Origin of the sequence: Amycolatopsis sp. lyj-23, assembly GCF_046549135.1 — a bacterium.
Taxonomy (GTDB): domain Bacteria; phylum Actinomycetota; class Actinomycetes; order Mycobacteriales; family Pseudonocardiaceae; genus Amycolatopsis.
Genome location: NZ_JAJPWN010000005.1, coordinates 446,970 through 504,640, shown reverse-complemented (window position 1 = coordinate 504,640; position 57,671 = coordinate 446,970). Strand labels below are relative to the sequence as shown.

General features: G+C 71.7%; 45 protein-coding genes (1 of these 45 only partly in view). 15 read left to right on the top strand and 30 right to left on the bottom strand.

All coding sequences use genetic code 11. The annotated features are described in order from the left end of the window. Window positions 1-1,518, top strand: partial view of a 3-hydroxyacyl-CoA dehydrogenase NAD-binding domain-containing protein gene (locus ACLJPY_RS14985; RefSeq protein WP_410588955.1) — the 3' portion only. Its footprint begins 594 nt before the window's first position; 1,518 of the gene's 2,112 nt are visible here — the last part of the coding sequence; its start codon lies off the left edge, out of view; its stop codon occupies window positions 1,516-1,518. On the opposite strand, the gene ACLJPY_RS14980 is transcribed toward ACLJPY_RS14985, so the two are convergent. The 4 genes from ACLJPY_RS14980 to ACLJPY_RS14965 form a co-directional block, all read right to left on the bottom strand. Then, entirely contained in the window at window positions 1,515-1,943 is a 429-nt protein-coding gene (locus ACLJPY_RS14980; RefSeq protein ID WP_410588953.1) for a hypothetical protein, read from the bottom strand. The genes ACLJPY_RS14985 and ACLJPY_RS14980 overlap by 4 nt on opposite strands. Before the next feature lie 275 nt (window positions 1,944-2,218). Then, on the bottom strand, window positions 2,219-3,343 hold the full coding sequence (locus ACLJPY_RS14975; protein ID WP_410588951.1) for a sensor histidine kinase: 1,125 nt from the start codon (window positions 3,341-3,343) through the stop codon (window positions 2,219-2,221). Then, window positions 3,340-4,017: a response regulator transcription factor gene (locus ACLJPY_RS14970; protein WP_410588950.1), complete on the bottom strand. Its 678-nt coding sequence runs from the start codon at window positions 4,015-4,017 to the stop codon at window positions 3,340-3,342. The genes ACLJPY_RS14975 and ACLJPY_RS14970 overlap by 4 nt, the downstream gene beginning before the upstream one ends. A gap of 157 nt (window positions 4,018-4,174) precedes the next feature. Then, window positions 4,175-5,671 carry a PucR family transcriptional regulator ligand-binding domain-containing protein gene (locus ACLJPY_RS14965; RefSeq protein WP_410588949.1) on the bottom strand — a complete coding sequence of 499 codons (1,497 nt, stop codon included), beginning with the start codon at window positions 5,669-5,671 and terminating at the stop codon, window positions 4,175-4,177. 97 nt (window positions 5,672-5,768) lie between these two features. On the opposite strand from ACLJPY_RS14965, the gene ACLJPY_RS14960 reads away from it, so the two are divergent. The 4 genes from ACLJPY_RS14960 to ACLJPY_RS14945 are packed head-to-tail and all read left to right on the top strand — an operon-like array spanning window position 5,769 to window position 11,146. Then, window positions 5,769-7,214, top strand: coding sequence for a sodium:solute symporter (locus tag ACLJPY_RS14960; protein ID WP_410588948.1), 1,446 nt, complete (start codon window positions 5,769-5,771; stop codon window positions 7,212-7,214). After that, window positions 7,207-8,151 (top strand): agmatinase, encoded by a 945-nt coding sequence (speB, locus tag ACLJPY_RS14955; protein ID WP_410588946.1) that lies wholly within the window; start codon window positions 7,207-7,209, stop codon window positions 8,149-8,151. The genes ACLJPY_RS14960 and speB overlap by 8 nt, the downstream gene beginning before the upstream one ends. Continuing rightward, window positions 8,148-9,791 (top strand): thiamine pyrophosphate-binding protein, encoded by a 1,644-nt coding sequence (locus tag ACLJPY_RS14950; protein WP_410588945.1) that lies wholly within the window; start codon window positions 8,148-8,150, stop codon window positions 9,789-9,791. The genes speB and ACLJPY_RS14950 overlap by 4 nt, the downstream gene beginning before the upstream one ends. Next, window positions 9,788-11,146, top strand: a complete 1,359-nt coding sequence (locus ACLJPY_RS14945) for an aminobutyraldehyde dehydrogenase (protein WP_410588944.1) — start codon at window positions 9,788-9,790, stop codon at window positions 11,144-11,146. The genes ACLJPY_RS14950 and ACLJPY_RS14945 overlap by 4 nt, the downstream gene beginning before the upstream one ends. A gap of 164 nt (window positions 11,147-11,310) precedes the next feature. Here ACLJPY_RS14945 and dxs read toward each other — a convergent pair whose 3' ends face one another. After that, window positions 11,311-13,221 (bottom strand): 1-deoxy-D-xylulose-5-phosphate synthase, encoded by a 1,911-nt coding sequence (gene dxs, locus ACLJPY_RS14940; protein WP_410588942.1) that lies wholly within the window; start codon window positions 13,219-13,221, stop codon window positions 11,311-11,313. A 175-nt stretch (window positions 13,222-13,396) separates the two neighbouring features. On the opposite strand from dxs, the gene ACLJPY_RS14935 reads away from it, so the two are divergent. Then, complete coding sequence (locus ACLJPY_RS14935; RefSeq protein WP_410588941.1) at window positions 13,397-14,866, top strand: aldehyde dehydrogenase family protein; 1,470 nt, start codon at window positions 13,397-13,399, stop codon at window positions 14,864-14,866. A gap of 134 nt (window positions 14,867-15,000) precedes the next feature. On the opposite strand, the gene ACLJPY_RS14930 is transcribed toward ACLJPY_RS14935, so the two are convergent. Genes ACLJPY_RS14930 through ACLJPY_RS14920 form a run of 3 tightly spaced genes read right to left on the bottom strand, consistent with a single transcriptional unit; the run spans window position 15,001 to window position 18,815 of the window. Next, window positions 15,001-15,564, bottom strand: coding sequence for a TIGR03086 family metal-binding protein (locus tag ACLJPY_RS14930; RefSeq protein ID WP_410588940.1), 564 nt, complete (start codon window positions 15,562-15,564; stop codon window positions 15,001-15,003). Between the two features lie 33 nt (window positions 15,565-15,597). Continuing rightward, window positions 15,598-16,785: a class I SAM-dependent RNA methyltransferase gene (locus tag ACLJPY_RS14925; protein ID WP_410588939.1), complete on the bottom strand. Its 1,188-nt coding sequence runs from the start codon at window positions 16,783-16,785 to the stop codon at window positions 15,598-15,600. Continuing rightward, on the bottom strand, window positions 16,782-18,815 hold the full coding sequence (locus tag ACLJPY_RS14920) for an APC family permease (protein WP_410588937.1): 2,034 nt from the start codon (window positions 18,813-18,815) through the stop codon (window positions 16,782-16,784). The genes ACLJPY_RS14925 and ACLJPY_RS14920 overlap by 4 nt, the downstream gene beginning before the upstream one ends. Window positions 18,816-18,907: 92 nt before the next feature. On the opposite strand from ACLJPY_RS14920, the gene ACLJPY_RS14915 reads away from it, so the two are divergent. Further along, the gene (locus ACLJPY_RS14915) at window positions 18,908-19,573 is read left to right on the top strand and encodes a potassium channel family protein (protein WP_410588936.1); all 666 of its coding nucleotides are present in this window, start codon (window positions 18,908-18,910) and stop codon (window positions 19,571-19,573) included. After that, window positions 19,570-20,226: a potassium channel family protein gene (locus tag ACLJPY_RS14910; protein ID WP_003067924.1), complete on the top strand. Its 657-nt coding sequence runs from the start codon at window positions 19,570-19,572 to the stop codon at window positions 20,224-20,226. The genes ACLJPY_RS14915 and ACLJPY_RS14910 overlap by 4 nt, the downstream gene beginning before the upstream one ends. A gap of 781 nt (window positions 20,227-21,007) precedes the next feature. On the opposite strand, the gene ACLJPY_RS14905 is transcribed toward ACLJPY_RS14910, so the two are convergent. Together ACLJPY_RS14905 and ACLJPY_RS14900 are read right to left on the bottom strand one after the other, a co-directional pair. Next, window positions 21,008-21,727: a DUF3159 domain-containing protein gene (locus ACLJPY_RS14905; protein WP_410588934.1), complete on the bottom strand. Its 720-nt coding sequence runs from the start codon at window positions 21,725-21,727 to the stop codon at window positions 21,008-21,010. 9 nt (window positions 21,728-21,736) lie between these two features. After that, entirely contained in the window at window positions 21,737-22,117 is a 381-nt protein-coding gene (locus tag ACLJPY_RS14900) for an OB-fold nucleic acid binding domain-containing protein (protein ID WP_003074944.1), read from the bottom strand. Between the two features lie 137 nt (window positions 22,118-22,254). Between ACLJPY_RS14900 and ACLJPY_RS14895 the strand changes: the two genes are divergently transcribed. Then, the gene (locus ACLJPY_RS14895; RefSeq protein WP_410589214.1) at window positions 22,255-22,938 is read left to right on the top strand and encodes an alpha/beta hydrolase; all 684 of its coding nucleotides are present in this window, start codon (window positions 22,255-22,257) and stop codon (window positions 22,936-22,938) included. A gap of 43 nt (window positions 22,939-22,981) precedes the next feature. On the opposite strand, the gene ACLJPY_RS14890 is transcribed toward ACLJPY_RS14895, so the two are convergent. Beyond that, the gene (locus ACLJPY_RS14890) at window positions 22,982-23,650 is read right to left on the bottom strand and encodes a DUF3710 domain-containing protein (RefSeq protein WP_410588932.1); all 669 of its coding nucleotides are present in this window, start codon (window positions 23,648-23,650) and stop codon (window positions 22,982-22,984) included. Then, entirely contained in the window at window positions 23,650-24,153 is a 504-nt protein-coding gene (gene dut / locus ACLJPY_RS14885) for a dUTP diphosphatase (RefSeq protein ID WP_410588930.1), read from the bottom strand. Before dut ends, ACLJPY_RS14890 begins: the two co-directional genes overlap by 1 nt. A 24-nt stretch (window positions 24,154-24,177) precedes the next feature. Here dut and ACLJPY_RS14880 point away from each other — a divergent pair, with 24 nt between their 5' ends. Beyond that, complete coding sequence (locus tag ACLJPY_RS14880; protein ID WP_410588928.1) at window positions 24,178-24,660, top strand: DUF3093 domain-containing protein; 483 nt, start codon at window positions 24,178-24,180, stop codon at window positions 24,658-24,660. 135 nt (window positions 24,661-24,795) lie between these two features. On the opposite strand, the gene ACLJPY_RS14875 is transcribed toward ACLJPY_RS14880, so the two are convergent. Then, window positions 24,796-25,104 carry a DUF4193 domain-containing protein gene (locus ACLJPY_RS14875; protein WP_013224476.1) on the bottom strand — a complete coding sequence of 103 codons (309 nt, stop codon included), beginning with the start codon at window positions 25,102-25,104 and terminating at the stop codon, window positions 24,796-24,798. Window positions 25,105-25,619: 515 nt separating this feature from the next. Between ACLJPY_RS14875 and cei the strand changes: the two genes are divergently transcribed. Further along, entirely contained in the window at window positions 25,620-26,303 is a 684-nt protein-coding gene (gene cei / locus ACLJPY_RS14870) for an envelope integrity protein Cei (RefSeq protein ID WP_410588926.1), read from the top strand. Between the two features lie 457 nt (window positions 26,304-26,760). Here the strand turns inward: cei and ACLJPY_RS14865 are convergent, their stop codons facing one another. Further along, a complete protein-coding gene (locus tag ACLJPY_RS14865; protein WP_410588925.1) occupies window positions 26,761-27,579 on the bottom strand; it encodes an inositol monophosphatase family protein in 819 nt (272 codons plus the stop codon). Window positions 27,580-27,643: 64 nt separating this feature from the next. Between ACLJPY_RS14865 and ppgK the strand changes: the two genes are divergently transcribed. Both ppgK and ACLJPY_RS14855 read left to right on the top strand, forming a co-directional pair. Continuing rightward, window positions 27,644-28,411, top strand: coding sequence for a polyphosphate--glucose phosphotransferase (ppgK, locus tag ACLJPY_RS14860; protein ID WP_410589212.1), 768 nt, complete (start codon window positions 27,644-27,646; stop codon window positions 28,409-28,411). 171 nt (window positions 28,412-28,582) lie between these two features. Then, a complete protein-coding gene (locus ACLJPY_RS14855; RefSeq protein ID WP_410588924.1) occupies window positions 28,583-29,986 on the top strand; it encodes an RNA polymerase sigma factor in 1,404 nt (467 codons plus the stop codon). Window positions 29,987-30,048: 62 nt separating this feature from the next. Here ACLJPY_RS14855 and ACLJPY_RS14850 read toward each other — a convergent pair whose 3' ends face one another. The 10 genes from ACLJPY_RS14850 to malQ all read right to left on the bottom strand — a co-directional run bounded on the left by ACLJPY_RS14850 (window position 30,049) and on the right by malQ (window position 48,739). Beyond that, complete coding sequence (locus ACLJPY_RS14850; RefSeq protein WP_410588923.1) at window positions 30,049-30,441, bottom strand: hypothetical protein; 393 nt, start codon at window positions 30,439-30,441, stop codon at window positions 30,049-30,051. Window positions 30,442-30,599: 158 nt separating this feature from the next. After that, on the bottom strand, window positions 30,600-32,807 hold the full coding sequence (glgB, locus tag ACLJPY_RS14845) for a 1,4-alpha-glucan branching protein GlgB (protein WP_410588922.1): 2,208 nt from the start codon (window positions 32,805-32,807) through the stop codon (window positions 30,600-30,602). Then, on the bottom strand, window positions 32,804-34,183 hold the full coding sequence (locus ACLJPY_RS14840; protein ID WP_410588920.1) for a maltokinase N-terminal cap-like domain-containing protein: 1,380 nt from the start codon (window positions 34,181-34,183) through the stop codon (window positions 32,804-32,806). Before ACLJPY_RS14840 ends, glgB begins: the two co-directional genes overlap by 4 nt. Window positions 34,184-34,188: 5 nt before the next feature. Continuing rightward, the gene (treS, locus tag ACLJPY_RS14835; protein WP_410588918.1) at window positions 34,189-35,997 is read right to left on the bottom strand and encodes a maltose alpha-D-glucosyltransferase; all 1,809 of its coding nucleotides are present in this window, start codon (window positions 35,995-35,997) and stop codon (window positions 34,189-34,191) included. Window positions 35,998-36,046: 49 nt separating this feature from the next. Beyond that, window positions 36,047-38,029, bottom strand: a complete 1,983-nt coding sequence (locus ACLJPY_RS14830) for a maltotransferase domain-containing protein (RefSeq protein ID WP_410588917.1) — start codon at window positions 38,027-38,029, stop codon at window positions 36,047-36,049. Between the two features lie 328 nt (window positions 38,030-38,357). After that, window positions 38,358-40,505: a glycogen debranching protein GlgX gene (gene glgX / locus ACLJPY_RS14825; protein ID WP_410588915.1), complete on the bottom strand. Its 2,148-nt coding sequence runs from the start codon at window positions 40,503-40,505 to the stop codon at window positions 38,358-38,360. A 71-nt stretch (window positions 40,506-40,576) separates the two neighbouring features. Next, the gene (gene treZ / locus ACLJPY_RS14820) at window positions 40,577-42,295 is read right to left on the bottom strand and encodes a malto-oligosyltrehalose trehalohydrolase (protein ID WP_410588914.1); all 1,719 of its coding nucleotides are present in this window, start codon (window positions 42,293-42,295) and stop codon (window positions 40,577-40,579) included. Further along, entirely contained in the window at window positions 42,292-44,568 is a 2,277-nt protein-coding gene (gene treY / locus ACLJPY_RS14815) for a malto-oligosyltrehalose synthase (RefSeq protein WP_410588913.1), read from the bottom strand. The genes treZ and treY overlap by 4 nt, the downstream gene beginning before the upstream one ends. Further along, window positions 44,565-46,691 carry a glycogen debranching protein GlgX gene (glgX, locus tag ACLJPY_RS14810; RefSeq protein ID WP_410588912.1) on the bottom strand — a complete coding sequence of 709 codons (2,127 nt, stop codon included), beginning with the start codon at window positions 46,689-46,691 and terminating at the stop codon, window positions 44,565-44,567. Before glgX (ACLJPY_RS14810) ends, treY begins: the two co-directional genes overlap by 4 nt. A gap of 80 nt (window positions 46,692-46,771) precedes the next feature. Then, window positions 46,772-48,739 carry a 4-alpha-glucanotransferase gene (gene malQ, locus ACLJPY_RS14805; RefSeq protein WP_410588911.1) on the bottom strand — a complete coding sequence of 656 codons (1,968 nt, stop codon included), beginning with the start codon at window positions 48,737-48,739 and terminating at the stop codon, window positions 46,772-46,774. 115 nt (window positions 48,740-48,854) lie between these two features. Between malQ and ACLJPY_RS14800 the strand changes: the two genes are divergently transcribed. After that, complete coding sequence (locus ACLJPY_RS14800) at window positions 48,855-50,288, top strand: amino acid permease (RefSeq protein ID WP_410589211.1); 1,434 nt, start codon at window positions 48,855-48,857, stop codon at window positions 50,286-50,288. Here ACLJPY_RS14800 and ACLJPY_RS14795 read toward each other — a convergent pair. Then, window positions 50,266-51,048 carry a DUF6885 family protein gene (locus ACLJPY_RS14795; protein ID WP_410588910.1) on the bottom strand — a complete coding sequence of 261 codons (783 nt, stop codon included), beginning with the start codon at window positions 51,046-51,048 and terminating at the stop codon, window positions 50,266-50,268. The genes ACLJPY_RS14800 and ACLJPY_RS14795 overlap by 23 nt on opposite strands. A 309-nt stretch (window positions 51,049-51,357) precedes the next feature. Continuing rightward, on the bottom strand, window positions 51,358-52,155 hold the full coding sequence (locus ACLJPY_RS14790; protein WP_410588909.1) for an EamA family transporter: 798 nt from the start codon (window positions 52,153-52,155) through the stop codon (window positions 51,358-51,360). A gap of 342 nt (window positions 52,156-52,497) precedes the next feature. Here ACLJPY_RS14790 and ACLJPY_RS14785 point away from each other — a divergent pair, with 342 nt between their 5' ends. After that, window positions 52,498-52,677: a hypothetical protein gene (locus ACLJPY_RS14785; RefSeq protein WP_086862682.1), complete on the top strand. Its 180-nt coding sequence runs from the start codon at window positions 52,498-52,500 to the stop codon at window positions 52,675-52,677. A gap of 130 nt (window positions 52,678-52,807) precedes the next feature. Here the strand turns inward: ACLJPY_RS14785 and ACLJPY_RS14780 are convergent, their stop codons facing one another. The 4 genes from ACLJPY_RS14780 to ACLJPY_RS14765 all read right to left on the bottom strand — a co-directional run bounded on the left by ACLJPY_RS14780 (window position 52,808) and on the right by ACLJPY_RS14765 (window position 57,491). Beyond that, window positions 52,808-53,989 carry an ROK family protein gene (locus tag ACLJPY_RS14780; protein WP_410588907.1) on the bottom strand — a complete coding sequence of 394 codons (1,182 nt, stop codon included), beginning with the start codon at window positions 53,987-53,989 and terminating at the stop codon, window positions 52,808-52,810. Window positions 53,990-54,000: 11 nt separating this feature from the next. Next, window positions 54,001-55,464, bottom strand: a complete 1,464-nt coding sequence (locus tag ACLJPY_RS14775) for a sugar ABC transporter permease (protein WP_410588906.1) — start codon at window positions 55,462-55,464, stop codon at window positions 54,001-54,003. Between the two features lie 20 nt (window positions 55,465-55,484). Beyond that, window positions 55,485-56,258: an ATP-binding cassette domain-containing protein gene (locus ACLJPY_RS14770; protein ID WP_043783645.1), complete on the bottom strand. Its 774-nt coding sequence runs from the start codon at window positions 56,256-56,258 to the stop codon at window positions 55,485-55,487. Between the two features lie 90 nt (window positions 56,259-56,348). Further along, complete coding sequence (locus ACLJPY_RS14765; protein ID WP_410588905.1) at window positions 56,349-57,491, bottom strand: sugar ABC transporter substrate-binding protein; 1,143 nt, start codon at window positions 57,489-57,491, stop codon at window positions 56,349-56,351. Between the last annotated feature and the right edge of the window lie 180 nt (window positions 57,492-57,671).

The window sequence follows — 57,671 nt, the reverse complement described above, 5'->3', positions numbered from 1 at the left end:
AAGCAGACGGCCGAGCTCGGTATCGTCGACGCGGTCTTCGGCTCGGCCGACTACCTCGAGCAGTCGCTGCTGTGGCTGGCCAAGGTCGTCAACGGCGAGATCAAGCCGGAGCGCCGCGAGATCGACCGCGGTGCGGCGTGGGACGCGGCCATCGCCCGCGCGAAGTCCATTGTGGATGGTCGCACGCACGGCGCCTCGCCGGGCGCGACCAAGGCCGTCGAACTCCTCGAGCTCGCGAAGGAGAACGACCTCGACCGCGGGTACGCCGCCGAGACCGACGGTCTCGCCGAGCTGCTGATGTCCGACGTCCTGCGCGCCGGGCTGTACTCGTTCAACCTGGTCAACAAGCGCGCCAAGCGCCCGGCCGGCGCGCCGGACAAGAACCTGGCGCGCAAGGTGAACAAGGTCGGCATCGTCGGCGCCGGCCTGATGGCCAGCCAGCTCGCGCTGCTGTTCGTGCGCCGCCTGAAGGTGCCGGTCGTGCTGACCGACGTCGACCAGGAGCGCGTCGACAAGGGCGTCGGGTACGTCCACGCCGAGATCGACAAGCTGCTGAGCAAGAAGCGCGTCTCCCCGGACGGCGCGAACCGGCTCAAAGCGCTGGTCTCCGGCTCGCTCGACAAGGCCGCGTTCGCCGACGCCGACTTCGTCATCGAAGCCGTCTTCGAGGAGCTGGGCGTCAAGCAGCAGGTGTTCGCCGAGCTGGAGCAGCACGTCAAGCCCGAGGCGATCCTGGCGACGAACACCTCGTCGCTGTCGATCACCGCGATGGCGTCGAAGCTGCAGCACCCCGAGCGCGTGGTCGGCTTCCACTTCTTCAACCCGGTCGCCGTGCTGCCGCTGCTGGAGATCGTCCGCGGCGAGCGGACCGACGACGCTTCGCTGGCGACGGCGTTCTCGGTCGGCAAGCAGCTGAAGAAGTCCAGCGTGCTGGTGAAGGACGCGTCGGCGTTCGTCGTCAACCGGCTCCTGCTGCGCTTCCTCGGCGAGGTGCTGGTCACCGTCGACGAGGGCACGCCGTTCGAGGTCGCCGACAAGGCCCTGGAGCCGCTCGGCCTGCCGATGACGCCGCTGACGCTGATGCAGCTCGTCGGCCCGGCCATCGCGCTGCACGTCGGCGAGACGCTGCACGAGTCGTTCCCGGACCGGTTCACCGTGTCGGACAACCTCGCCAAGTTCGTCAAGGCGGGCAAGAAGGGCGTCTGGATCTGGGACGCACAGGGCAACGCCTCGGCCGACCCCGAGGTCGTCGAGCTGTGGACCCAGGGTGACCAGCCGTCCACTTCGGAGCAGGTGCGCGAGCGGGCGCTCTCGGCCATCGCCGAGGAGATCCGGATCATGCTCGACGAAGGTGTGGTCGCCGAGGCGCAGGACATCGACCTGTGCCTGATCCTCGGCGCGGGCTGGCCGTTCTGGAACGGCGGCATCACGCCGTACCTGGACCGTTCCGGCGTGTCCGAGCGCGTGAACGGCAAGCCGTTCCTGGCTCCGGGCGTGGCTTCGGTCCCGGTTTCCTAGTACTCGCCCTCGCGGGGGCACTTCGGCGGCGGCGCAGTGAGTTTCAGCTGCGCCGCCGTCGCGTCGGAGTCGATCACGGTCACCCGCTCGGCGGTCCGGAAGCGGGCGTGCAGCTCCTGCGCCCAGGCCTTCAGGTCCGTGCCCGGAACCGCGAGCAGGGACACCGACGGCGGGTCGACGAACACCCGCCGGACCTTCGGGTCGTCGTGCAGGGACAGGGCCGCGGCCTGCATGTCACGGCCGGACGTGAAGACCACGACGACCGCCGCGCACAGCGTGTGCCCGGCCAGCGGCGCGGGGTTCGTGTCCACGGGCAGTTCGGGCGGCCGGACGAGCGCGGCGATGAAGAACGCAAGCCCGACGCCGGCGGCCAGCGCCAGCGCGATGACCGGCGCCAGCACGCGGACCAGGGGTTTGTCCTCCACACCGAAGATCACAGCACAGCCGGCCGCCGGAACACCGCCCGTTCACCCCGGCGGCGCAGCGTCCCGCCGTGACGTGGCCACGTGCGGCTTCGACCTCCTCCGCGCCGCCCTCGCCCTCGGGCATCACCCGTGATCGAGCAGGCATCACCTGTGATCAGGAGGGCATCACGTGTGATCAGAGAGGCATCGGGCTGATGCCCCGCCAATCACTCGTGATGCCCCTTCAATCACGCGAGATGCCCGGCTGGTCACGCGAGATGCCTGTTGGCGCTCGGTCAGTGGACCGGGAGGTGGACCGTCACGCCGAGCCCGCCACCCACGATCGGTTCGGCCGTCACGCTTCCGCCGTGCGCCGCCACCGCCGCGCGGACGATCGACAGGCCCAGGCCCGCGCCCGAGCGGGCCGTGCGCGCCACGCCCGCCCGGCGGAACGGCTCGAACAGCTCCGCCACCCCCGCCGGGTCGACGAGGCCGCCCGAGGACCGGACCCGCAGCGTCGACCACCGCGGCCCCGGCTGGATCACGACCTCGATCCAGCCCCCGTCGACGTTGTGGCGGACGGCGTTCTCCAGCAGGTTCCCCGCGATCCGCTCCAGCAGCGCCGGGTCGCCGAACGCGGACGCCGGCGGCGTCGTGAACGTCGCCCGGATCCCGCGTTGCGAAGCTTCCCGATGGACCGCCCGCCACGCCCGATCGACGACCACCGCGAGGTCCACCGGCTCGTGGACGCCGAGCCCGGCGCCGTCGGTGCGGGCCAGCAGCAGCAGCGAGTTGACCAGCTGCCCGGCGCGCTCGGTCGCGTCCCGCACCACCCCGGCCATCCGCCGCAGCTCGGCTTCATCGGCGTCGTCGTCGGCCAGGGTGACGTCGAGTTCGGTGCGGATCACCGACAGCGGCGTCCGCAGTTCGTGGCTGGCGTTGGCGACGAAGTGGCGTTGGGCGTCGAACGCGGACTGGAGCCGGTCGAGCATGTCGTCGAACGTGCTCGCCAGCTCGGCCAGCTCGTCGCGGGAGCGGATCTCGCCGATCCGCTCGCCCATCGACTCGACCGACAGCCGCCGCGCGGTCCCGGTGATCTCGCGCAGCGGCAGCAGCACGCGCGAGGTGAACGTCCAGGCGAGGATCGCCGCGGCCGCCACCACCAGCAGGAACGCCAGCGAGCCGAACAGCAGCATCCGGTCGCGGGCGTGCACGCGCAGGTGTTCGGCGAGCGTCGAGGCGTCGACCGTGACGCCGTCGACGACCACCACGCTGCCCGGCGGCATCTGCGGGACGGTGTCGAGCGAATCCCGCACCAGCGTCCAGGCCAGCCACAGCAGCAGCAGGCTGACGGCGGCGACCAGCACGGTCGCCAGCAGGGTGATCCGGGCGCGGAGGGTTCGGGTGCCCGGCAGGTTCACGCGCCGGGAGCGCCGGGTTCCGGCACCCGGTACCCGGAGCCGACGACGGTCTCGATGATCCCCGGCTCGCCGAGCTTCTTCCGCAGCGTCATGACGGTCACCCGGACGGTCGTGGTGAACGGGTCGGCGTTCTCGTCCCACACGCGCTCGAGCAGTTCCTCGCTGCTGACGACGGACCCGGCGGCCTGCAGCAGCACCTCGAGGACGCCGAACTCCTTGCGCGTCAGCTCGACCGGCCCGCTCGCGCGCCGCACGGTCCGCTTGGCCGGGTCGAGCTCGACGTCACCGGCGGTGAGCAGCGGCGGCGCGGCCGGCGTGGCCCGGCGGCCCAGCGCCCGCACCCGCGCGACCAGCTCGGGGAAGGCGAACGGCTTGGCGAGGTAGTCGTCGGCGCCGAGCGACAGCCCGTCCACGCGGTCGGACACCGAGCTGCTCGCGGTCAGCATCAGCACCCGGGTCAGCTCCCCGGACGCGACGATCTCCCGGCACAGCTCGTCCCCGGACATCCCGGGCAGATCCCGGTCCAGCAGCACGACGTCGTACCGCGTGATGGCGGTCTTCTCGTGCCCGTCGTCCCCGGTGAGCGCGACGTCCACGGCCATGCCCTCGCGGCGCAGGCCGCGGGCGATCGCGTCGGCCAGGGGTTCTTCGTCCTCGACTACCAAAACTCGCACGAGCCCACAATCCCATATTTTCCTGAGAGCGCCCTTTAAGGAACGGCCGCGGCCGGCGAGGCCCCAAGCGCCCCAACGCGGCCTGGTTGCGTGAGACGCACCGAAGGCCGCCTTGGGTGCGCCATCCATGCCCCTCGACGGAGGCCAGATTGGGGCGCTACGAGCCCGCCCATCGGAGGGCGAACCACAGCCGCATCCGGACCTCCGGGTCCGTCAGGTCCACCCCCAGCGCCTTCTCCACCTGGGCGATCCGGTGCCGGACGCTGTTGCGGTGCACGCCCAGCTCCGCCGCCGTCGGTTCCCAGCCGCCGTGGTGGGCCAGCCACGTCCGCAGCGTCGTCACCAGCGAGCGGTCCCCGGCTTCGTCCAGGGCCACCAGCGGTTCGAGGGCCTTCTCCGCGAACCCCCGGGAGGCGCCCGGGTCGACCAGAGCGTCGAAGTCCAGTGGCGAATCCCCCGCCACCACCGGACGGCCCAGGGCCCGCGCCCGGGCCAGCAGCAGCTCGACCTCCGCCGCGGCACCGGCCAGCCGCCCGGCGGGCACCGGTGACCCCACGGCCGCGAGCCAGCCGGCCGCACGCAGATCCGCCAGCACCGGAAGGGGCACGGCGTCGGCGACGGCCACGAACGAAGGCCCCTCCGACACCGAAACCAGCGGCGTGTCCAGCCGCGCCCGCAGCCAGTCCGGGCGCTGGGCCACCTCGGCCGGCCCGCGCCGGTACGCCGTCCCGGCGACCAGCCGGACGACGTCCGAGCCGGCCAGCGCGCGGGCCACCTCGCCCGGGGAAGATCGGCCGAGCAGCAGGCCGGTGGCCGCCGCGCCCAGCTCGGCCGCGTCCGAGCCCGCGCGGCCGACCAGGCCGAGCAGGGCCGCGCCGACGGCGAGGATCGCCCGGTCCGCGCCTTCCAGCCGCCGCGACCGGCCGACGACCACCAGGTGCGACGCCGTGGCCTGCGGGTACACCGGCTGGACCACCACGAAGGTGCCGCCGGCCGACGTCGTCGCGCTCCGGATCCCGCTGCCCGCCCGCACGGTCGCCATCAGCTCCCGCACCTCCGGCGGCAGCGGTGTGGGCGCGTCGTGGGCCGAGGCCAGCACGTCACCGGCGCCGACCAGGGCGACCCAGGACCGCAGCACCGCCGCCAGCGCCGACGTCAGCTCGCCGAGCCCGCCGCCCGCCGCGCGCGTCAGCGTCTCGCGCGCCGCGGTGACCCGCCGCTGGTCCCGCTGCCCGGCCTCGGTCAGCGCGACGGAGACCGCGCGGTTGACCGCCAGGAACGGCGTGCGCGACGGCACCACCAGCAGCGGCAGCCCGCGGCGCGCGCAGGCCCGGCGCAGGGGCTCCGGCAGGGTCTCGTGCACCGTCGGCGTGAGGCCGAACCCCAGCGCCGTCACGCCGGCGTCGCGCAGCCCGAGCACGTACCGGTCGAGCTCCGCCGGCAGGTTGACGCCCGCGGTGAGGATCAGTTCGCCGCCCACCAGGTAGGGCGCGGGGTCCTGCAGCTCGCTGACGTGCGCCCAGCGCACGGGGAGGTCCAGCGCACCCGGCCGCAGCGTCTCGGGGACGACCTCCAGGGCGAGCTCCCGGTTGCCGACCACGTCCCGTAACGGGACATTCACCTCCGAGTGCGCTGCATCCGGGTTCTGGGTCATCGCATCCTCATCCATGTCGACTTGGGGACGAATCATCCCATGCCGCCGGGGTGGCGGGCGAACCTACGGTGACCCGAAACGACGTGAGGAGGACACCGTGACCGGCGACTACGCGGTGATCGCGCTGTACATCGCGGGCATGCTCGGGGTCGGCTGGTACGGCCTCAAGCTCGCGAAGACGAAGTCCGACTACCTGGTCGCCGGGCGGCGGCTGGGCTGGTTCATGTACTCCGGCACGATGTCGGCCGTCGTCCTCGGCGGCGCGTCGACCGTCGGCGGCGTGAAGCTCGGCTACACCTACGGCATCTCCGGCATGTGGCTGGTCGTGAGCATCGGCGTCGGCATCCTCGTGCTGCACGCGCTGTTCGCGCGGCGGCTGGTGCGGCTGCGGGTCTACACCGTCGGCGAGATGCTCGACCTGCGCTACGGCGGCCGCACGAGCGCGGTGTCCGGCGTCGTCATGTGGGGCTACACGCTGATGCTGACCGTGACCTCGACGCTGGCGTTCGCGACGATCTTCAAGGTGCTGTTCGACCTGCCGAACTGGGCCGGGATCGCGGTCGGCGGCTCGATCGTCGTCCTCTACTCCGTGCTCGGCGGCATGTGGTCGATCACGCTCACCGACATCGCCCAGTTCGTCATCAAGACCATCGGCATCCTGGCCGTCCTGCTGCCGGTCGCGATCACCTCCGCCGGCGGCTTCGACGGCATGAGCGCGAAGCTCGACGCGAGCTTCTTCAGCTTCACTTCGATCGGTACCGACACGATCGTCACCTACTTCGTGATCTACACGTTCGGCCTGCTCATCGGCCAGGACATCTGGCAGCGCGTGTTCACCGCCCGCACGCCCGCGATCGCGACCTCCGGCGGCATCACCTCCGGCGTCTACTGCCTGGTCTACGGCCTGGCCGGCGCCCTGATCGGCACCGCGGCCCACGCGCTCTACCCGGACATCGCCAGCGCGCAGGACGCGTTCGCGACGATCGTCGAACGGCTGCTCCCGACCGGCGTCCGCGGCCTGGTCCTGGCCGCCGCGCTCTCGGCGATGATGTCGACGGCGAGCGGCGCGCTCATCGCGTGCTCGACCACCACGACGTCGGACCTGCTGACCAAGCTGGGCCTGAAGAAGGGCGGCGAAGTCCGCCGCAACCGGATCGCCACGCTCGTCCTCGGCCTGCTGGCCATCGGGATCGCGATGCTCGTCGACGACGTCGTCAACGCCCTCACCATCGCCTACGACATCCTGGTCGGCGGCCTGCTGGTGGCGATCGTCGGCGCGCTGTTCTGGAAGCGCGGCACGCGCCAGGGCGCCTACGCGTCGATGGTGGCCGGGACGCTCTCCGTCGTCGCGTTCATGATCATCGACGGCGTCGACGCCAACACCCCGATCTACTGGGGTCTCGGCGTCAGCCTGGCCGTGTACCTGGCGGTCAGCCTGGCCACGCCCCGCACGCCCAAGACCATCCTTTCCACCTGGACCCGCCGCTTGGCCGGCGAAGACACGCACACCTCGATCCGCGAACAGGAGCCCACCAGTGCCTAACACCGGACCCCTCGACTCGTCGCGCATCCCCCGGTTCGCCGGGTTCGCGACCTTCGCGCGGCTGCCGCGGATCGACCAGGTCGAGCGCGCCGACGTCGCCGTCGTCGGGGTGCCCTTCGACTCCGGGGTGTCCTACCGGCCCGGCGCGCGGTTCGGACCGGCGGCCGTCCGCGAGGCGAGCCGGCTGCTGCGGCCGTACCACCCGGAACTGGACGTCTCGCCGTTCGACGAGCGGCAGGTCGTCGACGCCGGGGACATCGCCATCAACCCGTTCAATATCGGCGAAGCGATCGAGACGCTGCAGCAGGAAGCCGAGGCGCTGCAGGCGGACGGGACGCGGCTGGTGACCGTCGGCGGCGACCACACCATCGCGCTGCCGCTGCTGCGGGCCGTCGCGAAGAAGCACGGACCCGTCGCCCTGCTGCACTTCGACGCGCACCTCGACACCTGGGACACCTACTTCGGCGAGCCGTACACCCACGGCACCCCGTTCCGGCGGGCGTCCGAGGAAGGCATCCTCGACACGAGCGCGCTGTCGCACGTCGGCACGCGCGGGCCGCTCTACGGCAAGCGGGACCTCGAAGAGGACCGGCGGCTCGGCTTCGGCATCGTCACCTCCGGCGACGTCCTGCGCCGCGGGGTCGCCGAGACGGTCGACGCGCTGCGCCAGCGCATCGGCGACCGGCCGCTGTACGTCTCGGTCGACATCGACGTGCTCGACCCGGCCCACGCGCCCGGCACCGGGACCCCCGAGGCCGGCGGGCTGACCAGCCGTGAACTGCTGGAGATCCTGCGCGGGCTGCGTGACCTGAACCTGGTCGGCGCGGACGTCGTCGAGCTCGCCCCGGCCTACGACCACGCCGAGATCACCGCCATCGCCGCTTCGCACGTCGCCTACGACCTGGTGAGCCTGCTGACCCTGGGGAAGGGCGCATGACCCGGATCGGCGGCGACGTCGTCGTCGAGACGCTGCGGGCGCTGGGCGCGGACACGGTGTTCGGCCTGCCGGGCCAGCACGCGCTGGGCCTGTTCGAGGCGCTGCGCCGGGCCGGCGACCTGCGCGTGATCAGCGGGCGCGTCGAGAACAACCTCGCCTTCGCCGCCGACGGGCACGCCCGCGCGCGCCTCGCGGCGAACCCGGACGGGCCGGTGCCGGTGACCCCGCTGGTCGTCTCCACCGGTCCGGGCGCCCTGCTGACCTTGGCGTCGCTGCAGGAGTCGCGCGCGGCCTCGGTGCCGGTGCTCGGGATCTCGAGCCAGGTGCCGGTCGCCGGGCTCGGCGGCGGGCGGCACGGCTACCTGCACGAGCTGCCCGACCAGCAGGCGAGCTTCGCCGGCGTCGTCAAGTCGGTGCACGTCGTGCGCCGGGCGAGCCAGATCCCGTCGGCGCTGCGCGAGGCGTGGACGTCGGCGGCGACCGCGCCCTACGGGCCGGTGTGGGTGGAGATCCCGCAGGACGTGCTGCTCGGGCCGGCCGGGATCCCGCCGATCACGTCCGTGTCGGCTGCTCCCCCGCCGCTGGAACCCCTGCCGGAGCTGGTCACCGCCGCGACCGAACTGCTGGCGGCGGCGGCGAACCCGGTCATCCTGGCCGGCGGCGGCGCGCTGCGGTCGGGCGCGCACGCCGAGCTGCTGGCCCTGGCCGAAGCCCTGCGCGCGCCGGTGATCTCGACGTTCGGCGGCAAGGGGGTCTTCCCGTGGGACCACGAGCTGTCCGGCCGGTCGTGGCTGGAGGACTGGCACACCACGGAGTTCCTCGCCGACGCCGATGTCCTGCTCGTGCTGGGTTCCGGGCTCGGCGAACTGTCCAGCAACTACCGCGAGTTCGCCCCGCGCGGCCGGGTGGTCCAGGTCGAAGCCGACCTCGGGAAGCTGGAGTCGAACTACCCCGGTCTCGGCATCCACGCCGACGTCCGGCTCACGTTGCAGGCGCTGCTGGAGTGGGTGCCGATGCGGGCGTCCGACGGCCGGGCCGAGAAGGCCGTCTCGGGCCTGCTCTCCCGGGTCGAGTCCCGGTTGGACGGTCAGGACCTTGCCGCCGAGCGGAAGCTGGTCGACGACATCCGGGCCGCGCTGCCCGAGGGCACGCAGACGTTCTGGGACATGACGATCGCGGCCTACTGGGCCTGGTCGGCGTGGAACCCCGAGGGCGCGCCGATCCACACCGCGCAGGGCGCGGGCGGGCTGGGTTACGGGCTGCCGGGCGCGCTCGGCGGCGCGGTCTCCGGCGGTCCTGCGCTCGCGGTGTCCGGCGACGGCGGCGCGATGTACGGCCTCGCCGAGCTGGCGACCGCGGTGCAGCACGGCCTCGACGTCACGTGGCTGATCATCGACGACGGCGGGTACGGCGTCCTGCGCGAATACCTCATCGACGCCTTCGGCCAGACCACGGCGACCGAGCTGACCCGCCCCGACTTCGTCGCACTGGCGTCCTCCTTCGGGGTACCCGCCCGGATGTCCTCTTTGGACACTGTGGGTGCGGACCTCGCCGAAGCGCTGCACACCCCCGGACCGTCCGTCGTCGTTCTGCCCGCGTTGCTGAAGCTGTTCGCGCCGACCCACCTGGAGCAGGCATGACCCGCACGCTCGACCTGACCGACCCCTCGACCGGCGAGGTGTTCGGCACGAGCCCGATCGCCTCGCCGTCCGAAGTGGACGCGGCGATGGCGGCGGCCGCGCAAGCGTTTGTGGGGTGGCGGCGCAGCACGCCGGCGCAGCGGCAGCTGGCCCTGCTGAAGATCGCCGACGCACTGGAGGCGCGGGCGCCGGAGTTCGCCGACCTGGAGGTGCGGGAGACCGGCAAGATCCGGTCCGTCGTCCTCGAGGAGGAGATCCCGGAGTGCGTGAGCGCGCTGCGGTTCTTCGCCGGGGCGGCGCGGCACCTCGAAGGCACCGCGGCCGGCGAGTACACCCCCGGCCACACGTCGGTGATCCGCCGCGAGCCGGTCGGCGTCTGCGCGCAGATCGCGCCGTGGAACTACCCGCTGATGATGGCGGTCTGGAAGATCGCCCCGGCGCTGGCGGCGGGCAACACGGTGGTGCTCAAGCCGGCCGAGACGACACCGTCGACGGCCGTGTTGCTGGCTCGCGTCGCCGCGGAGTTCCTGCCTGAGGGAGCGTTCACGGTGCTGACCGGCGACCGCGACACGGGCCGGGCCCTGGTCCGCCACCCGGTGACGGCCCTGGTTTCGATCACGGGGTCGACGCGCGCGGGCATCGACGTGGCCACGGTGGCGGCGGCGGACCTCAAGCGCACCCACCTGGAACTGGGCGGCAACGCACCCCTGCTGGTCTTCCCGGACGTCGACCTCGCCTCGACGGCGGAGGGCATCGTGGCCGCGGCGTACTACAACGCGGGCCAGGACTGCACGGCGGGCAGCCGGGTCCTGGTCCACTCCACGCTTCACGACGACTTCGTCGCTTCGCTGGCGAAGGTGGCTTCGGAGCAGAAGCCAGGCGTCGACTACGGGCCGCTGAACAGCGCGGCGCAGTTCTCCCGCGTGGAGGGCCTGATCTCGCGGTTGCCGTCGCACGCGCGCGTCGAGACGGGCGGGACCCGGTTCGGTGCGCGGGGTTTCTATTTCTCCCCGACGGTGATCTCGGGAGTGCGTCAGGACGACGAGATCGTCCAAGAGGAGATCTTCGGCCCGGTCATCACGGTCCAGTCCTTCGCAGACGAAGCCGAAGGGGTCGCCTTGGCCAACGGCGTCCCGTACGGACTGGCGTCGTCGGTGTGGACGCGCGACCTGGCCATTGCGGCCCGGGTGTCGGCCGGCTTGGATTTCGGCTGCGTGTGGGTGAACACGCACGGCCCCCTGGTGGCGGAGATGCCCCACGGCGGCTTCGGCCACTCGGGCCACGGGAAGGACCTCTCGGGGTACGCGTTCGCCGAGTACACGCGGGTGAAGCACGTGATGACGAAGTTCGCCTGAGCACGCCAGCGCTCGCAGCTCGCCCCGGCCCGCGGGGGCGCCCCCCGTCTTCCACTCTACCGGCGACCACCGACAGTTTTCGGCTCCGAGCTCCTCGCGAGGCTTGGCTGTCCACAACGCAAAGCGGGCCCCGGAAACATCCCGGGGCCCGCTCGAAGCGTCGCTCAGCTGCGGTCGGCGTTCTTCTTCGCCGGCTCGTCCGAGCCCAGCCGCCCCGAGGCCCACTCGGTCACCCGGCGCGCCACGTCCTGCGCCGTCAACCCGATGCGCCCGAGCACCTCGTCCCGGCTCCCGTGGTCGTGGAACGACTGCGGCACCGCGAGATCCCGCAACGGCACGTCGCATTCGGCGTCCCGGAACAACGCCGCCAGCGCCGATCCGAACCCCCCGTGCCGGCCACTGTCCTCGACGGTCACCACCAGCTTGTGCTGCGAAGCCAGCGCCACGAGCTCAGCCGGCACCGGCAGCACCCACCGCGGGTCCACCACCGTCACCCCGATGCCCTGGTCCGCCAGCCGGTCCGCGGCCGCCAACCCGAGCGTTGCGAACGCGCCCACCGTCACCAGCAGCACGTCGGCACCCTCGGCCGGGCGGCGCAGCACATCGACCGTCCCGACCCGCTCGACCGCGGTGACGTCCGTCCCGACCTTGCCCTTCGAGAACCGCAGCGCCGTCGGGCCGTCCGACACCGCGACCGCCTCGCGCAGCTCCTCGCGCAACGTGGCCGGGTCACGCGGCGCCGCCACCCGCATCCCCGGCACCATGCCGAGCAGCGAGAGGTCCCACATGCCGTGGTGGCTCGGCCCATCCGGCCCGGTGATCCCGGCCCGGTCGAGCACCAGCGTCACCGGCAGCCGGTGCAGGGCCACGTCCATCAGCACCTGGTCGAACGCTCGGTTCAGGAACGTCGAGTAGATCGCCACGACCGGGTGCAGCCCGCCCATCGCCAGGCCCGCGGCCGAGGTGACCGCGTGCTGCTCGGCGATCCCGACGTCGTACCACCGGTCCGGGAACGCCTCGGCGAACTTGTCCAGCCCGGTCGAGCGCAGCATCGCCGCGGTGATCGCGACGACGTCCGCGCGCTCGGCGCCGATGCGCGCCAGTTCGTCGCCGAACACGCCCGTCCAGCTCGGGCCCTTCACCGGCGGCAGGCCGGTCTCCGGGTCGATCGGGTCGGTCTGGTGCATCTGGTCGTGCTCGTTGTTGACCGCGGGCGCGTAGCCGTGGCCCTTCTCGGTGACCACGTGCACGATCACGGCGCCGCCGAACGCCTTCGCGCTCTGCAGGGCCTTCTCCAGCGCCACCTGGTCGTGGCCGTCGACCGGGCCGAGGTACTTCAGGCCCAGGTCGGAGAACATCGCCTGCGGGCTCAGCGCGTCCTTCAGGCCGGCCTTCGCGGCGTGCAGCGCGGCGTAGATCGGCTTGCCGACGACCGGGGTGAGCCGGAGGATCTCGCGGCCGCCGTCGAGGAGCCGCTCGTAGCCGGGCTGCAGGCGCAGCGCCGCGAGGTGGTCGGCCAGGCCGCCGATCGTCGGCGAGTACGAGCGGCCGTTGTCGTTGATCACGATGACGACCGGGCGGTCCTTGTGCGCGGCGATGTTGTTGAGCGCCTCCCAGCACATGCCGCCGGTGAGCGCGCCGTCGCCGACAACGGCGATCGCGTGCCGGCCGCCGCCGGCCAGCTCGAACGCCTTCGCCAGTCCATCCACATAGGACAGACCGGACGACGCGTGGCTGCTCTCCACCCAGTCGTGCTCGCTCTCCGCGCGCGACGGGTAGCCGGTGACGCCACCGGTCTGGCGCAGCAGGTCGAACCCGGCCGCGCGGCCGGTGACCAGCTTGTGCACGTACGCCTGGTGACCGACGTCCCACACGATCGCGTCGCGGGGCGAGTCGAACACGCGGTGCAGCGCCAGGGTCAGCTCGACGACGCCGAGGTTCGGCCCCAGGTGACCGCCCGCCCGCCGGACCTTGTCGACGAGGAAGTCCCGGATCTCGGCGGCCAGTTCGCCGAGGTCCTCGACACTCATGCGCTTCAGGTCCGCCGGCCCGCTCACGGACTCCAGCATCGTCACTCGTCTCCACCTCACTCGCTCGGTTCCGGCCAGTCTACGGAGACCCGCCAGGGCGGGACCGCAGGCCGCGTCCGGCGTCACAGGCGGAGCGCGACCGCCGGTCATCAGGCGGGGTGAACCTCGTCTCCCCGCGGCGCTGTGGCGGTCACGCGGCGTGGCCACGAGAATGGCTCGCATGGCGGACTTCTTCATCGGCGGCGAATGGGTGGACGCGATCGGCGGCGGCCGGCGGGAGATCCGGTGCCCGGCCGACGGCTCCCTGGTCGCGACCGTCGCCGAGGGCACCGCCGAGGACACCGAGGCCGCCATCGCGGCGGCGCGCCGGGCGTTCGACACCGGCCCGTGGCCCGGCACCCCCGCGCACCGGCGCGGTGACCTGCTGTTGCGCACCGCGGACCTGCTCGACCGCGACGCGGAGGCGTTCGCCCGCGCCGAGTCGCTCGACACCGGCAAGCGCCTGGTCGAGAGCCGCTACGACATGGCCGACATCGCCGCCTGCCTGCGCTACTTCGGCAAGCTCGCGGCGCAGGACGCCGGGCGCGTGGTCGACACCGGCAACCCGGACGCGATCAGCCGGATCGTGCACGAGCCGGTCGGCGTCTGCGGGCTGATCACGCCGTGGAACTACCCGCTGCTGCAGACCGTGTGGAAGATCGCACCGGCGCTGGCCGCGGGCAACACGTTCGTGCTCAAACCCAGCGAGCTGACCCCGCACACGGCGATCCTGTTCCTCAAGCTGCTCACCGAGGCGGGCCTGCCGCCGGGGGTGGGCAACCTGGTGCTCGGCGCGGGCGCCGAGGCGGGCGCGCCACTGGCTTCGCATCCGGACGTCGACCTCGTGTCGTTCACCGGCGGGCTGGCGACCGGGAAGACCATCGCCGCCGCGGCGGCCGCCACGGTCAAGAAGGTGGCGCTGGAGCTGGGCGGGAAGAACCCGAACGTGGTGTTCGCCGACGCCGACTTCGAGACCGCGGTCGACTACGCGCTGACGGCGGTGTTCCTGCACTCCGGCCAGGTCTGCTCGGCGGGCGCGCGGCTGATCGTGCAGCGGGAGTGGCACGACGAGTTCGTCGACGAGCTGGTGCGCCGGGCCGAGCGGATCCGCCTGGGCGGCCCGTTCGACGAGCAGGCGGAGACGGGACCGCTGATCTCGGCGGCGCACCGGGCGAAGGTCGAGGCGTACGTGGCGGCTGCGCTGGCCGAGGGCGCGGTCCTGCGCACGGGCGGCCGCCGCCCTGACGCCCCGGCGCTGGCCGGCGGCTGCTACTATCTGCCGACCATCCTCGACCGGGTGAAGCAGGGTTCGTCGGCGGTGGTCGAGGAGTCGTTCGGCCCGGTGCTGACGGTCGAGACGTTCACCGACGAGGACGATGCGGTCCGCATCGCCAACGACACGCACTACGGCCTGGCCGGCGCGGTGTTCACCCAGGACGCGGGCCGCGCCCAGCGCGTGGCGGGACGGCTGCGCCACGGAACGGTGTGGATCAACGACTTCCACCCGTACCTGCCCCAGGCCGAGTGGGGCGGCTACAAGCAGTCCGGGTTCGGCCGCGAGCTGGGCCCGACCGGCCTGGCGGAGTACACCGAGGTCAAGCACATCTACCAGAACCTCCGGCCGGCGCCGCAGCGCTGGTTCTCGGGCTGACCGAGCCGATGGCGGCAGCGTTCGCGGTCCGCCGGGCAGGCTGATCGGCAGCCCCGCAGCACGCCTCAGCGACCACCCGGCACGGCCAGGCGGGTGATCTCGCCCGGCGCAAACGCCGATTCGCCTACCGCCCACTAGCCGTTCACCGCCTTCCGGCCGAGGAACGCCGCCAGCTCGTCGGCCGCCGTCGCTTCTCCCGGTGGCGGGACCTCCGGCCCGAACGGGCCGCCCGGCTGCCGAGGCGCCGACCCGAACCGCGCGCGCCACTGCTCCAGTGCCTGCTCCGCCAGCTCCGGCGCCAGGTCCGTCGGCTGTCCCGTGGCGTCCGCGATGTCCCAGCCGTGGGCCAGGTACTCGTTCACCCGCATGTGTACCAGGAACACCCCCGGCACCTCGCCGAGCGGCGTCGTCACCTGCCGCGTGAACAAACCCGGCGCCGCCAGCACCGCGCGGGCCGCCGCCACCGATGCGGTGAACGCCTCGACCGGTGCGGCGCCCAGGTAGTCGCCGTCCGGGGCCGGTGGGCCCGTGCCCGCCCAGAACGCCACTTTCGCGTTTCCGTGCGCCAGGTGGTTCACCACCGCGCGCACGTCCCACTCCGTGCACGCCGTCGGGAGCGTCCACTGGTCCGCGCGGACCGCCGCCACCAGGCGGGTCACCGTCGAAGCCGCCAGGTCGAAGTCGTCGAGAGCAGTCATGGGCACAGGGTGCCGACCACCACCGACAAAAACTCACGACAGCAGCGCCACGCACTCCACGTGGTGGGTCATCGGGAACGCGTCGAACGCCCTCAGGTCCGTCAGCGAATAGCCGTGCGAGGCGAAGGTCGCCACGTCGCGCGCGAGGGCTGCCGGGTCGCAGGCCACATACACGATCCGGTCGGGCGCGCCCTCGACGATCGACTCCACGACCGCCTTGCCCGCGCCCTTGCGGGGCGGGTCCAGCACCACGACGTCGACCGGCTTGGCCGCCGACGCCAGCACGTGCTCCACGCGCCCGGCCTGCCACGTCACCTGCGGCAGGTCCGCGAGGTTGCGCTCACCGTCGGCGACCGCGCGCCGGCCCGACTCGACCGCCAGCACCCGGCCCGACGATCCCACCTGCCCCGCGAGCACCGACGCGAACAGCCCGACCCCCGCGTAGAGGTCCCAGGCCGTGCCGCCGGACGGCGCCTCCGCCCACTCCCCCACGACCGCGGCGAACGTCGACGCCGCCGCCGGGTGGACCTGCCAGAAACCGTGCGCGTCCAGCCGCCAGTCGCGGCCCGCCGCGTGCTGGACCGCGACGCCGCCGGACAGCTGCCGCGCCCGGACCTTGCCGCGGACCGTCGACAGCTCCCGCACGTGCACGTCGCCGTCGCCGTCGGTCGTGACCTCCAGCTCGCTGCCCGGCCGCCAGCGCCGCGCCAGGACGTCGTCGAGCTCACCGGGGACGGCGATCGGGCAGTCGTCCAGCGCCACCACCCGGTGGCTGTGGTGCGCGCGCAGCCCCGCACGTCCGTCGCGCCCGGCGACCAGCCGGACGCGGCTGCGCCAGTCCAGCGGCCCGCCGTCGAGGGCCTCCACGACGACGTCACGCTCGATCCCGGCCAGCCGGTGCAGCTGTTCCGCCACGACCGACGCCTTGAGCGAGCGCTGGTAGTCCGGCGAAGCGTGCTGCCAGTCGCAGCCGCCGCAGCCGCCCGGCACGGCCAGCGGGCACGGCGGCTCAACGCGGAACTCCGACGCCGAAAGCACCTCGATCGCGTCCCCGCGGCAGAACGAGCCGCCGTTGTCCTCGGTGATCTCGACGCGGACGCGTTCGCCCGGCAGCGCGTGCCGGACGAACACGACCCGGCCCTCCGCGCGGGCGACGCAGTGGCCGCCGTGCGCGACCGCGCCGACCTCGACCTCGAGGACGCGGCCCAGCCAGCTCGTCATTCGGCCGGCTCCTTGGGCTTCGGCGCGACGACGGGCTTGCCGTTGGGTGAGAACCCGCGGCGGACGTCACCGGCCGCCGGCCGCTCGTTGCGGACGCGCGCGGCCGCCTTCGCCGACGACTCGAGCTGCCACGGCACGCTCGCCACGATCACCCCGGACTGGAACAGCAGCCTGCCCTTGAGCCGCAGCGCGCTCTGGTTGTGCAGCACCTGCTCCCACCAGTGCCCGACCACGTACTCCGGGATGAAGACGGTGACCACGTTGCGCGGGTTGTCACCGCGCACGCGCTTCACGTAGTCGAGGACCGGCTTCGTGATTTCCCGGTACGGCGACTCGACGACCTTCAGCGGCACCTTGAAGTTGTGCGCGTCCCACTCGGCGGTGAGCTTCCGCGTGTCCGCATCGTCCACGTTGACCGTCACGGCCTCGAGGACGTCCGGGCGCATCGCCTTCGCGTAGGCCAGCGCGCGCAGCGTCGGCCGGTGCAGTTTGGACACCAGCACGATCGCGTGGTTGCGCGAGGGCAGCACGGTCGGGGTGTCGCCGAGGTCCTTCAGCTCGTCGGCGACGCGGTCGTAGTGCCGCCGGATCGCCGTCATGAGCACGAAGATGGCGATCATGGCCGCGATCGCGATCCACGCGCCGAGCAGGAACTTGGTGATGAGCACGATCACCAGGACGGTCGCGGTCATGGTCAGGCCGATGGCGTTGACCGTCTGCGAGCGCCGCATCCGGCGCCGCGCGCCCGGGTCGGTTTCCCTGGCCAGCAACCGGTTCCAGTGCCGGATCATGCCCGCCTGGCTCACCGTGAACGAGACGAACACGCCCACGATGTAGAGCTGGATGAGCCGGGTGACCTCGGCGTCGAAGGCGATGATCAGGACCAGCGCGAACGCCGACAGGAACAGAATGCCGTTCGAGAACGCCAGCCGGTCGCCGCGGGTGTGCAGCTGCCGGGGCAGGTAGCGGTCCTGCGCCAGGATCGAGCCCAGCACCGGGAAGCCGTTGAACGCGGTGTTCGCGGCCAGCAGCAGGATGATGCCGGTGGAGAAGGAGATGTAGTAGAACGCCGGCGGGAAGTCGGCGAACACCGCGTGCGCGATCTGCGCGACGATCGTCTTCTGCTCGTAGCCGGCGGGCGCCCCCTGGAGCTGCCGCGCCGGGTCTTCGGCGAACTTGACGTCGGTGATGGTGGCCAGGGTGATGATGCCGACCAGCATGGTGACCGCGAGCAGCCCCATCATCAGCAGCGTGGTGGCCGCGTTCTTCGACTTCGGCTTCTGGAACGCCGGCACGCCGTTGCTGATCGCCTCGACCCCGGTCAGCGCCGCCGCGCCGGAGGAGAACGCCCGCAGGATGAGGAACGCGTACCCGACGCCCGCGAAGGTGCCTTCGGCGGTCAGCGTGAACCCGGCGCTCTCGGCCTTCATCTCGGTGCCGGTGGCGGCCTGGACCAGGCCCCAGGCGACCATGACGAGGATGCCCAGGATGAACCCGTATGTCGGGATCGCGAAGGCCTTCCCCGACTCGCGGATGCCGCGCAGGTTCAGCGACGTCAGCACGACCACGATGACGATCGACGCGAGCACCTTGTGCTGCGCGACCCACGGGACGGCCGAGCCGATGTTGGCCACACCGGACGAAGTGGACACCGCGACCGTGAGGACGTAGTCCACGAGCAGGGCGCTGGCCACGGTCAGGCCGAACTTGCCGCCCAGGTTCGTGTTGGCGACCTCGTAGTCGCCGCCGCCGCTCGGGTAGGCGTGCACGTTCTGCCGGTAGGAGGCGACGACGACCAGCATGACCAGGGCGACCATGATGCCGATCCACGGCGCGATCGCGTACGCGGACAGCCCGGCGACGCTCAGCGTCAGGAAGATCTCTTCCGGCGCGTACGCCACGCTGGAGAGCGCGTCGGACGCGAAGATGGGCAGCGCGATGCGCTTCGGCAGGAGCGTGTGAGCGAGCCTGTCACTGCGGAACGGACGTCCGAGGACCAGGCGTTTCAGCACGGTCGGGAACTTCGACACCACGAAAGCGTAGCCGCCTGCGCGCACGGTAGGTTCGGCGCTGGTATGTCGGGGGTAAGACGGACGGGTAACCGCCGAGGAGGAGGCAGGGCGTGCACGTGGTGATCATGGGATGCGGCCGGGTCGGCGCGTCCCTGGCCGCTGCGCTGGAGCGGCTCGGCCACGAGGTGGCCGTCATCGACAAGAACCAGCAGGCGTTCCGCCGGCTCGGCAGCGACTTCCACGGCCAGCAGGTCGTCGGCGTCGGCTTCGACCGCCGGGTGCTGATCGACGCCGGCATCGAGCGGGCGGGCGCGTTCGCGGCGGTGTCCAGCGGCGACAACTCGAACATCATCTCGGCGCGGGTCGCGCGCGAGAACTTCGGCGTCGAGCACGTCGTCGCGCGGATCTACGACCACAAGCGCGCGGCCGTGTACGAGCGGCTGGGCATCCCGACGGTGGCGACCGTGCCGTGGACGACCGACCGGTTCCTGCGCACCCTGCTGCCGGACGGCGTGGCGTCGGCGTGGCGTGACCCGTCGGGCAACGTCGCGCTGCTGCAGCTGCCCCTGCACGAGGGCTGGGTCGGGCACTCCGTGCAGTCCCTGCAGCAGGCGACGGGCGCGCGGGTGGCGTTCATCATGCGCTTCGGCACCGGCGTGCTGCCCGACACGAAGACGGTGCTGCAGGCCGACGACGTCGTGTGGGTGGCCGCGCGCTCCGGCACCGTCACCGACGTCACCAGTGTGGCCCACCGCGAACCGGAGGACGAGGCATGAGGGTCGCGATTGCGGGCGCGGGGGCGGTCGGCCGTTCCATCGCCGCCGAGCTGATCGACGGCAGGCACCAGGTGATGCTGATCGAGCGCGAGGCGGACCAGTTCGAGCCGCACGCGGTCGAGCAGGCCGACTGGGTGCTCGGCGACGCGTGCGAGGTGTCGATCCTGGAGGAGTCCGGGATCGAGCAGTGCGACGTGGTCATCGCCGCGACGGGCGACGACAAGGCGAACCTGGTGGTCTCGCTGCTGGCGAAGACGGAGTTCGCGGTCCGCCGCGTGGTGGCCCGGGTGAACAACCCGGCCAACGAGTGGCTGTTCACCGACGCGTGGGGCGTCGACGTGGCGGTCTCGACCCCCCGCATGCTGGCGGCGATGGTCGAGGAGGCGGTGAGCGTCGGCGACCTGGTGCGGCTGATGACGTTCCGGCAGAGCAACGCGAACCTGGTCGAGCTGACGCTGCCGGCGGAGACACCGCTGGCCGGGAAGCCGGTGAGCGAGCTGACGCTGCCGAGGGACGCGGCTTTGGTGACGATCCTGCGCGGGGACCGGGTGATCGTGCCGCAGCCGGAGGACCCGCTGGAGCCGGGCGACGAGCTGCTGTTCGTGGCGACGGCGGATGTGGAGCCGGAGATCCGGACGGCTTTGGGTTACTGAGCGCTTCGGGTGCTTGGGTTGCGGCGAAGGCCCCCGGCTTGTTGTGCCCGGGGGCCTTTGTCGTGGGCTCTTGTCGTGGGCTCTTGTCGTGGGCTGTGGACAAGTGGGCGGACGGCGATCAAAACTGTCGGTGGCTGCCGGTAGCGTGGGAGACGGGGGGCGCCCCCGCGCGTGGGTTGTGGCTTCGGGGCGGTTCTGCCGTGCACGTGGGGTGTCCAGGGCTTGTGAGTCGCGCGCTCGGGAGGAACGCGACCAGGCGCGGGACTCGAGGGCTTCCCGCGTGATCGGACCCGGGACTCGCACGGCTCGGGACGGAACTCGCATGATCAGACCCGGCACTCGCACGGCTGGGTGCGGAACTGGCGTGATCGAACTGGGACTCGCGCGGCTCGGAGCGGGACTCGCGGAATCGGACCCGGCACTCACGTGATTCGAGGCGGAACTCGCGTGATCAGGGCCGGAACTGGCGTGATCGAGGCCGGAACTCGCGTGATCGAGGCCGGAACTGGCGTGATCAGAGCCGGGACTCGCGTGATCAGAGCCGGAACCGGCGTGATCAGGGCCGAGACTCGCGTGATCGAGGCCGGAACTCGCGTGATCAGGGCCGGAACTCGCGTGATCAGGTGCGCATCTCGCGTGTCCACGGAGGCATCACACGTGACCAGAGGGGCATCTCGCGTGATTGTGGAGGCATCACACCTCCCCACCCGCCGGCGCGCCGAAACTGTCGGTGTCTGCCGGTAGAGTCGAGAACGGGGGGCGCCCCCACGCGCGCGGGTTGTCAGGCTTCCGGGGCCGCGTACTTCTCGCGCAGCCGGGCCTCGACCTCCGCGTCGGTCTCCGGGGCCGGCTCCTCCTCCGCCAGCGCCTTCAGGCGCTTGTCCGACCGCCGCACCGCCCACACGACCACCAGCAGGCCCAGCGCGTACAGCGGGTACCCCATCGCGATCTTCGCGAACGCCAGCCAGCCCGTGTAGTCCTCCTGGTACAGCCACCGCTGGACCACGAACCGCGCCGCGAAGATCGCCGCCATCGCCAGGGTCGCGATGTCGTAGCCGTAGCGGCTCGGCTTGTCCTTCCGCCAGGCCTGGCCCGTGCCGTTGAGCATGTTCCAGATCAGGCCCGCGATCGGCCAGCGCACCACCACCGACAGCACGAAGATGCCGCAGTAGATCAGGCTCGCGTAGATCCCGAACAGGAAGAAGCCCTTCGCCGACCCCGTGCGGTAGGCGATGAACGCCGCGATCGCGACGCCGAAGAAACCGGAGATCGCCGGCTGCAGCGGCTCCTTGCGGACCAGGCGCAGCACCGCGATGGCCACGGCGCTGCCGATCGACGTCCAGATGGCCGCGGTCAGGCCGAAGAAGGAGTTCGCCAGTACGAAGACGATCACCGGCACCGACGAGTAGATGAGGCCGGACACGCCGCCCATCTGCTCGAGCAGGGTCGGCTGCGGTTCTTCCGCGTCGGTCTTCTTCTCGCTCGGGGCGGGTTCAGTCACGATGGGTGATCAACTCACTGGGCTCTGGAGCTCGTAATAGGGGTTGTACAGCACCTTCTGGCCGTCACGCTCGGCCATCCGGCCGCGCACCTTGATCGTCCGGCCAGGCTCGATGCCCGGGATCCGGCGGCGGCCGAGCCAGATTAGCGTCACTCCCTGTGTTCCGTCGAACAACTCCGCCTCCAGCGTGGCGGCCTCGTTGGTCGGGCAGAGTTCGACGCTGCGCAGCCGGCCCATCACGGTGACCTCTTCGCCCGAGCGGCAGTCGCAGGCCCGCTGCGCCCCCTCGGCGCCCGACCTCATCGACATCTCGTCGGCGTCGAGATCCTCGACGTCGCTGGTCAGCTTGCGTACCAGCCGGCTGAAGTAGCCGCCGTCTTTGGCGGACATGAGTGCTCCTGTGCTCCGGGGCCCGGTGGCAAAACTGCTTGCGGCCCGAACGGTTCAAGCGTACTGCGGTCTCCGCCAGGGAAACGCCTTTGCGCAAAGATCGCAACGTGACGTCCGCTATCGAAGTTCCCGCCGCGGTGCTGCTGCCCGGTACGGGCTCGGACGAGGTGTTCGTCCGGGCCGTCTTCGCCGGTCCGCTGCGCGCCCTCGGTGTCCCGCTCATCGCGCCACCGCCGCCCGCCGGCGCCGCGCTCGCCGACGGCTACCTGGCCACGCTCGACGCGCTGGCGGACGAACACGGCGAACTGCTCGTAGGCGGCATTTCGTTCGGCGCCCACCTCGCCGCGGAGTGGGCGGTGCGCAACCCGGGCCGTTGCGGGGGCCTGCTGGCCGCTCTCCCGGCCTGGAACGGCGTCCCGGGCCCGGCACCCGCGTCGCGGGCCGCGTCGCTGACGGCGGATCTGGTGGCCGGTTCCGGGGTCGACGCCGCACTGGCGCAGACCGAGGGCAGCCCGGCCTGGCTGCGGGCGGAACTGGACCGGGCGTGGCGGCGCCACGGCGACGGGCTGGCGGCCGGCCTGCGCGTCGCGGCCGGCCGGCCCGCGCCGACCCTCGGCGAGCTCGCGGGGCTGGCCGTCCCGGCCGGGGTCGGCACGTGCACCGACGACCCCGTGCACCCGACGAAAGTCGCATCGGAGTGGGCGGGCGCGCTCCCCCGCGGCGTCCTCGGCGAGACGACGCTGACGGCGCTGGGTGCGGACCGCGAATCACTCGGCCGGGCGACCCTCCTCGCGTTCCTGAACGCCCGCGGGACGCGCTGAAGGCCGCCACCGGTGGTCCGGTGACGGCCTTCGGCGGTGAGTGTCAGCCTTGCTGCTGCTGGGCCGCGATGTGTTCGGCGACCGCCTCGGGCAGCGTGATGGTCAGCGGGGTCCGGACCGGCATCGGGGCGTCGCCGCGGTCGACGATCGTCCGCCGGACGATCTCGCGCAGCACCTCGACGGCCGCGGCGGCCTCCGACTGGGGGCCGGCGATGACGCCGCGCAGCATCCAGCGGGGCCGGTCGACGCCGACGAAGCGCAGCGCGACGTCGCCGATGATGGCCGAGATCTCCAGGCCCCAGACGCCGCGGCCGATGGTGACCTTGGCGCCGTCGCCCCGCAGCTGGTCGGCCAGCTCGGAGCTGACCTCCCGCCACAGGCCGCCCGACCGCGGCGCGGCGTACGCGCTGACCGTGATCTGGCCCTGCTCGGTGACGACGTGCACGGCGCGCACGCCGCCGGCCTCCGGGTCCATCTCGACCTGGACCTGGGAACCGTCGGGCACCGGCACCTTCACCGAGCCCAGGTCGATCCGCGGGATGCCGTCGTCGGAGAAGTCCGCAACGTCGTACGGGCCGTCGGAGACGTCCGACAGCTCCGAGCCGTCCTCGTCCTCGTACGCCGCGTCCTCGAAAGTGTCGTCGGCCTCGGGCGCGGCGTGCCGTCCGGCGGACCCGCCCTCGGTCCGCCGCTTGCGTCCGAAAATCCCCACTACTTCTCCGTTCCTTCCCCCGTGGCGGCGCTCGCGGCGAGCGCCGGTGCTCCCAGTGTGGCGTGTCCGCCGGTCGAGCCGTAGCCTCCGTGGCCCCGCTCGGTCGCGTCGAGCGTGCCGACCTCCACGAACTCCGCGTGTTCGACCCGCTGGACGACCAGCTGGGCGATGCGGTCGCCGCGCGTCAGCTCCAGCGGGTGCACCGGGTCGTGGTTGATCAGGCAGACCTTGATCTCGCCGCGGTAGCCCGAGTCGATCGTGCCCGGGGTGTTCACCACCGAAAGACCGGCCCGGGCGGCCAGCCCGGACCGCGGGTGGACGAACCCGGCGTAGCCGGGCGGGAGCGCGATCGCGACGCCGGTGCCGACGACGCCGCGTTCCCCGGGTCCGAGGACGATATCCGAGGTGGTGACGAGATCGGCGCCCGCGTCGCCCGGTCGGGCGTAGGCGGGCAGCGGGACATCCGGGTCGAGCCGGGAGAGGAGTACCTGAACGCTGGACACGGGCGGCGAGATTACTCTCTACCCGTGGGTGAATCAGCGAAGACGGCCGCGAACGCCGCGGTCCGGCACTCCGAACGGCTGTACGTCCCGTGGTGGGGCTGGCCGCTGCCGGTGCTGGGGGCGGTCCTGCTCGCGGCGGAGATCGACCTCGGGTACCCGGGGATCCGGGCGTGGCTGCCGTACGTGATCGCGCTGCCGGTCGTCGTGGCGCTGCTGCTGTCGCTGGGCCGGTCGAAGGTCCGGATCACCGGCGGTGCCGAACCGGAACTGTGGGCCGGTGACGCGCACCTGCCGCTGCGCTACGCCGGCGAAGTGGAGATCTTCGACAAGGACGCCAAGCGCAAGGCCCTCGGCCGCGACGGCGACCCGGCGGCCTACGTGCTGCACCGCGGCTGGGTCGGCCCGGTCGTCAAGGTGCACCTGACCGACGCGAACGACCCGACGCCGTACTGGCTGTTCAGCACCCGGCACCCCGAGCGCGTGGCCGAGCTGCTCAAGGGCGCCTGACCCCGGACATGGAAGGGGGCCGGCCTGCCGGCCAGCCCCTTGTCCCCAGCGCGCTTCGAGCCCTTCCCCGGTCCCTCGCAGGCTCTCCGTCGCGTCTGTTCGTTCCCCTGTGTCCGAGAACCCCTCCGCGTCCGATCAGGCGCAGTCGCGGCAGATCAGGCGTCCGCCGTTGTCCTCGGCCAGCCGGCTGCGGTGGTGCACCAGGAAGCACACGGAGCAGGTGAACTCGTCCGCCTGCTTCGGCACCACCTTCACGGTCATGTCCTCACCGGAAAGCCCGGAGAGGTCGGCACCCGGCAGCTCGAAGTTCTCGGCGGTCGCGTCCTCGTCGACGTCGACGACGCCGGACTGGTTCTCGTTCCGCCGGGCCTTGAGCTCCTCCAACGAGTCTTCGGCCAGCTCGTCGGCTTCGCTGCGGCGCGGAGCGTCGTAGTCGGTAGCCATGTTGTCCCTCACCCCTGCGATCAGCTTGTGTAGTCGATTTCCCGGACTCCCGGATGCGCCCGTGAGTCCGCCGTGCCGCTGGTCAACGTTCCAGGGCCTCTGTTTGTGCCCGACGGCCGAAGTGACCGAGGTCTCTTCTTTTCGGGCCTCTTCCTGCGGCCGGAGCCCGGGAAGGGTAGCTCACCCCTGTCCGGGTTCTGCAACGAGTCAGACATTGCCGGTCAATCGTCACCCGACAGGGGGAACCCGCAGGTAAGACGCGTTGTCGTCCGTTCGGGTTGCGCGCGGGTGGAGAACTTCACGCGCGGCCCGTGTCCGCTTGCCCCGGCCCGTCCCGGCGTGGTGCGATCAGCGCCACGGGATCGGCCCCGGCGGGGCCCGGTTCCGCGGGTAACGACGCGGGAACCCACGGGGGTGACCCGGGACGACGTGCGCCGGTCGCAGCGCCTAGGCTGACCGCCTTGGCGGTGCTTGGTGCGCACGGCCGGTTTCGGTGTTCGGGAAGGGACGGGCAGGTGGCGTCGGGCAACGGCATCGGGGACCGTGCGGCGCGGCCGTACCGCAAGCACAAGCCGCTGCCGGCACTGATCGTCATCGGGGTGCTCGCGGTCGGCGCGATCGTCGTCTGGGTGCACGCCGCGATCGGCAAGGGCGACATCGACGAGGCCGTCAAGTGCGACCCGCCCGCGAGCCCGCCGCCGGGCGTCACGTTCAGCAGCCTCCCCCACAACGCGCTCGACGACCGCTCGCCGATCCCGCCGGACAAGGTCGCCTACCGCGTCCTCAACGCCTCGGGCAGCCGCGGCCAGGGCGGCATCACCACGACGGCGTTGCGCGAACTCGGCTTCACCGGCGCCGCGGACCCGGCCAACGACCCGGCGTACGAGAACCGCGAAGCCAAGTGCCGCGGCCAGATCCGCTTCGGCGAGAACGGCGTCACCGCGGCCCGGACGCTCAGCCTGGTGGTGCCGTGCGCGGAGCTGGTCCAGGACAACCGCAAGGACGCGAGCGTCGACGTGGTGACGGGCACGCTCTTCGGCGACCTCCGGCCCCGCGCCGAGGCGCGGCAGATCATCACCCAGCTCGCCGACTGGTCGAAGGCCCACCAGGGCGGCGGCGGCAACGAGCAGTCCGCGGGCGCGAAGGCCCCGGTGGTGGACCAGACGCTGCTGGCCTCGGCCCGCGACGTCGCCTGCTGACGCGCCCGCTTCGCCCGACGGCGCGCCGGACATCCCCGCCCGCGGGGGCGCCCCCCGTGTTCCACGCTACCGGAGGGCACCGACAATTTCGGGCGCCCGCAGGCCCGGCCGCCGAAGTTATCCACAACTCACGCCCTCGCTCAGCGGCCGCTCCGCGTACCGGCACGGTCGGCCCGCGTACCTGGAGCGTCGACCTGCGTACCCGGACGGTCGGGCTGCGTACCGGAAGTCGGCTCGCGTACCTGGACGATCGGGCTGCGTACCCGACGGGTCGGCTTGCGTACCTGGAGCGTCGGCTTGCGTACCGGGAGGGTCGGTTCGCGAGCCGGACCGCGGTCACGGGAACCGACCCTCTGGGTCCGCGAGCCGACCGTCTGGGTACGTCAGCCGACCCTCTGGGGACGTGGGCCGACTCTCTGGGTACGGGGGCCGACCGTTCGGGGCGGCCGGATGTTGCTCAGACCTCTGCTGCGCCGCAGTCCGCCAGGACCTTCTTCAGGGGCTGGGCGATCGACGGGGCCGCCGCGTACGTCGCGTCCGCGCCCAGTTCCGGTGACGATCCCGGCAGCGACACCTCCGCGCCCGCCTCGGCCGCGATCAGCGCCCCCGCCGCCCAGTCCCAGCGGTTGAGACCGTGCTCCACGTACGCGTCCAGCCAGCCCGCCGCCACCGCGCACAGGTCCAGCGACGCCGCCCCGTTGCGGCGGATGTCCCGGACCTGCCCGAGCAGGGAGGCCGCGAACCGCGACTGCCGCACCCGCCGCTCGGGCGAATACGCGAAACCGGTCCCGACCAGCGTCACCTCGAGGCTCGCGGGCGCCGACACCGCCAGCCGCCGTCCGTCCAGGAATGCGCCATGGCCGCGGGCCGCCGACCACACGCGGCCGCTCGCCGGCTCGACCACCGCGCCCGCCAGCGACACCCCGCCGACCTGGGCCGCCACCGACACCGCGAACCACGGCAGGCCGTAGAGGAAGTTGACCGTCCCGTCGATCGGGTCGACCACCCACGTCACGCCGTCGCCCGCCGCGCCGCCGCCCTCCTCGCCCAGCACCGGCTCGCCCGGCCGCAGCGCGGCCAGCCGGTCCCGCACCAGGCGCTCGGACTCGTGGTCCACCGCGGTCACCACGTCGGTGGCGCCGGACTTGGTGCCCACGGCCACCGCACGGCCGTCCGCCATGCCCTCCCAGGCCTCGCGGACCACCGCGGCGGCTTCCGTCGCGACCTGCACCGCGACGCTTTTCAGCAACGACTCGTCAACTCCCACGTCCGACATGTCACCACATCCGGTTAAAGTCTCCGAGGCAGGCTTCTGAATCGTGCGAGAAGGGACCACGTCCGTGGTGGAGGCGACCCGCCGAGGTTTCGGCATCGACATCGGCGGCAGCGGGATCAAGGGCGCCTTGGTGGACTTGGACGCCGGACAGCTCATCGGCGACCGGATCCGGATCGACACGCCGAAGAAGTCGACCCCCACCGCGGTGGCCGACGTCGTCCACGAGATCGTGACGCAGGCGGGCTGGGACGGCCCGGTCGGCGTGACGCTGCCGGCGGTCGTCAAGAAGGGCGTCGCGCACACCGCGGCCAACATCGACAAGCAGTGGATCGGCACCGACGCCGACGCGCTGTTCGCCAAGCGGCTCGGCCGCAGCGTCGACCAGATCGCGATGCTCAACGACGCCGACGCGGCGGGCATGGCCGAGATCCGCTTCGGCGACCCGGTCGCGCGCACGGGCGTGACCGCGCTGCTCACCTTCGGCACCGGCATCGGCAGCGCGGTGTTCCAGGACGGCAAGCTCGTCCCGAACACCGAATTCGGCCACCTCGAGATCGACGGCCACGACGCCGAGAAGCGCGCGGCCGCTTCGGTGAAGGACAACGAGGGGCTCTCCTACCCCGAATGGGCCAAGCGCGTGCACCGTTATCTGACCGTGCTGGAGAACCTCATCTGGCCCGACCTGTTCATCGTCGGCGGCGGGGTCAGCAAGAAGGCCGAAAAATGGGTGCCGCTGCTGGACATCCGCACTCCGGTGCTGGTGGCGAGCCTGCAGAACAACGCCGGGATCGTCGGCGCCGCGGCCGCCGCGGCGGAGGGCATCCAGCACTGATTCGGCGCTGGGGGTGATCGCTTCGCACCGCATGCGCGTACCGTCGTTACAATGGAACACGGCCCACGGCTGCGGAGGGCAAAACCGCAGGCCGAGGCTGATCCCCGAATGTGAGGCAGCAGTGGCCCCAGGCCGTTGCTCGTCGTGATCGACCGCTGCGAAAGGGCGTAAGTGGCAGCCGCAAGAACCGCAACCCGAGGCGGGACGAAGACAGCGACCGCAGCCGGCGAGCCGGCCGAAGAGGCAGCCACCGGGACGGCGAAGCCGGCGGCCCGCAAGACCACCACCGCCAAGAAGGCGCCGGCCAAGAAGGCGCCGGCCAAGAAGGCCGTGACCAAGGGCGCGAAGACCGAAGACGGCGAGCCGGACGGTCCCGCCGACCTCGAAGACGACGTCGAACTGGACTCGCCCGACCTGTCGGACCTGGAAGAGGTCGAGGTCGACGTCGTCGACGAAACGGTCAGCGACGAGCCGGACACCGACTCGGCCGACGACGACGATGACGACGAGGAGTCGGACGAGGAGACCCCGGCGCAGCGTCGCCGCGGCGCCGCGGCCGACAAGGCGGCCAAGAGCTCCGACAACCCGGACTTCGTCTGGGACGAGGAGGAGTCCGAGGCGCTGCGTCAGGCGCGCAAGGACGCCGAGCTCACCGCGTCCGCCGACTCCGTGCGCGCCTACCTCAAGCAGATCGGCAAGGTCGCGCTGCTGAACGCCGAGGAGGAGGTGGAGCTGGCCAAGCGGATCGAGGCCGGGCTCTACGCCGCCGAGCGCGTGCGCACCGCCGAGGAAGAAGGCGAAAAGCTCGTCACGCAGATGCGCCGCGACCTCAAGTGGATCGTGCGTGACGGCGAGCGCGCCAAGAACCACCTGCTCGAGGCGAACCTCCGGCTCGTGGTCTCGCTGGCCAAGCGCTACACCGGCCGCGGCATGGCGTTCCTGGACCTGATCCAGGAGGGCAACCTCGGCCTGATCCGCGCGGTGGAGAAGTTCGACTACACCAAGGGCTACAAGTTCTCGACGTACGCCACGTGGTGGATCCGCCAGGCGATCACCCGCGCGATGGCCGACCAGGCCCGCACCATCCGCATCCCGGTGCACATGGTCGAGGTCATCAACAAGCTGGGCCGCATCCAGCGCGAGCTGCTCCAGGACCTCGGCCGCGAGCCGACCCCGGAAGAGCTCGCGAAGGAAATGGACATCTCGCCGGAGAAGGTCCTGGAGATCCAGCAGTACGCGCGTGAGCCGATCTCGCTGGACCAGACGATCGGCGACGAGGGCGACAGCCAGCTCGGTGACTTCATCGAGGACTCCGAAGCGGTCGTCGCGGTCGACGCGGTGTCGTTCACGCTGCTGCAGGACCAGCTCCAGTCGGTGCTGCAGACGCTGTCCGAGCGCGAGGCCGGCGTGGTCCGGCTGCGCTTCGGCCTGACCGACGGCCAGCCGCGCACGCTCGACGAGATCGGCCAGGTGTACGGGGTGACCCGCGAGCGCATCCGGCAGATCGAGTCGAAGACGATGTCCAAGCTGCGCCACCCGTCGCGGTCGCAGGTCCTGCGGGACTACCTGGACTGACGGTTCTTTTTCGCGGACCCCGCCACCGAGATCTCCTCGGTGGCGGGGTTTTCCGTTGCGGCTCAGGGCACGGCCAGCCCGCGCTCCCGCAACGACTGCTCGACGCGCAGCCGTTCGATCTCGCGGTCCATCCCCTCGGGCAGCTCGCCGAGCCGGTGCGGGACGCCGACCTGGCGGCAGGCCACGGTGAGCAGCTCGTCATAGGCCTGCCGGGTACCGACCCGGCGCGCGGCCGGCGTCCCGGACGGGTAGCCGGCCAGCAGCCGGTGCACCCGCCGCAGGTCCGCGGCGACGCGTTCGATCGGCGGTCCTTCGGGCTGCGGCCCCGCACGCCTCGACCGGACCCGGCCGACCAGCTTCGGGACGCGCAGCGCACACCAGAACAGCACCGTGGGCGCGAGGCAGACCACGATGAACAGGATCAGGTTCGCGAGGACGCCACCGGAGCCGCCCATCCCCCGATGGTAAGCCCGCGGCGGCCGCCCGGCGGAGCCAATTTCCAGCCGGAACTCGCGTGATCAGACGCGGATCTCGCGTGATTGCAGCCGTAACTCGCGAGATCCGGCTTCAATCACGCGAGTCCCGGTCGCAATCACGCGAGTTCCGGCTTCGATCACAGGAGTTCGGGGGTCTCCGGGGTTTCTTCGATCAGCCAGAGGACGCCTGCGGGCGGGAGCTGGAGGACTGCGGAGGCCGGCTGGCCGTGCCACGGGTCTTCCGTCGCTTCCACCGCGCCCAGGTTGCCGACCCCGGAGCCGCCGTAGGCTTCCGCGTCGGTGTTGACGACCTCCCGCCAGCGGCCCGCCGACGGCAGGCCGACCCGGTAGTCGTGGTGCGGGACCCCGGCGAAGTTCGCGACGCACGCCAGCCGCGAGCCGTCGGCGCCGATGCGGAGGAAGCTCAGCACGTTGCCGCTCGAGTCGTTCGCGTCGATCCAGCGGAAGCCGTCCGGCGAGGTGTCCTGGCTGTACAACGCCGGCGTCGAGCGGTAAACCGTGTTCAGCGACCGCAGCAGCTCCCAGACACCGAGGTGCAGCGGCTCCTCCAGCAGGTGCCAGTCGAGCGACTTCGACTCCGACCACTCCCCCGGCTGGCCGAACTCGCCGCCCATGAACAGCAGCTGCTTGCCCGGGTGCGCCCACATGAACGCCAGCAGCGACCGCAGCCCGGCCGCCTTGTTCCAGGCGTCGCCCGGCATCCGGCCCCACAGGGATCCCTTGCCGTGCACCACTTCGTCGTGCGACAGCGGCAGCACGAAGTTCTCGCTCCACGCGTACACGAGCGAGAACGTCATCTCGTTGTGGTGGTACGCGCGGTGGATCGGCTCGTGCGAGAGGTACCGGAGCGTGTCGTGCATCCAGCCCATGTTCCACTTGAAGCCGAACCCGAGGCCGCCGAGGTGCGTCGGGCGCGTGACGCCCGGCCACGCCGTCGACTCCTCGGCCACCATCACGACACCCGGATGTCGCTTGTAGACGGTCGCGTTCAGCTCCTGCAGGAACCGCACCGCGTCGAGGTTTTCCCGGCCGCCGTACTGGTTCGGCAGCCACTCGCCGTCCTTGCGGGAGTAGTCCAGGTACAGCATCGACGCGACGGCGTCGACGCGCAAGCCGTCGAGGTGGAACTCGTCGAGCCAGAACAGCGCGTTGGCGACCAGGAAGTTGCGGACCTCGTTGCGGCCGAAGTCGAACACGAGCGTGCCCCAGTCGGGCTGCTCGCCGCGGCGCGGGTCCGCGTGCTCGTACAGCGGCGTGCCGTCGAAGCGGGCCAGCGCCCAGGCATCGCGCGGGAAGTGCGCCGGCACCCAGTCCACCAGCACGCCGATCCCCCGCTGGTGCAGGCGGTCGACGAAGTAGCGGAAGTCGTCCGGGGAGCCGAAGCGGGACGTCGGTGCGTAGTACGACGTCACCTGGTAGCCCCACGAGCCGCCGAACGGGTGCTCCGACACCGGCAGCAGCTCCACGTGCGTGAAACCGGTTTCGACGAGGTAGTTGCCCAGCTGGTCGGCCAGCTCGCGGTAGTCGAGACCGGGACGCCACGAGGCGAGGTGGACCTCGTAGATGCTCATCGGCGCCGCGGCCCACTGGGTCGCCTCGCGCTGGGCGACCCAGTCGTCGTCTTCCCACAGGTGCGCCGAGCTCGTGACGACCGACGCCGTCGCGGGCGGCTGCTCGGTGGCGAACGCCATCGGGTCGGCCTTCTCGTGCCAGTTGCCGTCGGCGCCGAGGATCCGGAACTTGTAGCAGGTGCCCGCGCCGACACCCGGCACGAACAGCTCCCAGACGCCGGACCCGCCGAGCGAGCGCATGGCGTGACCGCGGCCGTCCCAGCCGTTGAAGTCGCCGATCACGCGGATGCCGCGGGCGTTCGGCGCCCAGACCGCGAACGACGTCCCTTCGACGACACCACCGGGGGTCTCGTACGACCGGGCGTGCGCGCCGAGCGCCTCCCACAGCCGCTCGTGCCGGCCCTCACCGATCAGGTGCAGGTCCAGCTCGCCCACCGTGGGCAGCCAGCGGTACGGGTCGTCGCACGTCGCGGTGTGCCCGTCGTACTCGACCTCCAGGCGGTAGTCGCCGGGGTGCTCGGGCACGGCGACGGCGAACAGCGCGTCGATCACCGGTTCCATCGGGTACTTCTTCCCGCCCGCGAGCAGGCTGACGGCCTTCGCGCCGGGCAGCAGCGCCCGGGCCGCGAAGCCCTTGCCCACCGCGTGCACGCCCAGCACCGAGTGCGGGTCGTGGTGGGAGCCGGCGAGCAGCCGGTCGATGTCCGCGGCCGGCGGGGCCGCGGCCGGGAGGTCTTCGGGGACCGCGTTCACGGTGTCGTCCCTCCGTTGGTGATCCGGGCGATCGAGGCGAGCGGCACGCCCAGCCAGTCCGGCCGGTTCGCGTGCTCGTACCCCACCTCGTACACCGCCTTGTCCAGTTCGAAGGCGCGCAGCAGCTCGCCCTGCTCGCGCGGGTCCGCCGCGATCGTGGCGTACCCTTCGCAGAACGCCGCCCGGTTGCGCTCCGACCACTCCTGGGCGCGTTCGGCCAGCGCCGGGTCGTCCGGCTGGCCGACCAGCATCTGCTGGGCCGCGTAGTCGAACGACCTCAGCATGCCCGCGACGTCGCGCAACGGCGACCGGAGCGCGTGGCGCTCCTCGACCGGGGCCGCGGGCTCGCCCTCGAAGTCGATCAGCAGCCAGCCGCCGACGGTCCGCAGCACCTGTCCCAGGTGCAGGTCGCCGTGGATGTACTGCATGGTCACCGAGTCCAGCGGCAGCGTGCGCAGCTTCTCGAACGCCGCCCGCAGCGCCGGCGCGTGCGCGGCCAGCTCGGGCACCCGCCCGGCGATCGTGTCGAGCCGGTCGAGCATCGCCTTGGCCGAGCGTTCCAGCTCGTCGGCGTCGACCGGCTCGGTGCCGAGCGCCTCGGCCAGGTCCGCGTGCACCTCGGCCACGGCCCGCCCGAGCCGCTCCGCCTCGCCGGCGAAGTCGCCGCCGACCTCGCCGGCGTGCAGCTCCGGCGCGGCCATCAGGTCGCGGACGCTGGTGGTGGCCATCGCCCAGCCGTCGACCGCGTCGGAGACGAACTGCTGGAGCATGCCGACCGTGGTCGGCTCGCCGTCCAGGTCGCCGGTGATCGACCCCAGCGGCTGCGCGATGTGCTTGCTGCCCACCCCCTGCAGCGCGCGGTGCAGCAGCAGGTCCTTGTTCTTGCCCGGCGTCAGCTTCCGGAAGAGCTTGAGGATGTACTGCCCGCCGTAGACCAGGGACGTGTTGCTCTGCTCGGACGTGATCGGCCGGGCCCGCAGCCCGGTCTCCAGCTGCACGCCGGGCTCGTGCTCGAAGACCAGCGCCCCGACCGTCTCCTCGCGGGCCATCAGGTCCAGCAGCACGCCGGTGACGTCCAGGTCGCCGGACGCCTCGTAGGCGTTGAGGTCGCCGACCGCGCCGATCCAGCTGGTCGAGGCGATCTCCGGCGGATGCGTCCGCCGGCCCACCAGCAGCTGGTAGGGCTCGCGCCGGTCGTCCTGGGCGACCTCGATCACGACGTGCAGCAACTGCGGATCGCCCGGGACCAGCTCGGTCACGCCGAGCCGCCGGACACCGGTCACCGGCCGGTCCTTGCCGGCGAACCAGCGCTGCTCCGGCAGCCAGCGCTTCAGGTCCTCGGTCAGGTCGTCGACCAGCTCACGCGGGTCGGACAAGGGACTCACCTCGCTTCGCCTTCGTCTCCCGGGTTCGTCAGCTGGAACCAGTAGAAGCCGTGCCCCGGCAGCGTCAGCAGGTACGACAGCTCCCCGATGCTGGGGAACCGCACGCCGCCGGTGAGCTCCACCGGCGTGCACCCGCGGTGCGCGGACAGATCCAGCTCCACCGGCTGCGGGAACCGGGAGAGGTTGTTCACGCACAGCACGACGTCTTCGCCGCCGTCCGGGCGCTTCCACTGACGCTTGTAGGCCAGCACGCTCGGGTTGGACCCGCCGAGGTCGACGAACTCGCCCTCGGCGAACGCGTGGTGCTGCTTGCGCACCTCGATCATCCGGCGGGTCCAGTTGAGCAGCGAGGAGGCGTTGTTGGACTGCGCCTCCACGTTCAGGCCCTGGTAGCCGTACACCGGGTCCATGATCACCGGCAGGTAGATGCGGCCCGGGTCGCACGAGGAGAACCCGGCGTTGCGGTCCGGGGTCCACTGCATCGGGGTGCGCACCGCGTCGCGGTCGCCGAGCCAGATGTTGTCTCCCATGCCGATCTCGTCACCGTAGTACAGAACGGGCGAGCCGGGCAGGGACAGCAGCATCGCGGTGAACAGCTCCTGCTGGTTGCGGTCGTTGTCCAGCAGCGGGGCCAGCCTCCGGCGGATGCCGATGTTGGCCTTCATGCGCGGGTCCTTGGCGTACTCCGCGTACATGTAGTCGCGCTCTTCGTCGGTGACCATCTCGAGGGTCAGCTCGTCGTGGTTGCGCAGGAAGATGCCCCACTGCGTGCCGCTGGGGATCTCCGGGGTCTGGGTGAGGATCTCCGAGATCGGGAACCGCGACTCGCGGCGCACGGCCATGAAGATCCGCGGCATCAGCGGGAAGTGGAACGCCATGTGGCACTCGTCGCCGCCGACCGCCGGGTCGCCGAAGTACTCGACGACGTCCGAAGGCCACTGGTTGGCCTCGGCCAGCAGGATCCGGCCCGGGTACTCGTCGTCGACGACCTTGCGGCAGCGCTTGAGGAACTCGTGCGTGCACGGCAGGTTCTCGCAGTTGGTGCCCTCCTGCTCGAACAGGTACGGCACGGCGTCCAGGCGGAACCCGTCGATGCCCAGGTCGAGCCAGAACCGCAGGACGTCGATCATCGCGTTCTGGACGTCGACGTTCTCGTAGTTCAGGTCGGGCTGGTGGGAGAAGAACCGGTGCCAGTAGAACTGGCCGCGGACCGGGTCGTAGGTCCAGTTCGACGTCTCGGTGTCGACGAAGATGATCCGCGCGTCGGCGTAGCGGGAGTCGTCGTCGCTCCAGACGTAGTAGTCGCCGTACGGGCCGTCGGGCTCGCTGCGGGACTGCTGGAACCACGGGTGCGCGTCCGAGGTGTGGTTGAGCACCAGGTCGGTGATCACCCGGATACCGCGCCGGTGCGCCTCGTTGAGCAGGAACACGAAGTCCTCGACGCTGCCGAACTCCGGCAGCACCGCGCGGAAGTCGCTGATGTCGTAGCCGCCGTCGCGCAGCGGCGAGGCGTAGAACGGCGGCAGCCACAGGCAGTCGATGCCCAGCCAGGCCAGGTAGTCGAGCCGGCCGGCCAGGCCGCGCAGGTCGCCGGTGCCGTCGCCGTTGGAGTCGGCGAACGCGCGCACCAGCACTTCGTAGAACACCGCGCCCTTGAACCACTCCGGGTTGCTCGGCGCCTGCTGCGCCGACCGGAAGTCCCCCGCCTGCGGTTCCACGAGCATGCCGTCGGCGGTCATCGCCTCGCCGGTGTGCGGCACGCCCTCCAGCCCCGGTACCGCCTCGGGAAGGCTTTCATCCACCATGTGTTGCCACCTCAGTCCTCGCTCCGCAACCCTTCCCGTCTCGTCCGCTTCAGCCGGCCAGCCGTCGTCTGACCGAAACCACGTGCGCCACCGACCGCCAGGGCTCGAGCCGGACGTAGTTCGCCGGACCCCATTCCCACGTGTCGCCGGTGACCTCGTCGTGGGCGATCAGCCGCTCGTGCGCTTCGAACCCGAGCGCGCCGGTGTCGAGCCACAACGTGCCCTCCTGCGGCCCGTACGGGTCGAGGGTGACGACCGTGACCACGGTGTCGCCGGTGGCGGGGTCCTGTTTGGAGTAAGCCAGCAGCGCGTCGTTGTCGACGTGGTGGAAGTGCAGGGTGCGCATCTGCTGCAGCGCCGGGTGGGCGCGGCGGACGGCGTTCAGCTTCGCCAGCCACGGCTCCAGCGAACGCCCTTCGGCGAGCGCGCGCTCGAAGTCGCGGGGGCGCAGCTGGTACTTCTCGGAGTCGAGGTACTCCTCGCTGCCTTCGCGGACCGGGACGTGCTCGAACAGCTCGTAGCCGGAGTAGACGCCCCACGTCGGCGAGATCGTCGCCGCCAGCGCGGCCCGCAGTGCGAACATGCCCGGGCCGCCGCGCTGCAGCGACTCGTGGAGGATGTCCGGGGTGTTGACGAACAGGTTCGGCCGGCCCTCGTTCCAGTGTTCCCGCAGGTCGATGGCGAAGTCGATCAGTTCCTGCTTGCCCGTGCGCCAGGTGAAGTAGGTGTAGCTCTGCGTGAAGCCGAGCCGGGCCAGGCCCCACAGGCGCGCCGGGCGGGTGAACGCCTCGGCCAGGAACAGCACGTCCGGGTGGGCGTCCTTGACCGACTGGATGAGCCAGGCCCAGAAGTCCGGCGGCTTGGTGTGCGGGTTGTCGACCCGGAAGATCTTCACCCCGTGGTCGATCCACACGGTGATGACCCGCAGCATCTCTTCGTAGACGGCCTTGGGGTCGTTGTCGAAGTTGATCGGGTAGATGTCCTGGTACTTCTTCGGCGGGTTCTCCGCGTACGCGATCGAGCCGTCCGGGCGCGTGGTGAAGAACTCGGGGTGCTTGAGGACCCACGGGTGGTCGGGCGCGGCCTGCAGCGCGAAGTCGAGCGCGACCTCCATGCCGAGCTCTTCCGCGCGGGCCACGAACGCCTCGAAGTCGTCGAAGGTGCCCAGTTCGGGGTGGATGGCGTCGTGGCCGCCCTCGTCGGCGCCGATCGCCCACGGCGAGCCGACGTCCTCCGGCTTGGCGTCGAGCGTGTTGTTCGGGCCCTTGCGGTTCACTCGGCCGATCGGGTGAATCGGCGGGAGGTAAACGACGTCGAAGCCCATCTTCGCGACGCGATCGAGGGCTTGCGCGGCGGTGGTGAAGGTGCCGTGCACCGGCTTGCCCTCGGCGTCGAGGCCGCCGGTGGAGCGGGGGAACAGCTCGTACCAGGAGCCGTACGCGGCGCGGCGGCGGTCGACCCAGACCTTGAACGGCTTGCCCTTGGTGATCAGCTCCCGCACCGGGAACTCGTGCATGACCTGGCGGACCTCGGGCGAGAGCGCGGGCCCGACGCGCTCGGCGAGGCTGCGCTCTTCGTCACGAAGGGCCTTCACGGCGCCGGTCAGGAGCGCTTTTTCGCCCCGCCGGTCGGGACGGCGGGAGACGCGCTCGATCAGCCGGGCGCCGTTCTCGATGTCGTTGGCGAGGTCCTCGGGACCCTGCCCGGCGGCGACCTTCACCTCGACGGCGTGCTCCCACGTCGCCCACGGGTCGCTCCACGCGTCGATCCGGAACGTCCAGAGGCCGGTGGTGTCCGGGGCGATCACCGCGGCGAATTCGTCCGGGTGGTCGGGGCCGCGCGGCACCATCCGCGTCTGACGCGTCAGCCGGTCCTCCGGGCCGCGCCACGCGACGGTGGCCGCGACGGCGTCGTGGCCCTCGCGCCAGACGGTCGCGAAGACCGGGATGTGTTCCCCCACAACGGCTTTGGCCGGATACCGGCCGCAGCTCACGCTGGGGGAGACGTCGTCGATGCCGAGCCGGCCGGTCATGGGCAACGCCCTTCGATGTGTCGGTTGGACGCAGACGGCGACAGTCTGCCTGACTCGATCAAGCGCCCACGAGGCAGGGTTCTCTATCCCTGTACCCAATCGAGATCAACCGAAACGCTGTTCTCGCAACGAATTTCCGGCCCGTGTCCGGCAGGTTACGACCGCGCCCTCCCGGCCCCCGTACCCAGACGGTCGGCTTGCGTACCCCGAGGGTCGGCTTGCGCACCCAGGCGGTCGGCTTGCGTACCCGGACGGTCGGCTCGCCGTCCGACCCTCGGGGTACGCGGGCCGACCTTTCGGGTACGCGGACCGACCCTCCGGGTACGCGTCAGTAGGGCTCGGGGTGGGGGTCGACGGCCAGGCGGGGGGCGCGGAGCAGGAGGAGCGAACGGGACCCGAGGGTCACGCGGCTCTTGGCCTCCAGGGCGCCCGGGTTGGCCGGGCTGCCGTCCGCCGTGCTCGTGTCCAGGGTCGGCTTGAACGTCTCGCCGTACTCGCGGCCGGGCAGGGTGACCTCGGCCGGGGCGTCGCCGGCGTGCAGCCAGAGCAGCCACGAGTGGTCGGACACCAGCTCGCCCTCGCGGTTGCGGGCCTGGCTGTTCGAGCCGTCGATCCACATGCCGAGCGTGTGGCGGTCCTCGAACCAGTCGCTCTCGCCGAACTCCTCGCCATCCGGGCGGAACCAGACGAGGTCCGGCTTGCCGGTCGGCGTGGTCCGGCCTTCGAAGAACTCCGGCTGCCGCAGCGCCGGGCTGTTCGAGCGCAGCCGGACGACCCGCCGGGCGAAGGCCAGCATCGCCTCGGCCTCGGGGTCGTCCGGGGTCCAGTCGAACCACGACGTCTCGTCGTCGAGGCAGTAGGCGTTGTTGTTGCCACCCTGGGTCCGCCAGAACTCGTCACCCGCCGTCAGCATGGGGGTGCCGGTGGACAGCAGCAGCGTCGCGAACAGGTTGCGGGCCTGCCGGGCCCGCAGCGCGCGGACGGCCGGGTCGGCCGTGTCGCCCTCGGCGCCGTGGTTCCACGAGCGGTTGTCGTTGGTGCCGTCGCGGTTGTCCTCGCCGTTGCCCTCGTTGTGCTTTTCGTTGTAGGACACCAGGTCCCGCAGCGTGAAGCCGTCGTGCGCGGTGACGAAGTTGATCGACTGCCACGGCCGGCGCAGGTTGTGGTCGTAGAGGTCCGACGAGCCGGACAGCCGGTAGGCGAGGTCGCGGACGCCGGTCGTGCCGCGCCAGAAGTCGCGCACGGTGTCGCGGTAGCGGCCGTTCCACTCGGCCCACTGGGCGCCGAAGCCGCCGACGCGGTAGCCCTCGCCGGTGGCGTCCCACGGCTCGGCGATCAGCTTGCAGCGCGAGAGCACCGGGTCGGTCGTGATCGCGGTGAGCAGCGTCGACGCCGGGTCGAACGCGCCGCCGCGGGGCCGGCCGAGGGTGCTGGCGAGGTCGAAGCGGAAGCCGTCGACGCCCATCTCCTGCGTCCAGTACCGCAGCGAGTCGGTGACCAGCCGGACCACCGTCGGCGAGCCCGCCTCCAGGGTGTTGCCGCAGCCGGTGATGTCGGCCATGTGCCCGCGGTCGGTGTGTAGGTAGTACACCGGCGCGTTCAGCCCGCGGAAGCTCAGCGTCGGGCCGTCCGGGCCGCCCTCGCAGGTGTGGTTGAACACGACGTCGAGGATCACCTCGATGCCGGCCGCGTGCAGGGCGGCCACCATCAGCCGGAACTCCTCGACCTCGTGGCCGGGTTCGCTGGCGTAGGCGGCGTGCGGGGCGAAGAACCCCAGCGGCGAGTAGCCCCAGTAGTTGTGGCGCCCGGCCCGCACCAGCGAGGGCTCGTCGAGGAACGCGTGCACCGGCAGCAGCTCGACCGACGTGACGCCGAGGCGGGTGAGGTACTCGATCGCCACCGGGTGGGCCAGGCCGAGGTAGGTGCCGCGCAGCGCCTCCGGGATGAACGGGTGCTGCTGGGTGAAGCCCTTGACGTGCAGCTCGTAGACGACCGCCTCTTCGAACGGCACCTCCGGCTTGATCCCGGTGTCCGGGCCGCCCGGCGAGGTGACCACCGACAGCGGCACGCTGCCCAGGGAGTCCACTGTGGACATCGGGCCGCGCTCGGGGTCGCCGGTGAAGCCCTGGGCCGCGGTCAAGTCGGTGAGCCCGCCGGTGATCTGCCGGGCGTACGGGTCGACCAGCAGCTTGTGCGGGTTGCACCGCAGGCCGCGGGCCGGATCGTACGGGCCGTGGATGCGGTAGCCGTACCGCTGCCCGGGCGTCACGCCGGGCACCAGGCCGTGCCAGACGCCGAAGGTGCGCTCGGTGAGCGCGATCCGGCGTTCCGAACCGTCAGCGTCGATCAGGCACAGCTCGACGGCGTCCGCGACGGCGGACGTGATCGCGAACCGCACCCCGCCCGCCTCGGGGTGGGCCCCGAGCGGGAAGGGACGGCCGGCGAGGACGTGGTCGGCGGAGGGTCGTGTGGCCATTCCTGAATCGTCCCAGATCTCCGGTGCTCCGTGCGCGCCATTACCGATGAGTTACCCGAGGGCAACCGCCGTCACGACGTGGTGGCGGCCAGCGCGAACGTGTCCGGCGGCAGGTGCGCCGCCCCACCGTCCACGGTGGCCTCGGCCCAGGTCAGCAGGCTCGTCGCGGTCGCGCCCAGCGGCAGCGTGACCGGCCCGGGCCCGAAGTTGACGGCCAGCCGCAGCGCGCCGCGGTGCAGCACGAGCCAGGACCCGTCCGGCGCGGAGTCGACGCGCAGGTCCGCGACCCACGGGTCGGCCAGCTCCGGCCGCTCGCGGCGCAGCCGGATCAGCGCGCGGTACAGGGCCAGCACGTCCCGGTGACCGGGACGCTCCGGCTCGGTCCAGTCCAGCCGCGACCGGTCGACCGTGGCCGGGTCCATCGGGTCCGGCACGTCCGATTCGCCCCAGCCGTGCCGGGAGAACTCGCGACGGCGGCCCGTGCGGACGGCCTCGGCCAGCTCCGGGTCCGGGAAGGAGGCGAAGAACTGCCACGGCGTGCTCGCCGCCCACTCCTCCCCCATGAACACCATCGGCGTGTACGGCGAGCAGAACAGGATCGCCGCGCCGCAGGCCAGCCGGCCCGGCGCGACCGTGGCCGACAGCCGGTCGCCGGTCGCGCGGTTGCCGATCTGGTCGTGGTTCTGCAGGTAGCCGAGGAAGCGGTGGCCGGGCACGGTCCGCGTGTCGACCGGGCGGCCGTGGGTCCGCTCCCGGAACGACGACCACGTGCCCGCGTGGAAGAACACCTCGCGCAGCACCCGTTCGAGCGCGTCCGGGGCGGCGAAGTCCGTGTAGTACCCGCTCGTTTCGCCGGTCAGCTTGACGTGCAGGGCGTGGTGCAGGTCGTCCGACCACTGCGCGTGCAAGCCGAAGCCGCCGCGCTCGCGGGGCGTGACGAGCCGCGGGTCGTTGAGGTCGGACTCGGCGATCAGCGTCAGCGGCCGGTTCAGCGCCGCCGACAGGCTGTCGACCTCGGTGGCGAGCTGTTCGAGCAGGTGGACCGCGCGCCGGTCGAGCAGCGCGTGCACCGCGTCCAGGCGCAGGGCGTCGATGTGGAAGTCCCGGAACCAGCTCAGCGCGTTGTCGACGACGTACCGGCGGACCTCGTCGGAGCCGGCGCCGTCGAGGTTGAGCCCCGGACCCCACTCGTTCTGCCCGGCGAAGTACGGCCCGAACTTGTCGAGGTACGCCCCGGACGGCCCGAGGTGGTTGTAGACGACGTCGAGCACGACGGCCAGGCCGCGCGCGTGGGCCGCGTCGACGAACCGCTTGAGCCCGTCGGGGCCGCCGTAGGGCTCGTGGACCGCGCCCCAGAGGACGCCGTCGTAGCCCCAGCCCGCGGTGCCGTCGAAGGCGTTGACCGGCAGCAGCTCGACGTGCGTGATGCCGAGGTCGACGAGGTGGTCGAGCTGGTCGACGGCCGCGTCGAAGGTGCCGCCCTCGGTGAACGTGCCGATGTGGAGCTCGTAGAGGACGGCGCCGGGCAGCTGCCGCCCGGTCCAGGCGTCGTCGGTCCAGGCGAACTCGCCGTGGTCGTAGACGCGTGACTCCGCGTGCACGCCGTGCGGCTGCCACCGCGACCGCGGGTCGGGCAGCGGCTTCTCGTCGTCGTCGAGCAGGAAGGCGTAGTTGACGCCGTCGGCGTCGGCGTGCCACCAGCCGCCGTCACCGGCGGTCATCTCGTGCACCCCGGCGTCGACGCTCACCCGGACCCGGCCGGCGGCCGGGGCCCACACGCTGAACCTCATACGTCTCCTCGCACCAGCAACGCGACGGGATAGCGGTCGAACAGGGCGGCCAGGTCGCCGGTGACCTCGCGGCCGGTCAGGACGTCGGTCCAGACACCGGGGGGCAGCGGCAGGACGGTGTCGCGCCAGCCGCCGCCGGCCTCGAGACCGACCGGGAGCCGGGTCACCGCGACGGCGAGGCCGGGGCTGCGCGTGTAGGCCAGGCAGTGGGCCGCGGCCGGGCCCTCGGCCCGCAGCGGCCGGTAGCCGCGGAACAGCGCCGGGTGTTCCCGCCGCAGCCGCAGCGCCTTGTGCACGACCAGCAGCTTCGCCGCGCCCGAAGCGTCGATCTCCGGCAGCTCGCCGTCGGTGATCCGGGCCAGCAGCTCGCGGCGGGCCGCGTAGTCGACCGGACGGCGGTTGTCCGGGTCGACCAGCGAGAAGTCCCACAGCTCGGTGCCCTGGTAGACGTCGGGGACGCCGGGCGCGGTGAGCTGGACGAGCTTCTGGCCGAGCGAGTTCGCGTAACCGGGGCCCTCGATGCGCCGGACGAACGCCTCGACGTCCGAGGCCAGCTCGCCGTCCTTCACGACGTCCTCGGGCCACGCGGCGACGTCGGCCTCGAAGGCTTCGTCGTGGTCGGTCCAGCTGGTCCGGAGCTTGGCCTCCTTGGCCGCCTTGTCGAGGTAGTCCCGCAGCCGGGCCGGCTCGATCGGCCAGGTCGACACGAGCGTCTGCCAGGCCAGCAGGTTCAGCGACGGCTCGTCGATGCCGCGGCGCGCGGTCCACCGCCGGACGGCCTCGGCGAACTCGCCGGGCACCTCGGCCAGCACGGCCATCCGCGCCCGGGTGTCCTCCGAGCGCTTGGTGTCGTGCGTGGTCAGCGTCGTCATCGCCGCGGGGTGGCCGGCCTCGCGTTCGGCGGCCAGCCGGTGGAACTCCTCGACGCCGAGGCCGAAGCGGTCCGGGTTGCCGCCGACCTCGTTGAGCGCGGCGAAGCGCGTGTAGCGGTAGAAGGTCGTGTCCTCGGTGCCCTTCGCCACGACCATGCCGGACGTCTGCTGGATGCGGGTGGCCAGCTCGCCATCGGGCTCCGCGCGGACCTGCGCGTCGAGGGCGTCGAGCGCGTCGGCGAGGTCGGGCCGGGCTTCCCGCGCCCCGGCGATCGCGGCCGTCCAGTGCGCCGCGCCTTCGGGCAGGTACGAGCGGTAGACGGGGAAGGCGATCATCGTCTCGGCCACCGCCTGCCGGGCCTGCTCCGGATCGACGTCCCGCAGCTGCGCGGCGATCCGCCGGACCTCGGCGACCAGGATCCGGTCGGTGACCAGGCGCCGGGCCTCGGCCTCGACGCGGTGGTAGCCGGTCTTGACGCCCAGCTCGTCGGCCAGTGCGGTGAAGCCCGGCTCGCCCGCCGGGTCGATGAAGACGCCGGCGATCTCGCGCAGGGCGTCGTAGCCGGTGGTGCCGTCGACCGGCCAGCTCTGCGGCAGCGGCTCGCCGGGGTGCAGGATCTTCTCGGCCACGATCCACGCGTCCGGGGCGTTCTCGCGCAGGCGCCGGAAGTAGCCGCCGGGGTCGGCGAGGCCGTCGGGGTGGTCGATGCGCAAGCCGGTGACGTCGCCGTCGGCGACCCAGCGCAGCACCTCGCCGTGCGTCTCGGCGAACACCTTCGGGTCTTCGACGCGGACCGCGGCCAACGTCGTGATGTCGAAGAAGCGGCGGTAGGTCAGCTCGGCGTTGCCGCGGCGCCAGCCGACCAGGCGGTAGTGCTGGCGCTCGTGGACCTCTTGCGGCGTCCCGGTTCCCGTGCCGGACGCGATCGGGAAGCGGTGGTCGTAGTAGACCAGCTCGTCGCCCTCGACCGACAGCTCCGCCACCGCGTCGTCGTCGCCGAGGACCGGCAGCAGGATCGGGCCGCGTTCCCAGTCGACGTCGAAGAACTCCGCGTACTCGGAGTTCCGGCCGTGCTCCAGGACGTCCCACCACCAGCGGTTCACCTTCGGGACTTCGACCGACATGTGGTTCGGCACGATGTCGACCACCAGGCCCAGCCCGAGCTCCTTCAGCAGTGCGGCGAGCTCCTGGCGCGCCCCTTCGCCGCCGAGCGCGGGCCGCGCGCGGGTGGGGTCGACGACGTCGTAGCCGTGGGTCGAGCCCGGGGCCGCGTCCAGCACCGGCGACGCGTACAGCGCGCCGATGCCGAGGTCGCGCAGGTAGCCGGCGATGCCGGCCGCGTCGGCGAAGATGAACTCCGGGCGCAGCTGCACCCGGTAGGTCGACTCGGGGACCGTCATGCGGGTTCCGTCTCCGTCCGTTGCAGCACGATCAGGGACCGGGCGGGCAGGGTGAGCCGGCCGCCGCCGTCGATCGGCTTCGCGTCGGCGGGTTCGACCTCGCCGGCCGCGGTGTCGACCACGACGGTCCAGCTCTGCCCGTAGCCGTTGCCCGGGAGCGTGGCGTCGATGTCTTCGTAGTGGGCGTTGAAAGCGAGCAGGAAGGAGTCGTCCTCGACGTTCATCCCGCGCTGGTCGAGGTCGGGGATGGCCTGGCCGTTGAGGAAGACGACGACCGCCTTGCCGAAGCCGTCGTCCCAGTTCTGCTCGGTCATCTCTTCGCCGGCCGGGGTGAACCAGGCGATGTCGCCGAGCTCCGCGCCCTTGCCGACCGGACCGCCCTGGAAGAAGCGGCGGCGGCGGAACACCGGGTGCCGGTGCCGGAGCGCGGTCAGACCGGCGGTGAACTGCACCAGGTCCGTGTTCTCCTTGGCCAGTCCCCAGTCCACCCAGGACAGTTCCGAGTCCTGGCAGTAGACGTTGTTGTTGCCCTGCTGGGTGCGGCCGAACTCGTCGCCGTGCAGGATCATCGGCACGCCCTGGGACAGCAGCAGCGTGGCCAGCATGTTGCGCTGCTGCCGCACCCGCAGCCCGAGCACCTCGGGGTCGTCGGTCTCGCCCTCGACCCCGCAGTTCCACGACCGGTTGTCGTCGGCGCCGTCGCGGCCGTCCTCGCCGTTGGCCTCGTTGTGCTTTTCGTTGTAGGACACCAGGTCCCGCAGCGTGAAGCCGTCGTGGGCGGTGACGAAGTTGATCGACGCGAACGGGCGGCGGCCGTCGTCCTGGTAGAGGTCCGACGAGCCGGTGATCCGCGACGCGAACTCGCCGAGGGTGGCGGGCTCGCCGCGCCAGAAGTCGCGGACGGTGTCGCGGAACTGCCCGTTCCACTCCGTCCACAGCGGCGGGAAGTTGCCGACCTGGTAGCCACCGGGACCGACGTCCCACGGCTCGGCGATGAGCTTCACCTGGCTCACGATCGGGTCCTGCTGGACCAGGTCGAAGAACGTCGACAGCCGGTCCACGTCGTAGAACTCGCGGGCCAGCGCCGAGGCGAGGTCGAACCGGAAGCCGTCGACGTGCATCTCCGTCACCCAGTAGCGCAGCGAGTCCATGATCAGCTGCAGGGTGTGCGGATTGCGCACGTTGAGCGAGTTCCCGGTGCCGGTGTAGTCCATGTAGTACTCGGGCTCTCCCTCGACCAGGCGGTAGTAGGCATCGTTGTCGATACCGCGCATCGACAGGGTCGGCCCGAGGTGGTTGCCCTCGGCCGTGTGGTTGTAAACCACGTCGAGGATCACTTCGATCCCGGCTTCGTGGAAGGCCTTGACCATGCCCTTGAACTCCTGGACCTGGCCGCCCTCGCCGGGCACCGCCGAGTAGGCGTCGTGGGGCGCGAAGTACCCGATCGTGTTGTAGCCCCAGTAGTTCGTCAGGCCCCTTTCGGCGAGGCCGTGGTCGGTGACGAACTGGTGGACCGGCAGCAGCTCCACCGCGGTCACGCCGAGCTTCTGCAGGTGCTCGACGACGGCGGGGTGCGCGAGCCCGGCGTACGTGCCGCGCAGCGAATCGGGCACGAACGGGTGGTGCACGGTCATGCCCTTGACGTGGGCCTCGTAGATGACCGTCTCGTTGTACGGCCGCTTCGGCTGGCGGTCGTTGCCCCAGTCGAAGAACGGGTTGGCCACCAGCGAATACGGCACGCGGCCGGCGCTGTCGTCGTCGTTGCGCTCGTCCGGGTTGCCGAACTGGTAGCCGAACAGCGACTCGTCCCACTTCACGCCGTGCGAGACGGCCTTCGCGTACGGGTCGATGAGCAGCTTGTTCGGGTTGCAGCGCAGGCCGCGCTTCGGGTCGTACGGACCGTGCACGCGGAACCCGTAGCGCTGCCCGGGGCCGATGTTGAGCAGGTAGCCGTGGTGGACGAAGCCGTCGACCTCTTCGAGCGCGTAGCGCGTCTCCTTGCCCTCGGCGTCGAACAGGCACAGTTCGACGCGCTCGGCCACCTCGGAGAACAGGGCGAAGTTCGTCCCGACTCCGTCGTAGGTGGCGCCGAGCGGGTAGGGCGTTCCGGGCCAGGGCCGCACTGGGTGTCTCCTCGAGCTTGGGTCGTGCCGGTGGCGTCCGCGGACGCGTACCACCGGGGGTGTGCTCCGCGAGGTGGCCGTTACCGGGGCAGCGGCCGGGCCGCCGCCAGCGGTGCGACCGCGGCGCGGACCCCCTTCGCGGTGAAGAAGCCGTCGACGCTGACGGGCAGGCGAATCCGCCAGTTAGGGTACTGGTCGACGGTTCCGGGCAGATTCGGCTGCCGCACCTGGCCCGCCACGTCGGCCGGCGAGGTCAGCACCAGCCGCGAAGCGGCCTTCGCGAGCAGGGTGTGCAGCGCGACCACCGGGTCGTCGTCCGGGATCCCTTCGCGGGCAAGGAGTTCGAACAGCGCCCGGCGTTCGGCCGCGGCCGACTCTTCCTCCGCCTCGACGCCGCGGTCCAGCAGGCCGAGCTCGGCCCGGACCCGGACGTGCTCGCTCTTGAGCCAGCCGGAGACGGTCGGCAGGTCGTGCGTGGAGATGCTGGCCATCGCGTCCGGGTCCCAGCTGTCCGGCCGGGTGAACGGCTGGCCGGGCGCGTCCCAGTCGCGCTCGAACCACAGCACGGCCGAGCTGAGCATCCCCCGTTCGTGCATGGTGTCGGTGACGACCTCCTCGACCGTCCCGAGGTCCTCCCCCACGACCACCGCGCCGGCGCGGTGGGCTTCGAGCGCGAGCACGCCGACCATCGCTTCGGCGTCGTAGTGGACGTACGTGCCGCGGTGCGCGGGTTCGCCCGGTGGGATCCACCACAGCCGCCACAGCCCGGCGATGTGGTCGACGCGGATGCCGTCGGCGAACCGCAGGACGCCCCGGACGACGTCCCGCAGCGGCGCGTACCCGGCCTCGGCCAGCTTGTCCGGCCGCCACGGCGGCAGGTTCCAGTCCTGGCCCTGCTGATTGAACGCGTCCGGCGGCGCACCGACCCGGACGTCGGCGGCGAAGACGTCACGCACGGCCCAGGTGTCGGCGCCGCCGGGGTGCACGCCGACCGGCAGGTCGTGCACGATCCCGACGGTCATCCCGGCCTCGCGCGCGGCCGTTCGCGCCGCTTCCAGCTGGACCCGGCAGAGGTGCTGGAGCCACGCGTGGAACGCGACGCGTTCCTTCAGCTCTTCGCCCGCCTTCGCGGCGGCCGGTCCGGCGGGGTCGCGCAGCTCTTCCGGCCAGTCCCGCCAGTCGCCGCCGTGGCGCTCGGCGAGCGCGCAGAAGAGGGCGAAACCCCGCAGGTCGCTGTCTTCGGGCACCTCTTCGACGCGGTGCGGCCACAGCAGCTCGAGCGCGGCCCGCTTGGCGGTCCAGACGGCGTCGTAGTCGACCAGCTCGCCGTCGCGGTCCGGGGCGAGGGACTCGACGGCCGCCCGGGTGGCCCCGTCGGCCCGCTCGAACGTCTCGGTGGCGGTGACGCGCAGGTAGACGGGGTTGGCGAACCGGCGGCTCGCGGGCGAGTACGGCGAGCGTTCGACGGGGTGGGCGGGGCTGATCGCCTGGACCGGGTTCACCAGCAGGACCCCGGCGTCCAGCTCCGCGGCCGACCGGGCGGCGAAGGTGGCGAGGTCGGCGTAGTCGCCGATGCCCCACGAGCCGGCCGAGTGCAGGGCGTAGAGCTGCAGCATCCACCCCCAGGCCGGCCGGACCCGCGGCAGCTTGGCCGGCACGACCGCCAGGACGACGTCCTGCTCGGCGGTGACCACCCGGTGCCACCCGAGCGGCAGGTCCGCGGGCAGTTGCGTGCCGACGCGGCGGCGCGTGCCGTCCTCGAGGACGACTTCGGCGTCGACACCCAGCTCCCGGCCGGTGCCCTCCCGCACGACGATCGTCGGCGGCAGCGCGGCGGGCGCCTCCCGCGCGGCGGCCAGCGCGGCGGCGATCGCGTCGGCACCGGTCGCGTCCACCCCGAACTGGCCGAGGACGGCGACGACGACGTCGTCGTCCACCTCGACCCACTCCCGGTCGGCGTTCTCGTACCGGGTGGCGACGCCGTGGTGGTCGGCGAGCTCGTGCAGGGCGCTGCGGGCGGGGATCTCTTCGGGCACGGGACCCAGCATTCCGGTGCCGGGGCGTTCCCGCCATCTGCGCGGGCGACGTCACTCCGCCGCCGATCTGCGCGAGGGCCCGCGACCTTCTAACTTTTTCCTCATGGGTGAGCGGCGGACGCTGAACGTGGACGAGGTCCTGGAACGCCAGGACTCCGGAGAGCTCAAACGGCGGCTGCGCGGCCGCGACCTGATCGGGTTCGGCGTCGGGATCATCATCGGCACCGGCATCTTCACCTTGGCCGGCGTCGAGGCGAAGACCCACGCGGGGCCCGCCGTGACGCTGTCGTTCGTGCTCGGCGCGGTCGTCGCCGGGCTCGCGGCACTGTGCTACGCCGAACTCGCTTCGAGCGTCCCGACGGCCGGCAGCGCCTACACCTACGCCTTCGCCACCCTCGGCGAGGTGTTCGCCTGGATCATCGGCTGGGACCTGCTGCTGGAGTTCGCGCTCGGCGCCGCCGTGGTGTCGCGCGGCTGGTCGGGGTACCTGGCGAACCTGCTCGGGCTGTCGCCGGAGTGGTTCGGCGAGGACGCGAAGGTCAACGTCGGCGCGGTGCTGATCATCGCCGTGCTGACCGTGGTCGCCGTGGTGGGCATCAAGGAGTCGGCCTGGCTGACGAACCTGCTGGTGTGCGTCAAGGTCGCGGTCTGCGTGCTGGTGCTCGCGGTCGGCGTGTTCTTCGTCAAGAGCGCGAACCTGACGCCGTTCATCCCGCCGGCGCAGCCGCCGTCGGCCGGGACCACGGCGCTGGAGCAGCCCCTCGTGCAGGCCGCGCTCGGCCTGCAGCAGTCGGTCTACGGCATCGCCGGCATGATCACCGCCGCGGCCGTGGTGTTCTTCGCCTACACCGGTTTCGAGGCGCTCGCCAACCTCGGCGAGGAGACGCTGAACCCGCGCAAGGACCTGCGCGTCGGCATCCTCGGCGCGCTCGGCGTGTGCGCCCTGCTCTACATCGGCGTGTCGATCGTGCTGACCGGCATGATCCCGTTCACCGACATCGACACGGGCGCGCCGCTGGCCGACGCGTTCGACCGGGTCGGCCAGCACTGGGTGGGCGCGCTGATCTCGCTCGGCGCGGTGACCGGGCTGACGTCGGTGATGATGGTCGAGCTGGTGACGATCGGGCGCATCGGGTTCGCCATGGGCCGCGACGGCCTGCTGCCGAAGGCGCTCGGCACCGCGCACCCGCGCTGGGGCACCCCGCACCGGATGACCATCGGCGGCGCGGTGCTGATTGCCGTGCTGGCCGCGTTCATCCCGATTTCGGAGCTGGCCGACATGGTGAGCATCGGCGCGCTGTCGGCGATGATCATCGTCGCCGTGGCGGTCCCGGTGCTGCGCCGCCGCCGTCCCGACCTCGACCGGCCGTTCCGGGTGCCGTTCTCCCCGGTGGTGCCGGTGGTGGCCGCGCTGGCGTGCCTGTACCTGATGCTGAACCTCAACGTGCTGACGTGGCTCCGGTTCGTCGCGTGGCTGCTGATCGGCCTGGTGGTCTACTTCGCCTACGGCCGCCGCCATTCCCGCTTCGCGCCGCCGGTCAGTCCCAAAAGGACGGAGTGAGCCCGGCGCCCCGGGCCGCCGCACGCACGACGGCGGCCTGATCCGCGTCGACGACCACGAGGACACCGAGCCCGGCGAGCGCCGCCGTCACCCATTCGACCGGCTGGTCGTGACGCCCGTCGTCACCGAGCGACGGGTAGGTGTCCACAACGGACAGCAGGGTGCCTTCGGCGCCGATGCGGATGCCCGCCGCCAGCACGAAGTGCCCGCCGGGCGGCCGCCAGCGTGACGTCCACAGTGGAGGGACACCGGTGTCGAGGTAGTCGAGCAGCGCCCGTCCGGGCGTGTCGTGGGCCCCGAGCTCCGCGCCGTCGACGCGGGCGAGCACGGCGACGCGCGGGACGTCCCAGAGCCCGACGAGCAGGTCGAAGAGCGCGCCGGTGGTCCATTCCCCGGTCACCGGCACGGCGGCGAGCGCGCCCCGCGACAGGTCCTGGACGGCCGCGGCCAGCCCGGAGACCCGGGTCCCGGCGGCGGCCGGATCCTCGACGACGGGCAGCGGCAGCCGGAAGCCACGCCGGCCGGGCTCCCCCGCCGGCCGCACGGCCGGGCCCCGGACGGTGCCCGCGGCCGCCGCGACGGCATCCTGATCGGGCACGTCGAGCCCGGCGGCCCGCAGCGCGGCGAGCCCGCAGAACGCCGCGGCCAGGCCGTCCTTCTGGGGCAGTTCCGCCTGGGCGACCGCGGCCAGCCGGGCACCGCCCGGCAGCCACCGCACCCCGGACAGGTCGAGCTGCCCGCCGTCGATCCCCGAAGTCATCGGTCCCCTCAGAACCTCGTCCAGACCTTGCCCCGCGCGAGTCTCGCCACGGCGGATGCCGCCTTGGTCATGACCACCCGCTCTCGTGCCGCCCGGGGTAAGTATCCCGGGCGGCGGCGGAGGGGGCCATCACGATCCGGTGCTGGCGTTGGTGGAGGGCAGGCAGCGAGAGACCCGAACGGGCGCCTCACGTGCCCGCTCCGGAGCCGAGCCGCTGAAGCGGCGCCAGCGCACCGTCCTGCGGCAGAAAGCGCCCCAGGACGTCCGTGGGCGGCCAACACCCCGCTGGCGCGCCCGAGCCCACGGAACTCACCCAGGCGGCTCCACGACCCCCGCATCCTCCCGCCTCCGCAACGCCACCCCGACCACGACAGCCAGCGTCCCCACGGCCTCCACCACCCCCGGAACCTGCCCCAGCAGCACGAACCCCATGACCCCCGCGGTCACCGGCAGCAACGCCAGCAGGGTCGCGAACCGCGCCTGCCCGACCCGCCGCAGCACCACCTGGTCCAGCGCGTACGGCACCACCGTCGACAGCACCCCGACCCCGGCCCCCAGCAGCAGCAACCGAGGCGAAGACCACATCGGGCCGGTGCCCAGCGCCAGCGGCGACAGCACCACCGTCCCCGCCGCGAAGCCGATCGCCAGGCTGTCGATCCCGTCGCCGTCCGTGGCCACCTTCTTGCCCAGGAGGATGTAGCCCGCCCAGGCCGCCGCTGCGCCCAAGGCGAACACCACGCCCCAGAAGCTGCCCTCGAGGCGGACGTCCGCGATCGCCACCACCCCGGCCGCCACCAGGACCAGCGCCAGCACGTCGCGGACCGTGCGCGAACCCAGGGCCGCCACCACCACCGGGCCGGCGAACTCCACCGCCACCGCCGTGCCCAGGGGCAGCCGGGCGATCGCCTCGTAGAACAGCACGTTCATGCCCGCCGTCACCACGCCGAACACCGCCGCCAGGAGCAGGCGCCTGCCCCGCCACGCCGCGCGGCCCGGGCGGCGCCAGGCCAGCAGGACCACCGCCGCGCCCAGGCAGCGGAGCCAGGCCACCCCCGCGGGGGATGCGTGGCCGAAAAGGTCGACCGCCACCGCCGCTCCGGCGTACATCGAAATTCCGCTGAGAACGAACAAGAGCGGGGCCGGGACCGGGGAAAGCCGTCGTGGGGAAGTCACCGTACTCACCGCTCCATGGTGCCTGACCACGGAAAACGTAACTCTCCGGGTAATCGTCTCCTGGAATGCCGGATGCCGCTACGGCATCCGGGGTAAATCGACGTGACTCAGGTCCCACCGGCGCGGGAACACTTGCGAGCCGCGAAACGTCTGGAAGAGTGGAAGCACGAACACCGCGGAGCCGAAGGCGATCGCCGCCGGCGGCATCACTCCCGAAGTGGGCGTAGCTGGATCGATGGCACCGGGCAACCGGTGCCGGGACGGAGGGAGACCCCCATGACAACGCCGACGCTCACCCGCCCCGAACTGACCGCCGCCGACCGCTGTGACCGGTGCGGAGCAGCAGCTCAGGTACGCGCTGTCCTCTCCGGAGGCGGCGAACTGCTCTTCTGCGGGCACCACGCCCGCGAGCACGAGGCCAAGCTCAAGGAACTGTCCGCCGACATCCAGCGGTAACCACACACGAGCGAAAGGCGGCCGGTGCGCACAGGCACCGGCCGCCTTTCTGCATCTTGCAGAATGCGTGACCGAAATCACGGTTCGGCGGCGAACAGCAGTGATTCCGGACACGGAACCGGACAAGAAATCAGACAGAATCCAGCACGACTTCGAACGCCACTTCCGCGGCGCCGAGCAGCTTCCCGTCGGCCCCCAGCGCGGAGCTGACGATCCGGGTGCCGCCGACCGCCCGGCTCACCAGGCTGCGCCGGCGCACCTCCGCCCCGACGTGCCGCAGCACCGCCTCCGGCAGCACCGTCAGCAGGTCGCCGAGGACCACCAGCTGCGGCCCGAGCAGGTTGACGACGTTGATCAGCCCCAGGGTCAGCCATTCGGCGAACTCCTCGAGCCGCGTCAGCGACTCCTCCGGCTCACGGCCCAGTTCGCGCAGCTCGAACAGGATCGCCCCGCGCGGGGTGTCCTCCGGCAGCCCGAGCGCCCGGCACAGCGCCGCCTCGCCGACCTCGGTCTCCCAGCAGCCGCTGCTGCCGCAGTAGCAGGGCCGCCCGTCCGGCCGGATCACCATGTGCCCGATCTCGCCGACGTAGCCCGAGCCGCCGCGCAGCGCCGAACCCTCGGCGATCACGCCGCCGCCGACGCCGACGTCCGCCGAGATGTACACCACGTCGGACGCCCCGCGGGCCGCTCCGCGCAGGTGCTCGGCGACCGCGCCGAACTCGGCGTCGTTGCCGATCAGCATCGGGATCTGCAGCACGCCGCCGAGCCGCTCGCCCAGCGCCACGTCGGTCCAGCGCAGGTTCGGGGCCTCGTGCACGTGCCCGTCCGCGCGCCGGACGACGCCGGGCACCGACACCCCGGCCGCCACCGGGGTCACGTCGAGGTCGCCGGCCAGGATCGCCGTCGACTCGATGATGTGGGTGATGACCTCTTCGGGCTGGTTCATCCGGCCGCGCAGGTTCCAGCTGTTGCGGCCGAGGATCTGCCCGCCCAGCCCGACCAGCGCGATCGCGACGTGCTCGACCTGCAGGTCGACCGCGAGCACGACCGCCGCGTGGGGCTGGGGCAGGACCAGGAGCGAGGGGCGGCCCGCCCCTCGTCCCGGCCTCGGCACCTTCTCCTCGACGACGCCGGCTTCGGCGAGCCCGTCGACGAGGGTCTTGATCGTGCTCCGGTTGAGCCCCAGCTCGGCGGCCAGGGTCGCCCGGGTGCTCGGCCCGCTGACGTGCAGCAGGCGGAGCAGGGTAGTGCGGTTGTGCCGGCGCACCTCGTCCGGTCGTGCAACGGGCGTGCTGGTCACGGGCTTTATCATTCCATGGTGGTTCAGCGCGCCGACGCAGCCGCGCGGCGCCGGGAGAGCGCGTCGACCGTGGCGGCGAGGAGCAGGACCAGACCGGTGATGATGTTGACCACCGCGGCCGGCTGCTTGAGCAGGCCGAGGCCGTTGATGACGACGGCGATCACGAGCCCGCCGACCACGGCGTCGGACACGCGGCCCTTGCCGCCGAACAGCGACGTGCCGCCGATGACCGCGGCACCCACCGAGAACAGCAGGGTGTTGAGGCCACCGGACTGCGGGCTGACCGAACCGACCTTCGACGCGGCGACGATGCCGCCGATGGCCGCGACCGCCGAGCCGATGACGAACACGCTCGCCCGGATCTTCGGCACGTCGATACCGGCACGGCGGGCGGCTTCCTTGTTGCCGCCGACCGCGTAGACGTACCGGCCGTACTTGGTCCGGTTGAGCACGTAGGTGCCGGCGACCAGCAGGACCAGCATGATCGGGATGACGTACGGGACGCCTTCGATCGTGACGACCGCCTTGTTCGGCGAGCGGTTGATCGTCAGCAGCCAGGTGCCCAGCGCCGACAGCACGACGAGCGCGCCGACCTTGAGCATCACCAGCGCCGTCGGCTGGACGACCAGGCCGCGCTGCAGGCGCTTGAAGTGGCTGACCAGCGTGATGACGGCGAACCCGCCGGCGGCGATGAGGAAGAAGAGCCAGCTGCCCAGGATGTTCAGGTTGCCGTTGGCGATCTTGTACAGGACGTCGGAGTTGCTGATGCCGATCGTGCCGCCCTCACCGATGAACTGCAGCAGGACGCCCTGCCACACGATGAACAGCGCCAGCGTCACGACGAAGGACGGCATGCCGATCTTCGACACGAGGAAGCCGGTGATGCAGCCGATGGCGGTGCCGACGCAGATGGCCAGCAGGATCTCGAGCCAGGCGTTGGCGGGCACGCCGATCGCGACGATCAGCAAGCCGATCAGCGAAAGCGCGGCGCCGGCCCAGATCCGCTGGTAGGCCGACAGCAGCAGGGCCACGGCCAGCACCCCGATGAACGTGATGAACACGCCGGTGCCCAGGGAGCCCAGCAGGTTCCCCGCGTTGACGTAGTGCAGGGCCATCACGGACGCGGCGACACCGGAGGCCACACCGGCGGCGAGGTCGATCTCGCCGAGCAGCAGCACGAAGACGATGCCCATCGCGATGATGATGACGCCGGCACCCTGCGGGAACACGTTGGCGATGTTGGCCAGCGTGAAGAAGTTGTCCGACAGCGCGCTGAACAGGATGACCAGCACGAGCAGGCCGAACAGCGACGGCAGCGCGCCGAGTTCACCGGCCCGCAGGCGGGCGAAGTAGTCACGGACCGCTTCGCCGGGTGACATCGATGTCGTGTCGATGCCGAAGTCGGAGATCGCCCCGGTGGGGGCCTGGGTCTGCGCGAGCGCGTCGGCGGGGGTGCCGACCTCGTGCTTGGCAGGGGTTTCAGTCATTTCCGGTTCTTTCTTCCCGCTCACAGGACCACGGCTTCGGGCCGGGCCAGGCCGAGGTCACCGGAGCGACCCGCGGTGATCAGCTCCACGACCTGGCCGTGGGTGACGTCCTTCGTGTGCACCTCGGCGACGAGCCGGCCGAGGTAGAGCACCGCGATGCGGTCGGCGACCTCGAACACGTCGGCCATGTTGTGGCTGATCAGCACGACCCCGAGGCCCTGCTCGGCGAGCCGGCGGACCAGGTCGAGCACCTGCCGGGTCTGGGCGACACCCAGCGCGGCGGTCGGTTCGTCCAGCACGACGACCTTGCTGTTCCACAGCACCGACTTCGCGATGGCGACGGTCTGCCGCTGGCCACCGGACAGCGAGGAGACCGGCGTGCGGACCGACTTGACGGTCCGGACCGACAGGGAGGCCAGCGTCTCGCGGGCGGCCTTCTCCATGCTGGCTTCGTCGAGCTTCCACGAACTGCCGCGCTCGCGGCCGAGGAACATGTTCTGCACGATGTCGAGGTTGTCGGCGAGCGCGAGGTCCTGGTAGACGACCTCGATGCCGAGTTCGGCCGCGTCCTTCGGGCCGCGGATGTGGGCGTCCTCGCCGTTGAACCGCACGGCCCCCGAGTCGTACGGGTGGATGCCGGCGATGCACTTGACGAGCGTCGACTTGCCGGCACCGTTGTCGCCGACCAGCGCGGTCACTTCGCCCGCACGCACGTCGAAGTCCACGTCGTGGAGGACGTGGACCGGGCCGAAGCTCTTGTTCAGGCCCTTGATCTCGAGAATGGGCTCACTCATGGATGGGCTTTCTCCTGGGTGGGGACCGGGCCGGGACGCGCCGTCGGGGTGCGCGTCCCGGCCCGGCTGTTCATGGGGTGGTGCGGGGGCTCAGGAGATACCGAGCGAGGTGCACTTGGCGGCGAGGTCGCCACCGCAGATCTCGGTCGCCTTCACGTAGCCCTGGGTCACGACGGTCTTGATGTCCTTCGCCAGGATCGTCGTCGGGGTCAGCAGCACGGACTTGATGTCGCGGTTGTTCTTCGGGTCGTGCAGCTTGCCCGTGGCGATCGCGTCGGCCGCGGCCTTGTCGCCCTTGGCCAGCGCGGCGGCCAGCTTCGCCGTCGCCTCGGCCTCTTCCTTGATCGGCTTGAACACGGTCATGTACTGGTCGCCGCGCATGACCGCCTTGAGGCCGTCGGCGGTGGCGTCCTGGCCGGTGACCGGGATCTTGCCGTTGAGGCCGTTCTTCTTCAGGATCGTGATGACCGCACCGGCCAGGCCGTCGTTCGCCGCGACGACGCCGTCGACCTTGCCGCCGTTGGCGGTGAAGATCTGCTCGAACGTCGTGCCGCCGAGCTGGTTGTCCCAGTCGTTGATCGGCTGCTTCTGGATCCGCTTCAGCGTGCCCGCCGAGAACAGCGGCTCCAGGACGGAGTCCTGGCCCTTGGTGAACAGGGTGGCGTTGTTGTCGGTCGGGGCGCCCTCGATCTGGACGACACCCGCGCCGGCCTTGTCCTTCAGCGCGTCGGCCATGGCCTGGCCCTGCAGCTGGCCGACCTTCTCGTTGTCGAACGAGACGTAGTACTCGGCGGACCCGCCGAGGCTCGGGCGGTCGTAGTCGATGACTGGGATGCCCGCGGCCTTCGCCTTGTTCTCGACGGCGGCACCGACGGCCGGGTCGGACGGGGCGATGATCAGGGCCTTGACGCCGGAGCTGATGAAGCCGTCGGCCAGGCTGCTGAACTTCTGGCTGTCGCCCTGGGCGTTCTGGACGTCGGCCTCGAAGCCCTGCGCCGCGAGGGCGGCCTGCAGCATCGGCTTGTCGAAGGCTTCCCAGCGGGCCGAGCTGGCGGTCTCCGGCAGGATGACGCCGACCTTGCCGCCGGCGCCACCACCGGCGGCGGCCGGGGCGGACGAGGAGGCGGAGTTGCTCCCCGTGCCCCCGCTGTTCGAACTGTTGGCACCGCAAGCGGTCAGCACCAGGCCGGTGCTCACCGTGGCGGCGAGGAGGGTAAGGGTTCTGCTGCGCATCCTCGTTCCTTCCGGATCCAAGCATTGGTGACGAGCGGCCGTCAGCGTGTGCGTCGGGCCAAGCGAGACGGCGATCCGGGGAGGCCCGGCGCACCGTCGCGCATATGTTGTGGGCGACAACATATGCCGCTGAGCGGCTGCGGGGAAGATAGCTGGATCGATTAAATGACACCAATTGGA

What these genes read in the sequence shown, in the direction of transcription:
- ACLJPY_RS14795 (WP_410588910.1), bottom strand. Translation starts at nt 51,048, where the DNA reads ATGACTTCGGGGATCGACGGCGGGCAGCTCGACCTGTCCGGGGTGCGG.
- ACLJPY_RS14830 (WP_410588917.1), bottom strand. Translation starts at nt 38,029, where the DNA reads ATGACCGGCCGGCTCGGCATCGACGACGTCTCCCCCAGCGTGAGCTGC.
- ACLJPY_RS14785 (WP_086862682.1), top strand. Translation starts at nt 52,498, where the DNA reads ATGACAACGCCGACGCTCACCCGCCCCGAACTGACCGCCGCCGACCGC.
- ACLJPY_RS14950 (WP_410588945.1), top strand. Translation starts at nt 8,148, where the DNA reads ATGACCCGGATCGGCGGCGACGTCGTCGTCGAGACGCTGCGGGCGCTG.
- ACLJPY_RS14900 (WP_003074944.1), bottom strand. Translation starts at nt 22,117, where the DNA reads ATGTCCGCCAAAGACGGCGGCTACTTCAGCCGGCTGGTACGCAAGCTG.
- treY (WP_410588913.1), bottom strand. Translation starts at nt 44,568, where the DNA reads ATGACGGTCCCCGAGTCGACCTACCGGGTGCAGCTGCGCCCGGAGTTC.
- glgX (WP_410588915.1), bottom strand. Translation starts at nt 40,505, where the DNA reads ATGGCCACACGACCCTCCGCCGACCACGTCCTCGCCGGCCGTCCCTTC.
- ACLJPY_RS14945 (WP_410588944.1), top strand. Translation starts at nt 9,788, where the DNA reads ATGACCCGCACGCTCGACCTGACCGACCCCTCGACCGGCGAGGTGTTC.
- ACLJPY_RS14925 (WP_410588939.1), bottom strand. Translation starts at nt 16,785, where the DNA reads ATGACGAGCTGGCTGGGCCGCGTCCTCGAGGTCGAGGTCGGCGCGGTC.
- treS (WP_410588918.1), bottom strand. Translation starts at nt 35,997, where the DNA reads ATGGTGGATGAAAGCCTTCCCGAGGCGGTACCGGGGCTGGAGGGCGTG.
- ACLJPY_RS14965 (WP_410588949.1), bottom strand. Translation starts at nt 5,671, where the DNA reads ATGACCCAGAACCCGGATGCAGCGCACTCGGAGGTGAATGTCCCGTTA.
- malQ (WP_410588911.1), bottom strand. Translation starts at nt 48,739, where the DNA reads ATGCTGGGTCCCGTGCCCGAAGAGATCCCCGCCCGCAGCGCCCTGCAC.
- treZ (WP_410588914.1), bottom strand. Translation starts at nt 42,295, where the DNA reads ATGAGGTTCAGCGTGTGGGCCCCGGCCGCCGGCCGGGTCCGGGTGAGC.
- ACLJPY_RS14775 (WP_410588906.1), bottom strand. Translation starts at nt 55,464, where the DNA reads ATGACTGAAACCCCTGCCAAGCACGAGGTCGGCACCCCCGCCGACGCG.
- ACLJPY_RS14930 (WP_410588940.1), bottom strand. Translation starts at nt 15,564, where the DNA reads ATGACTGCTCTCGACGACTTCGACCTGGCGGCTTCGACGGTGACCCGC.
- ACLJPY_RS14770 (WP_043783645.1), bottom strand. Translation starts at nt 56,258, where the DNA reads ATGAGTGAGCCCATTCTCGAGATCAAGGGCCTGAACAAGAGCTTCGGC.
- ACLJPY_RS14910 (WP_003067924.1), top strand. Translation starts at nt 19,570, where the DNA reads ATGAGGGTCGCGATTGCGGGCGCGGGGGCGGTCGGCCGTTCCATCGCC.
- ACLJPY_RS14850 (WP_410588923.1), bottom strand. Translation starts at nt 30,441, where the DNA reads ATGGGCGGCTCCGGTGGCGTCCTCGCGAACCTGATCCTGTTCATCGTG.
- ACLJPY_RS14765 (WP_410588905.1), bottom strand. Translation starts at nt 57,491, where the DNA reads ATGCGCAGCAGAACCCTTACCCTCCTCGCCGCCACGGTGAGCACCGGC.
- ACLJPY_RS14790 (WP_410588909.1), bottom strand. Translation starts at nt 52,155, where the DNA reads ATGTACGCCGGAGCGGCGGTGGCGGTCGACCTTTTCGGCCACGCATCC.
- ACLJPY_RS14875 (WP_013224476.1), bottom strand. Translation starts at nt 25,104, where the DNA reads ATGGCTACCGACTACGACGCTCCGCGCCGCAGCGAAGCCGACGAGCTG.
- ACLJPY_RS14780 (WP_410588907.1), bottom strand. Translation starts at nt 53,989, where the DNA reads ATGATAAAGCCCGTGACCAGCACGCCCGTTGCACGACCGGACGAGGTG.
- ACLJPY_RS14865 (WP_410588925.1), bottom strand. Translation starts at nt 27,579, where the DNA reads ATGTCGGACGTGGGAGTTGACGAGTCGTTGCTGAAAAGCGTCGCGGTG.
- ACLJPY_RS14935 (WP_410588941.1), top strand. Translation starts at nt 13,397, where the DNA reads ATGGCGGACTTCTTCATCGGCGGCGAATGGGTGGACGCGATCGGCGGC.